52 protein-coding genes and 2 pseudogenes (2 of these 54 only partly in view) are annotated in these 57,671 nt (G+C 51.1%); 43 read left to right on the forward strand and 11 right to left on the reverse strand.

The genetic code is table 11. From position 1 onward, the window contains the following. The 11 genes from KDD30_RS23705 to KDD30_RS23755 all read left to right on the forward strand — a co-directional run. Positions 1–399 carry the end of a P-loop NTPase gene (locus KDD30_RS23705; protein ID WP_211651037.1) on the forward strand. 741 nt of this gene lie to the left of the window's left edge, so 399 of the gene's 1,140 nt are visible here — the last part of the coding sequence; its start codon lies off the left edge, out of view; its stop codon occupies positions 397–399. Beyond that, entirely contained in the window at positions 399–1,721 is a 1,323-nt protein-coding gene (locus KDD30_RS23710) for a CpaF family protein (protein WP_211651956.1), read from the forward strand. Before KDD30_RS23705 ends, KDD30_RS23710 begins: the two co-directional genes overlap by 1 nt. Continuing rightward, positions 1,714–2,634, forward strand: coding sequence for a type II secretion system F family protein (locus KDD30_RS23715; protein WP_249199388.1), 921 nt, complete (start codon positions 1,714–1,716; stop codon positions 2,632–2,634). Before KDD30_RS23710 ends, KDD30_RS23715 begins: the two co-directional genes overlap by 8 nt. 4 nt (positions 2,635–2,638) lie before the next feature. Next, complete coding sequence (locus KDD30_RS23720; RefSeq protein ID WP_305800650.1) at positions 2,639–3,544, forward strand: type II secretion system F family protein; 906 nt, start codon at positions 2,639–2,641, stop codon at positions 3,542–3,544. Positions 3,545–3,560: 16 nt separating this feature from the next. After that, on the forward strand, positions 3,561–4,391 hold the full coding sequence (locus tag KDD30_RS23725; RefSeq protein WP_305800651.1) for a tetratricopeptide repeat protein: 831 nt from the start codon (positions 3,561–3,563) through the stop codon (positions 4,389–4,391). Beyond that, positions 4,388–4,861: a TadE/TadG family type IV pilus assembly protein gene (locus KDD30_RS23730; protein ID WP_211651039.1), complete on the forward strand. Its 474-nt coding sequence runs from the start codon at positions 4,388–4,390 to the stop codon at positions 4,859–4,861. Before KDD30_RS23725 ends, KDD30_RS23730 begins: the two co-directional genes overlap by 4 nt. Beyond that, on the forward strand, positions 4,858–5,385 hold the full coding sequence (locus tag KDD30_RS23735; RefSeq protein ID WP_211651041.1) for a hypothetical protein: 528 nt from the start codon (positions 4,858–4,860) through the stop codon (positions 5,383–5,385). Before KDD30_RS23730 ends, KDD30_RS23735 begins: the two co-directional genes overlap by 4 nt. After that, complete coding sequence (locus tag KDD30_RS23740) at positions 5,382–6,710, forward strand: pilus assembly protein FlpL (RefSeq protein WP_211651043.1); 1,329 nt, start codon at positions 5,382–5,384, stop codon at positions 6,708–6,710. Before KDD30_RS23735 ends, KDD30_RS23740 begins: the two co-directional genes overlap by 4 nt. 1,070 nt (positions 6,711–7,780) lie before the next feature. After that, complete coding sequence (locus KDD30_RS23745; RefSeq protein WP_211651045.1) at positions 7,781–8,857, forward strand: efflux RND transporter periplasmic adaptor subunit; 1,077 nt, start codon at positions 7,781–7,783, stop codon at positions 8,855–8,857. Next, complete coding sequence (locus KDD30_RS23750) at positions 8,857–11,985, forward strand: efflux RND transporter permease subunit (protein WP_211651047.1); 3,129 nt, start codon at positions 8,857–8,859, stop codon at positions 11,983–11,985. The genes KDD30_RS23745 and KDD30_RS23750 overlap by 1 nt, the downstream gene beginning before the upstream one ends. A gap of 151 nt (positions 11,986–12,136) precedes the next feature. Continuing rightward, entirely contained in the window at positions 12,137–12,895 is a 759-nt protein-coding gene (locus tag KDD30_RS23755; protein ID WP_211651056.1) for a hypothetical protein, read from the forward strand. Between the two features lie 36 nt (positions 12,896–12,931). Here KDD30_RS23755 and KDD30_RS23760 read toward each other — a convergent pair. From KDD30_RS23760 to KDD30_RS23780, 5 genes and pseudogenes are all read right to left on the reverse strand, one after another. Continuing rightward, positions 12,932–13,707, reverse strand: a pseudogene (locus KDD30_RS23760) (DeoR/GlpR family DNA-binding transcription regulator). 94 nt (positions 13,708–13,801) lie between these two features. Next, positions 13,802–14,884 carry a sn-glycerol-3-phosphate ABC transporter ATP-binding protein UgpC gene (ugpC, locus tag KDD30_RS23765; RefSeq protein ID WP_211651058.1) on the reverse strand — a complete coding sequence of 361 codons (1,083 nt, stop codon included), beginning with the start codon at positions 14,882–14,884 and terminating at the stop codon, positions 13,802–13,804. A gap of 46 nt (positions 14,885–14,930) precedes the next feature. Then, complete coding sequence (gene ugpE / locus KDD30_RS23770) at positions 14,931–15,719, reverse strand: sn-glycerol-3-phosphate ABC transporter permease UgpE (protein ID WP_249199456.1); 789 nt, start codon at positions 15,717–15,719, stop codon at positions 14,931–14,933. 128 nt (positions 15,720–15,847) lie between these two features. Then, positions 15,848–16,729: an ABC transporter permease subunit gene (locus KDD30_RS23775; protein ID WP_211651061.1), complete on the reverse strand. Its 882-nt coding sequence runs from the start codon at positions 16,727–16,729 to the stop codon at positions 15,848–15,850. Between the two features lie 70 nt (positions 16,730–16,799). After that, positions 16,800–18,068 carry an extracellular solute-binding protein gene (locus KDD30_RS23780; RefSeq protein WP_249199457.1) on the reverse strand — a complete coding sequence of 423 codons (1,269 nt, stop codon included), beginning with the start codon at positions 18,066–18,068 and terminating at the stop codon, positions 16,800–16,802. A 413-nt stretch (positions 18,069–18,481) separates the two neighbouring features. Here KDD30_RS23780 and KDD30_RS23785 point away from each other — a divergent pair, with 413 nt between their 5' ends. The 9 genes from KDD30_RS23785 (at position 18,482) to KDD30_RS23825 (ending at position 26,552) form a co-directional block, all read left to right on the forward strand. Then, the gene (locus tag KDD30_RS23785; protein ID WP_211651063.1) at positions 18,482–19,759 is read left to right on the forward strand and encodes a GGDEF domain-containing protein; all 1,278 of its coding nucleotides are present in this window, start codon (positions 18,482–18,484) and stop codon (positions 19,757–19,759) included. Positions 19,760–19,949: 190 nt separating this feature from the next. Further along, the gene (locus tag KDD30_RS23790; protein WP_211651065.1) at positions 19,950–20,168 is read left to right on the forward strand and encodes a Flp family type IVb pilin; all 219 of its coding nucleotides are present in this window, start codon (positions 19,950–19,952) and stop codon (positions 20,166–20,168) included. Positions 20,169–20,172: 4 nt separating this feature from the next. Then, positions 20,173–20,565: a prepilin peptidase gene (locus KDD30_RS23795; protein WP_256449247.1), complete on the forward strand. Its 393-nt coding sequence runs from the start codon at positions 20,173–20,175 to the stop codon at positions 20,563–20,565. 50 nt (positions 20,566–20,615) lie between these two features. Further along, positions 20,616–21,035 carry a TadE family protein gene (locus tag KDD30_RS23800; protein ID WP_211651073.1) on the forward strand — a complete coding sequence of 140 codons (420 nt, stop codon included), beginning with the start codon at positions 20,616–20,618 and terminating at the stop codon, positions 21,033–21,035. A 64-nt stretch (positions 21,036–21,099) separates the two neighbouring features. Beyond that, positions 21,100–22,116, forward strand: coding sequence for a Flp pilus assembly protein CpaB (gene cpaB, locus KDD30_RS23805; RefSeq protein ID WP_211651078.1), 1,017 nt, complete (start codon positions 21,100–21,102; stop codon positions 22,114–22,116). Positions 22,117–22,130: 14 nt separating this feature from the next. Then, on the forward strand, positions 22,131–23,288 hold the full coding sequence (locus tag KDD30_RS23810) for a type II and III secretion system protein family protein (RefSeq protein WP_249199390.1): 1,158 nt from the start codon (positions 22,131–22,133) through the stop codon (positions 23,286–23,288). Between the two features lie 4 nt (positions 23,289–23,292). Continuing rightward, entirely contained in the window at positions 23,293–24,396 is a 1,104-nt protein-coding gene (locus KDD30_RS23815; protein WP_211651080.1) for a hypothetical protein, read from the forward strand. A gap of 33 nt (positions 24,397–24,429) precedes the next feature. Further along, on the forward strand, positions 24,430–25,689 hold the full coding sequence (locus tag KDD30_RS23820) for a CpaF family protein (RefSeq protein WP_249199391.1): 1,260 nt from the start codon (positions 24,430–24,432) through the stop codon (positions 25,687–25,689). Further along, complete coding sequence (locus KDD30_RS23825; RefSeq protein ID WP_211651087.1) at positions 25,686–26,552, forward strand: type II secretion system F family protein; 867 nt, start codon at positions 25,686–25,688, stop codon at positions 26,550–26,552. The genes KDD30_RS23820 and KDD30_RS23825 overlap by 4 nt, the downstream gene beginning before the upstream one ends. A gap of 119 nt (positions 26,553–26,671) precedes the next feature. Here KDD30_RS23825 and KDD30_RS23830 read toward each other — a convergent pair whose 3' ends face one another. The 3 genes from KDD30_RS23830 to KDD30_RS23840 all read right to left on the reverse strand — a co-directional run bounded on the left by KDD30_RS23830 (position 26,672) and on the right by KDD30_RS23840 (position 27,654). Then, a complete protein-coding gene (locus tag KDD30_RS23830; RefSeq protein WP_211651088.1) occupies positions 26,672–26,845 on the reverse strand; it encodes a hypothetical protein in 174 nt (57 codons plus the stop codon). Between the two features lie 186 nt (positions 26,846–27,031). Beyond that, complete coding sequence (locus KDD30_RS23835; protein ID WP_211651089.1) at positions 27,032–27,295, reverse strand: hypothetical protein; 264 nt, start codon at positions 27,293–27,295, stop codon at positions 27,032–27,034. A 95-nt stretch (positions 27,296–27,390) separates the two neighbouring features. Further along, entirely contained in the window at positions 27,391–27,654 is a 264-nt protein-coding gene (locus KDD30_RS23840) for a hypothetical protein (protein WP_211651090.1), read from the reverse strand. A gap of 615 nt (positions 27,655–28,269) precedes the next feature. On the opposite strand from KDD30_RS23840, the gene KDD30_RS23845 reads away from it, so the two are divergent. From KDD30_RS23845 to KDD30_RS23865, 5 genes are all read left to right on the forward strand, one after another. After that, the gene (locus KDD30_RS23845; RefSeq protein WP_211651091.1) at positions 28,270–29,172 is read left to right on the forward strand and encodes a type II secretion system F family protein; all 903 of its coding nucleotides are present in this window, start codon (positions 28,270–28,272) and stop codon (positions 29,170–29,172) included. A 48-nt stretch (positions 29,173–29,220) separates the two neighbouring features. Then, positions 29,221–29,931 carry a tetratricopeptide repeat protein gene (locus KDD30_RS23850; protein WP_211651092.1) on the forward strand — a complete coding sequence of 237 codons (711 nt, stop codon included), beginning with the start codon at positions 29,221–29,223 and terminating at the stop codon, positions 29,929–29,931. Positions 29,932–29,960: 29 nt separating this feature from the next. Continuing rightward, positions 29,961–30,317: a DUF3613 domain-containing protein gene (locus KDD30_RS23855; RefSeq protein ID WP_211651093.1), complete on the forward strand. Its 357-nt coding sequence runs from the start codon at positions 29,961–29,963 to the stop codon at positions 30,315–30,317. A 94-nt stretch (positions 30,318–30,411) separates the two neighbouring features. Continuing rightward, the gene (locus tag KDD30_RS23860; RefSeq protein ID WP_211651094.1) at positions 30,412–32,226 is read left to right on the forward strand and encodes a pilus assembly protein TadG-related protein; all 1,815 of its coding nucleotides are present in this window, start codon (positions 30,412–30,414) and stop codon (positions 32,224–32,226) included. Between the two features lie 1,113 nt (positions 32,227–33,339). Next, entirely contained in the window at positions 33,340–33,804 is a 465-nt protein-coding gene (locus KDD30_RS23865; RefSeq protein WP_211651095.1) for a hypothetical protein, read from the forward strand. A gap of 563 nt (positions 33,805–34,367) precedes the next feature. Here KDD30_RS23865 and KDD30_RS23870 read toward each other — a convergent pair. Together KDD30_RS23870 and KDD30_RS23875 are read right to left on the reverse strand one after the other, a co-directional pair. Next, positions 34,368–34,703: a hypothetical protein gene (locus KDD30_RS23870; RefSeq protein WP_211651096.1), complete on the reverse strand. Its 336-nt coding sequence runs from the start codon at positions 34,701–34,703 to the stop codon at positions 34,368–34,370. Between the two features lie 65 nt (positions 34,704–34,768). Then, positions 34,769–35,062, reverse strand: coding sequence for a GIY-YIG nuclease family protein (locus KDD30_RS23875; protein WP_211651097.1), 294 nt, complete (start codon positions 35,060–35,062; stop codon positions 34,769–34,771). Positions 35,063–35,615: 553 nt separating this feature from the next. Between KDD30_RS23875 and KDD30_RS24700 the strand changes: the two are divergent. The 3 genes and pseudogenes from KDD30_RS24700 (at position 35,616) to KDD30_RS23890 (ending at position 38,753) form a co-directional block, all read left to right on the forward strand. Then, positions 35,616–35,857: pseudogene (locus KDD30_RS24700) on the forward strand (copper resistance protein NlpE). A gap of 237 nt (positions 35,858–36,094) precedes the next feature. Continuing rightward, on the forward strand, positions 36,095–36,862 hold the full coding sequence (locus KDD30_RS23885; protein ID WP_211651098.1) for a PEP-CTERM sorting domain-containing protein: 768 nt from the start codon (positions 36,095–36,097) through the stop codon (positions 36,860–36,862). A gap of 289 nt (positions 36,863–37,151) precedes the next feature. Beyond that, positions 37,152–38,753: a bifunctional diguanylate cyclase/phosphodiesterase gene (locus tag KDD30_RS23890; RefSeq protein ID WP_211651099.1), complete on the forward strand. Its 1,602-nt coding sequence runs from the start codon at positions 37,152–37,154 to the stop codon at positions 38,751–38,753. A 9-nt stretch (positions 38,754–38,762) separates the two neighbouring features. Here KDD30_RS23890 and KDD30_RS23895 read toward each other — a convergent pair whose 3' ends face one another. Beyond that, a complete protein-coding gene (locus KDD30_RS23895; protein ID WP_211651100.1) occupies positions 38,763–39,548 on the reverse strand; it encodes a helix-turn-helix domain-containing protein in 786 nt (261 codons plus the stop codon). Positions 39,549–39,719: 171 nt separating this feature from the next. Here KDD30_RS23895 and KDD30_RS23900 point away from each other — a divergent pair, with 171 nt between their 5' ends. The 15 genes from KDD30_RS23900 to KDD30_RS23970 all read left to right on the forward strand — a co-directional run. After that, positions 39,720–40,265, forward strand: a complete 546-nt coding sequence (locus tag KDD30_RS23900) for a 3'-5' exonuclease (RefSeq protein WP_211651963.1) — start codon at positions 39,720–39,722, stop codon at positions 40,263–40,265. Positions 40,266–40,317: 52 nt separating this feature from the next. Then, positions 40,318–40,665 (forward strand): RidA family protein, encoded by a 348-nt coding sequence (locus tag KDD30_RS23905; protein ID WP_211651101.1) that lies wholly within the window; start codon positions 40,318–40,320, stop codon positions 40,663–40,665. A gap of 307 nt (positions 40,666–40,972) precedes the next feature. Then, positions 40,973–45,106, forward strand: a complete 4,134-nt coding sequence (locus KDD30_RS23910) for a LysM peptidoglycan-binding domain-containing protein (RefSeq protein WP_211651102.1) — start codon at positions 40,973–40,975, stop codon at positions 45,104–45,106. Further along, on the forward strand, positions 45,103–45,873 hold the full coding sequence (locus tag KDD30_RS23915; protein WP_211651103.1) for a hypothetical protein: 771 nt from the start codon (positions 45,103–45,105) through the stop codon (positions 45,871–45,873). Before KDD30_RS23910 ends, KDD30_RS23915 begins: the two co-directional genes overlap by 4 nt. A gap of 68 nt (positions 45,874–45,941) precedes the next feature. Next, a complete protein-coding gene (locus KDD30_RS23920) occupies positions 45,942–46,730 on the forward strand; it encodes a hypothetical protein (protein ID WP_211651104.1) in 789 nt (262 codons plus the stop codon). A gap of 66 nt (positions 46,731–46,796) precedes the next feature. Further along, positions 46,797–47,285, forward strand: coding sequence for a hypothetical protein (locus tag KDD30_RS23925; RefSeq protein ID WP_211651105.1), 489 nt, complete (start codon positions 46,797–46,799; stop codon positions 47,283–47,285). Between the two features lie 90 nt (positions 47,286–47,375). Beyond that, complete coding sequence (locus KDD30_RS23930) at positions 47,376–48,644, forward strand: IS4 family transposase (protein ID WP_211646538.1); 1,269 nt, start codon at positions 47,376–47,378, stop codon at positions 48,642–48,644. A 10-nt stretch (positions 48,645–48,654) separates the two neighbouring features. Further along, entirely contained in the window at positions 48,655–48,954 is a 300-nt protein-coding gene (locus KDD30_RS23935) for a hypothetical protein (protein ID WP_211651106.1), read from the forward strand. 57 nt (positions 48,955–49,011) lie between these two features. Beyond that, the gene (locus tag KDD30_RS23940) at positions 49,012–49,794 is read left to right on the forward strand and encodes a hypothetical protein (protein ID WP_211651107.1); all 783 of its coding nucleotides are present in this window, start codon (positions 49,012–49,014) and stop codon (positions 49,792–49,794) included. A gap of 66 nt (positions 49,795–49,860) precedes the next feature. Further along, a complete protein-coding gene (locus KDD30_RS23945) occupies positions 49,861–50,589 on the forward strand; it encodes a hypothetical protein (RefSeq protein ID WP_211651108.1) in 729 nt (242 codons plus the stop codon). 202 nt (positions 50,590–50,791) lie between these two features. Then, positions 50,792–51,961: a serine hydrolase gene (locus tag KDD30_RS23950; RefSeq protein ID WP_211651109.1), complete on the forward strand. Its 1,170-nt coding sequence runs from the start codon at positions 50,792–50,794 to the stop codon at positions 51,959–51,961. 246 nt (positions 51,962–52,207) lie between these two features. After that, positions 52,208–53,164 carry a LysR family transcriptional regulator gene (locus KDD30_RS23955; RefSeq protein WP_211651110.1) on the forward strand — a complete coding sequence of 319 codons (957 nt, stop codon included), beginning with the start codon at positions 52,208–52,210 and terminating at the stop codon, positions 53,162–53,164. A gap of 1,315 nt (positions 53,165–54,479) precedes the next feature. After that, positions 54,480–55,913: an ethanolamine permease gene (eat, locus tag KDD30_RS23960; RefSeq protein ID WP_211651111.1), complete on the forward strand. Its 1,434-nt coding sequence runs from the start codon at positions 54,480–54,482 to the stop codon at positions 55,911–55,913. A gap of 47 nt (positions 55,914–55,960) precedes the next feature. After that, complete coding sequence (locus tag KDD30_RS23965) at positions 55,961–57,328, forward strand: glutamine synthetase family protein (RefSeq protein ID WP_211651112.1); 1,368 nt, start codon at positions 55,961–55,963, stop codon at positions 57,326–57,328. Positions 57,329–57,356: 28 nt separating this feature from the next. Further along, positions 57,357–57,671: the beginning of an aldehyde dehydrogenase family protein gene (locus KDD30_RS23970; RefSeq protein ID WP_211651113.1), read on the forward strand. Its footprint extends 1,077 nt past the window's final position; the window shows 315 of its 1,392 coding nt (coding positions 1–315); the start codon lies at positions 57,357–57,359; its stop codon lies beyond the right edge, outside the window.

Here is a 57,671-nt window from a genome sequence, read left to right on the forward strand (position 1 = left end):
ACTGTTGTCGTCGATCTTCCGGATTTACGCGACCCGGCTTACCGAACGCTGGCGGCGGAAGCGGATGTCTGCCTGATGCTGCACGATCACAGCCTGAGTGCACTGCGATTGCTGAACCTGTGGCAGCATCAGCCTGTCAGTGCGCATCAACGGCGTTTGCTGGTGGCGAATCAGTGCCGCAGTAAATCCAGTCGGGTTCCGGAAACCGAAATGGCAATGGCGGCCGGTATTCACTCGCTGATGCTGCTGCCTTTTGATGCCGCGGCTGTGATCAAGTCTGAACAGCAAGGCCAGGCGCTGGCTCAGGTGGGTGGCAAACTTGCCCGTCAGTTGCGGAAACTGACTCAGGCTGTGATGAATGGCAGTGCGTCGGCACCGGTGAAACGGAGCGCGGCATGATGTTTGGTAAGCAGAATCAGCCCGTTCTCGCACGGGAAGGGGAACTGCTGGCAATGTCTGAACAGGCCAGAGAAGCTTTTTACCAGCAGGTAGAGCCATCTGTCGCAGCGAAGTTGTCTCCGCAGGCCTTGTTCAGGCAGGTGAGTGATGCCTTACATACCATCGCCGCCCAGAAATTATTGCCTTATAACGCGACAGAACTGGCCCGTCTGACACAGCAGATGGTGGATGAAATGATCGGCATCGGTCCGATTCAGCCCTTGCTGGACGATCCGAGTGTGTCGGACATTCTGGTGAACGGGCCGCACAGTGTCTATGTCGAGCGCAACGGCAAGCTGGAGCGAACCCGGATCCGTTTCCATGACAAACAACATGTTCTGAACGTTGCGCAGCGAATTGTGAATGCGGTCGGACGGCGAGTGGATGAGTCTACGCCCATGGTCGATGCCCGACTGGCGGATGGCAGCCGGGTCAATGTGATTGCCCCGCCGCTGGCTTTGCACGGCACTACGATTTCGATCCGTAAATTCCCCGCAGGTCGTCTGACGCTGGATGCGCTGGTGAACCATCAGAGTCTGTCGCCGGAGATGGCCCGTTTTCTGGCACTGGCGGCCGAGGGACGGTTCAACATGCTGGTTTCCGGCGGAACAGGTTCGGGAAAAACCACGCTGCTCAATGCCTTGAGTCAGCATATCAGCGAAGACGAGCGGATCCTGACCATTGAAGATGCAGCAGAGCTGTCGCTGGATCAGCCCCACTGGGTCCCACTGGAAACCCGGAATGAGAGCGCAGAAGGCAAAGGAGAAGTGACGATCCGGCAGCTGGTCCGGAACGCGCTGAGGATGCGTCCGGATCGGATCATTCTCGGGGAAGTCCGGGGCTCTGAAGCGTTCGACATGCTGCAGGCGATGAACACCGGCCATGATGGATCCCTGTGTACGCTGCACGCCAATAATCCGCAGGATGCCATGATCCGTCTGTCGAACATGTTGCAGATGGGCGCAGAGAAACTGTCGGAATCCATTATTCAGTCCCAGATTGTCAGTGCGGTGGATCTGGTGGTTCAGCTCGAACGTATGCGGGATGGCAAACGCCGGATCACCGCAATCAGTGAAGTGGCCGATGTGCAGCAGGGCAGAATTCTGATGAAGCCTATTTTTCGATTCCGCTACCAGAAAGTGGATCGTACCGGAATCGAAGGTGTATTCGAACCCTGTGGGATTTCAGAAGCCCTACTGGAAAAAGCGGCTCAGGCTGGTCTGGATCAGGCCCTGCAGGTCTGCTGTCAGCCTTCCTCTGCAGTGGAGGTGACGGGTGAGTAATCCGGCATTGATGAGTGTACTGGTCATTTCAGTCTGGCTGATGGCAGTCGGATACGGGTGGCACAGGCAGCGTCAGCGGACCCACTGGCAGCAGCAGGCCCGGCGATACAGTCCTTATCGATTGAAAGCGGAGACATCGTCTGGTCGCAGCATGCCTGAATGGTATCTCACCATGGCGACAGTACTCGGTGCTAAACGAATGCAGTTCTGGCAGCGTGTGGTTCCGGCGGCGGTGATTGGGATGACAGTATTGCTGCTGGTGAATGGCATGAGCGCCGCGGTGGCGCTGGGCTTATCGCTGACGGTGACCGTGCTGGGCGTTTGGTTTGTTTATCATCAGCTTCAGCAGCAGGCACTGGATGCGTTCCGGGATCAATTGCCGGAGGTGATCGACGGCATGATCCGTGCGGTACGGGTGGGGGCACCGATGGCTGACACCTTTGCGGTGATTGCTGAGCAATATGCACAGGCCGATGATCAGCGGGCTGTGGTGTCGCGCCTGTTTGGTCAAATGCATGATGAGCTGTCGGTCGGACAGCCACTCACAGAGACGCTGTCTCGGGCAGCGGCACGAATGCCGGTGGCCGAGTTCCGGTTTCTGACCGTGGTCCTGAGCCTGCAGCAGGAAACCGGGGGCCGTCTGTCTGAAGTCCTTGCCCAGCTCGGTGCCACCTTGCGTGGCCGAAAAGAGCTGCAGGCCAGTGTGGCCAGCATTACTTCAGAATCGCGTAGTTCTGCCAAAGTACTGGCGGCATTACCTGTGTTGATTGTGCTGGTGCTGTTCAGTGCGGGCCGGGAGCATTTCGATTTTCTGATGGCAACAACGCAGGGTCAGATCGTGCTGGCATATGTGGTCGGCAGTGTGTTGTTTGGCTTGTTTCTTATCCGTCGTCTGACGCAAATCAAGGCTTAATGCGATGTCTACTTCTTTGATGACCACAAATCTGCTGTGGTTCGTGACTGCGATCTGGCTGTTTGCCGGGCTGGGCGGATGGCTCTGGTTGCAGCAACGCGAACAGGCGCGCTGGAAAAGTCAGCGAGAGCGCTATACACAGGGTTCGGGCGCAGTGCAGCCAACGGGCAGACAGCACTGGCTGGCTCAGATCGGACACCGCTATCCGGTGTCCGGGACGGAAAAACAGCGACTGCTGAAAATGCTGGCAGAAGCCGGGATTGATCCCGACGACAGCGTGGCCAAAGTCTGCGGTGCCAAACTGCTGGGCGGTCTGATGACAGTGGCGGTTGCTTTCGTCTGGCGCTGGCAGGGGGAGTTGACGGCGATGCTGCTGATGGCCGTGCTTTTTGCTTACGTGCTGGGCTCCAATGTGCCGGAATACTGGCTTCGCAACCGGGCGGCCCGGGTCAAAGCACAGCAGCGCCGGGCGGTTCCTGATGCAATTGACATGCTGGTGATTACGGTGGAAGCCGGGTTATCGCTTGACCGGGCACTGGAGCGGGTTGGACGTTATCTGCAAACCTCTGAACCCCGGCTGGCAGAGCAGTTTCTGCGGACCCATGCCGAAATTCAGGTCATGGGCGATCCGGCGCAGTGTATGAAAAAGCTGGCGTGGCGGACTGGGTTGCCGGAGCTGGAGCGACTGGCATCCACATTGGGTATGGCCCAGCGTTATGGCTCGCCACTGGCCGATACCATGCGGACGATCAGTCACGAAGCCCGTCAGATGCGCAAAATGGCACTGGAAGAACAGGCCGGAAAATTACCGGGCCGGATCACGCTGATTCAGATGGCTTTCATCATGCTGCCGCTGCTGGCGCTGATTATTGCTCCAACACTGAATCTGCTGATCGACAGCCTGAGTTAACCCAAGGAATTGAATCATGAACACACCTCAATCTGCCCGTTTGCTGATCCGAAACAGTCGGTATCTCTGGATTGCGCTGGCTGCGCTGGCGCTCAGTGCCTGCAGCAGTCATGCCGATAAAGTCGCAGCCAATATCCAGACGAATGCTCTGGTGGTGGCGCAGACGGCTTTTGATTCTCACCAGTACGCGAAAGCGGAAACCCTGTTTCGTCAGTTACTGGATCAGGCCGCAACAGCGGCGCAACCTCTCCCCGAGCAAGCACTGCTGATGCTGGCCCGCAGTCAGTTCCAGCAGGATAAAAAGCAGGCTGCGCGCAATACCCTGCAGCAATTGCTGGATATGCGTGGGTCAAAGGCGGCGGAAGCCGCGGATTATCTGGGGAAATTCAGTCTTGATGACGGCAAAACCGATCAGGCTCAGGCGGCTTACCGGCAGGGATTGGCGCTGGACGGGCTGACGGGGGCTGAAGAAGCCCGGCTTCTGAACGGACTGGGCGTGTCTTTACTGAATCAGAACAGCTACGCGCAAGGCCGCGAAGCATTTGAACGCGCAGTGGTACTGGCACCGGATGAAGCGTCCTATCGGTCAAATCTGGCGCTGGGGTGGCTGATGGACGGACAGATCACAAAGGCCCGGACTGTGTTTGCACCTTTGCTGCATTACCAGCAATTACCTCCCCGCGTTGAAATGAATTATGCCTTGCTGCTGCTGGCGGAAGGGCAGCAGCAACAGGCGCGGCTGATTTTGTCGCGCTACCTGTCGCCAACGCAGGTGGATCATGACATTCGCCAGTTGGCGGATCGACTGGCGACAATCCGTCAGCGTGCAGCCGGTCAATCCTCATGAGGCAGCCGTTTCGCCGCAGACAGGGGGGCGTCGTCAGCTTGGAAATGGCGTTTCTGCTCCCTGTCTTTATCGGATTGCTGCTGTTGTTTGTCGATGTGGTCCGGGTGCACTGGCAGTACAGCACGCTGGAGCATGCGATGCGACAGGTGCTTCGTGAACATATGATCAGCAGTGTTCAGGGGAATCTGCCCAGCGCCGCAGAACTCAAGCAGGACATTTCCGGAAAACTGGTCGGCTCGCCTGCACTCAGTCTGTCGGTGACCCGCTATGGATCGCTGGCCGAGATGCTGGCGGCTGACGACGGACTTGAGCCGGGAGAATCAGTGCCGCTTGCACCCTCTGATCCCGTACTCAAAGTGACCGCCAGGCTCAAACCAGCCATGACAATCTATCCGCTCTTTTTTACCGGGGCCCGGACGCTGGAATACCAAACCACACTGATGATGCTGTCAGACAGGATGCCAGAATGAAAAGACAGAATTCGAAACGCATCTGCCTGAATGCGGCGGGGAAGCAGCGCGGCGCAGCCAGTGTCGAGGCCGTCTTTATTTTTGGCTTTCTGGTGCTCTTTATTCTGGCGTGTTCCGATTTGCTCAGCCTGCTGCGCTTACAACAACGGCTCGATAATCTGGCTTATAACCTGACTCAAATGGCCACGATGACCACCTTCACGCCAAATTCAGATGCCGACAGCCCCTTTTCCTACTACGGCCGTTATACCCGGCAGCAACTGAAAGCCATGACCGCAGAGAACATGCCAGACAGTCAGTACGGGATGTCGATGCAATGGCGCAATCTGGCGACTGACGAGGCAGTTGAATTGATCGCATCTGGCAATTGTGAGGCATACAGCGACTGGCCAGCTTTGAGCCGGGGGATCTTTATCCGGGTGTCGGTTTGTCTGTCACCGGGAGAAATCAGGACAGGCAGTTGGGTGAGTGAGTGGGTGCTCGGGAAAACCCTGCGTGCCGGATACGTACAGGAAATTCAATGAAAGCTTCATTTTTTCGTCAGCAGGGGGCATTTTCTCCCGGCTTTATTCTGATGTTGATTGGGGTCGTGACTTTTGTCGTGACCACCAGCAGCATCATCCGGGCTTATCAGGATCATGATCGGCTCAGTGGTGTGGCCGACATCGCGCTGCTGTCGGCTTCCGACAGTGATACACCCGCGAATGATGTCAGTGCCTTACTCAAAGCCAATCGCCTGCAGGCCAACGCGCAGATTCAGGCTGGCGAAGCGGGGGCCAGTTTACGGCTCACGAGTCAGAGTCAGGACATTCCGATAGGCGTGAAAGCATCGACTCGCCAGGTGCAAAGCTCGGTTGAGATTGCCGTCGTGATTGATATTTCAGAGTCCATGCGCGGAGAGCCGCTGAATCAGGTGAAGAAGGGGCTGGAAGACTTTGCCGAAGTGCTTTACGCCAAAGAACGGCGGAATAACAACCGGGTTATCAGCCTGGTGCCCGCCAGTGGTTATGTGAATATTGGCTCTCATCCGACGTTTTTTGAACCGGCCAGTCTGTTGCCACCATTCAGTTTGCAGACCTTATTTTCGGAAAAGAACTGGGGCAACTTTTTACACCCGTCTGTACCTGGCCGGAGTCGGGATGCATTTTGTGCGTTTCTCCCGGAAGACGTCGGCGATATCGCAAAATCGGCTCAGGTGACTTCCCGCTGGATCCGGTCACTCGAATCCGCACCGGGGCGTGGGCAGTCGATCTGGCTGCAATTTGCCACCCAGCGGCCGCCTTTATCAAATTATGCCGATGGTACGCCGTTAAAAGCCGCTTATCCGTCAGATAATCCGGCCGATCGCTATCGGGAAGATGCATTGGCATCGCTGGGGTTGTTCGACTCTGCTGATTGCGGCGTCAGCCCAATCCTGGCGATGGCCCGGACTCAGAACGAATATCAGCAGGGGATCGCGCAGCTCTATCCGGGGTTGAATACCAATACAGCCGAAGGGGTCCTTTGGGCGTGGCGTTTATTGTCACCGCAATGGCGCGGATTATGGCGAACAGAGCTGGCGGATTTACCGCGGGATTATGAGGCTCCGAATACTGTGAAAGTGATGGTATTGCTTTCTGACGGTGAGCATAAAGTTAATCCAGCCGTTCGGGATAAAAAACAGGTCGCTTTGTGTCGTGAAATGAAAAAGCAGGGCATTCAGGTCTTCAGTATCGGTTATGGCAACAATGCGCAGATTGTTCGTCAGTGTGCCGGTCCGGATGGATACTACGCCGCCAATGAGCGAAATATCCGAACGGTGTTCAGTGTGATTGCCAACACCATCAACGACATTACGTTGGTGAAATAACCTCCCTGCCCCCGGTTTACACTGTAAACCGGGAACGCTCCCCCACATCTTTTCTGTCATTTGCCTCCACATTGACAACACGTCAAAAAATCGCCGCTGGCTATACTTATGATCGAGCATGCTGTGAGCACGGTATTTTCCCTTCCCTGGCAAGGGGAGGGTCAGGGTGGGGTTCGAGAAGCGCGCAAGGACTTGGCATGTGTGCACATGAACCCCCGCCGAGCCTCCCCCTTGAAAAGGGGGGAGGAACAGATCGAGTCTGCTGCGAGCACGGTATTTTCCCTCCCCTTGGCAAGGGGAGGGCCAGGGTGGGGTTCGAGAAGCGCGCATGGATTTGGCATGTGTGCACATGAATCCCCGCCGAGCCTCCCCCTTGAAAAGGGAGGAGGAACAGCTCGAGCATGCTGTGAGCACGGTATTTTCCCTCCCCTTGGCAAGGGGAGGGCCAGGGTGGGGTTCGAACAGCGCGCATGGACTTGGCATGTGTGCACATGAACCCCCGCCGAGCCTCCCCCCTTGAAAAGGGGGAGGAATTGCTCGAGTCTGTTGCGAGCACGGTATTTTCCCTCCCCTTGGCAAGGGGAGGGCCAGGGTGGGGTTCGAACAGCGCGCATGGATTTGGCATGTGTGCACATGAATCCCCGCCGAGCCTCCCCCTTGAAAAGGGGGGGAGGAACAGATCGAGTCTGCTGCGAGCACGGTATTTTCCCTCCCCTTGGCAAGGGGAGGGCCAGGGTGGGGTTCGAACAGCGCGCATGGACTTGGCATGTGTGCACATGAATCCCCGCCGAGCCTCCCCCTTGAAAAGGGGGAGGAACAGATCGAGTCTGCTGCGAGCACGGTATTTTCCCTCCCCTTGGCAAGGGGAGGGCCAGGGTGGGGTTCGAGAAGCGCGCATGGATTTGGCATGTGTGCACATGAATCCCCGCCGAGCCTCCCCCCTTGAAAAGGGGGAGGAATTGCCCGAGTTCGTTGCGAGCAGTGACTTGAATCCAAAAAATCGCCCCCAGTGATTTCAGGTGGCTGGGATACAGACCTTTCTGGTTTTGTCTTCGTACAGGAGCACAAGGATGAAAGTCACCCTGATCGTCGGTTCGCTGATCTTGCTGGCACTGGCATTTGGCATTGGTTACACCGAATATCAGCAACGCGCACAATCGCTGGCGAAACCCGCTCGTCCTGTCCCGAATGTGATTGTTCAGCCGGTGGTACGGCAGGAAGTTGCACGGTTGGTTGAAGCCTTGGGTACGGTCAAATCCCGGGAATCTGTCCAGATCACCGCCAAAGTGACGGAAAAAGTTGATCGGGTGCATTTTGAGGATGGCCAGCAAGTCAACGCCGGTGCCTTACTGGTGACACTGACATCAGGTGAACAGCAGGCCAAAGTTCGTGCAGCGCAGGCAAACCTGAGTGAGCAGCAGCGGGAATATCGCCGGATTGAAGGGCTGGTGCGGAAGAATACGGTCGCCCGCTCGGAACTGGACAAGCTCAGAACCGGGATTGAAGTGGCCCGGGCGATTCTGGCGCAGAATCAGGCCGAACTGGAAGCGCGGACCCTTGTCGCGCCTTTTGCCGGTCTGCTCGGATTTCGTCAGATCAGTCAGGGGGCGCTGGTCACACCGGGCATGGTGGTGACTACGCTGGATGCACTGGATACCGTCAAACTGGATTTCTCGGTGCCGGAACGGTTTCTGGGTCAAATCCAGTCCGGAGCCCGGGTGAATGGCCGGGTGGCGGCATTTCCGGATCTGGTGTTCAGCGGCAAAGTCACCGGACTCAACAGCCGGGTGGATCCACAAACCCGAGCGGTTGAAGTACGGGCGCGGGTGGAAAACCCGCAACTGTTGCTGCGGCCCGGTATGCTGATGACGCTGACATTGACACTGGAAGCCCGCTCTGGGCTGGTGGTGCCGGAAGAGGCCATCATCCCACGGCAGACGAAGCACTTTCTGATGGTGGTGAATGGCGAGAATGTCGTCGAGCAGCGGCCTGTTCAGCTGGGATTCCGCAGCCGGGGTGAAGTGGAAATTCTCAGCGGGGTGCAGGAAGGTGAGCAAGTGATTACCCGCGGCATGGATAAAGTGCGGCCGGGTCAGACGGTGACGACCCAACCCACGGAGCATTTTACCCATCGGGAGGCGGGCTGATGTTTCTGACGGATCTTGCGGTTCGCCGCCCTGTGTTTGGTTCGGTGATCAGCTTGCTGCTGATCACTTTTGGTCTGGTTGCGTACGATCGGCTGCCATTGCGTGAATATCCGGATATCGACCCGCCCATTGTGACTATCTCGACGAACTATCGCGGGGCATCTGCAGCGATCGTGGAAAGCCGGATCACCCAGATTGTTGAAGACCGGGTATCCGGTATTGAAGGGATCCGCAATATCAGTTCTACCAGCAGCGATGGCCGTTCGGATGTCACACTGGAGTTTGGCATCGGACGGGATATCGACGCAGCCGCCAATGATGTCCGCGACCGGATCTCGGGCATTCTCAATAACCTACCGGATGAAGCCGACCCCCCGGAAGTGCAGAAAGCCGAAGGGAATTCTGAAGTCATTATGTGGCTCAATCTGGTCTCTGACCGATTGGATACGCTGGCGCTGACCGATTACGCCAACCGTTATCTGGTGGATCGCTTTTCGGTGCTGGACGGCGTGGCCGCCGTGCGGATAGGCGGTGGGAAAGAATATGCGATGCGGATCTGGATTGACCGACAAAAGCTGGCGTCTCGCAGGCTGACGGTGGCCGATGTTGAACAGGCGCTGCGGGCGGATAACGTTGAGCTCCCCGCAGGCTCCATCGAGTCGGAGAACCGGCAGTTTTCAATTCGCACCCAGCGCAGCTTTCTGGCGCCGGAAGACTTTTCCCGGCTGGTCATTGGCGTCGGGGAAGACGGTTATCTGATCCGGCTGGCCGATGTCGCAGCGGTTGAACTGGCGGCGGAAGAAGAAAAAATCATGTTCCGTGGCAATACGCAGGACATGATTGGGCTGGGGATCAACCGGCAATCCACGGCCAATACGCTGGCCGTTGCCCGCTCGGTGAACGCGCTGGTGGCGCAGATCAACCCAACGCTGCCGGAAGGCATGGAAATTAAAGAATCCTATGATTCCTCGGTGTTCATTCAGGCATCGATCGATGAAGTCTATAAAACCCTGTTTATCGCGCTGTTGCTGGTCATCCTGACGATTTATCTGTTTCTCGGCAGTGTCCGGGCCATGCTGATCCCGGCGCTGACCGTGCCGGTATCGCTGATCGGGACCTTTATCATTCTGTATGCGCTGGGCTACACCATCAATTTACTGACCTTACTGGCGCTGATTCTGGCGATCGGGATTGTTGTCGATGATGCCATTGTCATGCTGGAGAATATCCACCGCCGGATTGAGCTGGGGGAATCCCCGCTGAAGGCGGCATTTCTTGGTGCGCGGCAGGTGGGGTTTGCCATTGTGGCGACCACAGTGGTGCTGATTTCCGTGTTCCTGCCGATCGGTTTTCTTGAAGGCGATCTCGGCAAGTTGTTCCGGGAATTCTCGGTGGCCATGAGTACCGCCGTGCTGCTGTCTTCGCTGGTCGCGCTGACGCTCACGCCGATGATGGGCTCAAAAATCATGCAGCCGGTCGAAAGCGAGCCCTGGCTGGTGCGTCAGGTCAGCACGGTGCTGGACCGTCTCACCGGGTTTTATCGCCGGTCGCTGGCGAATTGGTTACGTCGGCCTTATCTCATTGTGGGCATGCTGGTGGTGATGCTGTGCGGCAGTGTCTGGCTGGCCAACCGGATTCCGACCGAATTTGCCCCACGTGAAGATCGCGGCGCAATGTTCATTCTGATCAACGGCCCGCAGGGGGCCAGTTATGAATATATGCAGCCGTATATGAATGAAATCGAACACCGGCTGATGCCGATGGTTGAAGCGGGCGAAATCATGCGGTTGCTGGTCCGTGCGCCGCGAGGCTGGGGACAACTGGAAGATTTCTCCAATGGGTTTGCCATTGTGGTGCTGGAGGACTGGGCGCAGCGACGCAATGCGTTTGTGATCATCCGGGATATTCAGCAACGGCTGCGTGATCTGGCTGGCGTCACGGCGTTTGCGGTGATGCGCCAGCCGTTTGGCCGCGGGGTGAATAAACCGGTGCAGTTTGTGGTGGGTGGCGGCACCTATGAACAGCTGGCTCAGTGGCGCGATATTCTGATGGAGCAGGCAGCACAAAATCCGGGTTTGGAAGGCTTGGATCATGATTACAAAGAAACCAAACCGTTACTGGGCGTAAATATCAATATCGAGCGGGCGGGTGATTTAGGGGTTTCGGTCACCGAGATTGGCCAGACCCTGGAATCTATGCTGGGTTCAAGAGTAGTGACCCGGTATGAATGGCGCGGAGAAGAATATGATGTGCTGATCGAAGGTCAGCCGGCACGCCAGAATACACCGCAGGATCTCAGCAATCTGTATGTGCGCTCCAGCCACAACGGCGAGCTGATCCCATTGTCGAATCTGGTCTCAGTCACCGAATACGCCGACGCCCCCACGCTGAATCGCTTTAACCGGATCCGGGCCGTCACCATCGAGGCGAATCTTGCCGATAATTATACTTTGGGAGAAGCACTGACCTACCTGAACGGTTTGGTACAGCAATATTTACCTGCTGATGCCGTGGTGAACTACAAAGGGCCGTCGCAGGATTTTCAAACCGCCAGCCATTCGATTCTTTTTGTTTTTGCGCTGGCCTTAGCGGTGGTGTTTCTGGTGCTGGCGGCGCAGTTTGAGAGCTACATTCACCCACTGGTGATTATGCTGACGGTCCCGCTGGCCACTTTTGGTGCCTTGCTGGGCCTGTACTTTACCGGGCAGACGCTCAACATCTATTCGCAAATCGGCATCATTATGCTGGTGGGTCTGGCGGCGAAAAACGGGATTCTGATTGTCGAATTTGCCAATCAGCTGCGGGATCAGGGCACGGCCTATCAGGATGCCGTGATCGATGCAGCCTGTGCCCGCCTGCGTCCGATTCTGATGACGGCGATTACCACCGCGGCTGGCGCTGTGCCCTTAATTCTGGCAACCGGTGCTGGTGCTGAAACCCGGCTGGTGATCGGGATTGTGGTCTTGTGCGGCATCACGGTCGCCACCTGTTTTACCTTGCTGGTGATCCCAGTGGTTTATCATTTGCTTGCCCGCCATACCAACAGTCCGGAGTTTGTCACCCGCCAGTTGGAGAAAGAACTGGCCGAAGACAACACGGTATTGCTGAAGAAAAAGCGGCTGGGGTAAGGTTGAATGGCCATCCGCCGGATAGGCATCCAACTGAATTTTATGAATATCTCTGACTGAATCCGATTTAATCTTTGGGCATGAATGCCGCCATGCAATTGGATGTATGAAGGTGTTTTTTTTCCTGAAAGCACCGCCTTGGAGAGAATTCGTGAAAATCAATCAGAATCTATTGGTGTTGATTGGGGGACTGAGTGTTTTATATGGCATTGATGTCTTATTGGGCGACAAACTGAGATTATCCCATGTCATTCACGAACCACCGCCTCAGGTCAGTGCAACGCCATTGTCCCGGAATGATTTTCAGATTGTGCAGCAACCGGAAAGTGATGCGGAGTATGCTGACCGGCTGAGAAAAGTTGATCGTGCTTTTGAGACTTATCATCTGGATCGGGATCGCCCCTATTTGTATGTTGGGGAAATGAAATCTGTGAAGCAGAGTTCAACACAGATGGGCAATCATGTGATGACGGTTTCCTGGCCCACGACACCTTCTTCTTATGCTGTGGTTTATCAGGCTGCAAAAGACAGCGCGTTTGCCGGAGATTATGTCTATGTCGATCAAAGTTCAGGTCACACCAAAGTGTATCGGCTTCCGGAATCGGATGTCAGGCTGATGTCGGATCTGCCGAATTTGCAAGCCAGGATTCAATCTCAAAATATCAGGGCAGGTGACGACAAGGAGCGCCAATGGATTCAGATCTTTGCTGAGCGTCTGGTGGCCAGAAATATATGCCCGAGCATTCGTTCTGCAGCCCGGTATGAAGGGTGGAATATCACTGTATTCTGCGGGGATGGCATGGCATATAAAATGAGCTTGCAGGACATTCAGGCGGATGCGCCAATCCAGACCCGAATCGTTCACGAGTATGCACAGTTCAATCGTCCTGCCGGGGTTTCAACTCAATAAAGCGGGTCGGGTCTCTTTCGGTGGTAAAGGCCGCTTTTACACTGTAAATCCGTTGGTCGCTGCCCACAGCTGAACCTCGTGTTGATGGCACAGCGCCTCAATGGCCGCATCTGGCTGTTCAATAAACATGGCGCTCATTTCATGAAGCTGGCCGCTGATCACCGGGGCATAGCGACCCAGTTTGCTGGTGTCGGCGACCAGCCAGCATTGTTCACTCTGGGCAATAATGGTTCGGGAGAGCGCAGCTTCTTCCGGGCTGAAATCCAGCAATGCCCCGTTCTGGCCGAGCCCGCCGACACCAAAAACGCCGTACTGAATATAGAAGCGGCGGTAAAAATCTGTGGTGGCTTCCCCAACGGTATCCTTGTCTTTGGCTCTGAGTGTGCCGCCAGCCAAATGAATGGTGGCGTTTGGGTTCAGGCTGAGCGTCAGCGCGGCCTGTATATTATTGGTGATCAGTGTCAGCCCCGGATGGTCGAGCAATGCCTGTGCCACATATTTTGGCGTGGTGCCAATGCCCAGAAACAGGCTGCATCCTTCGGGCAGTTGGCTGGCGACCTGCCGTGCAATGGCCTGTTTGGCCGCGGAGTGCAGGGTGTCCCGGTTCGCAAAGGGTAAGTTATCCTGACTGCTGGGCAGGGTAATCCCCCATGGACACGGCGAACGAGGCCCAATTCATTCAGGTCGTTGAAGTCTTTACGAATGGTCTGCACCGAGACCTGACATTGTTCAACCAGCGTATTACTGGAGAGCACGCCCGGATGTTGCTGCAGATAGTCAAGAATCGCCTGCTGGCGGGCTGAGAGTTTCATGATGATGCTGGATGCTCCGGGTTGTGCTCTTTTCCTGAACGTCACGGGGTCCCCGCCTGCACGGGGACGACCACTGAATGCTTGGCGACTATTCTTATCCCGCTTTGGCCTGGCGTGGCTGGGGGGTCAGGCGTTGTCCTGTGCTATCGAATAAGTGTAGTTTGTCCGGATCGACATAAATCGTCAGCGATTCCTGCAGTGCCAGCGGTTGTTCCGGCGTCACGGCCGTAAACATCTGGCCAAGCAACTGACCATGGACCAGTTGGTTGGGCCCCAGCGGCTCCACAACCTGCACCGTCAGGCTGAGTTCCAACGGGTGACTGTTTGGCTGAAGACTGAGTTGCTCAGGACGAATGCCAATCGTGATTTTCTGATCCGGCAGATGCCCGTATTCAGGCAAAGCGTATTGCTGGCCGCTGTTCAGGGTGAAGACACCCGCAGATAAGCTGGCAGGCAGCAGGTTGATTGCCGGACTGCCAATAAACCGGGCGACGAATTCACTCTGGGGCTGATGGTAAATCTCGGCGGGTGTGCCGATTTGCTCGATTTTGCCCTGATTGAGCACCACAATGCGGTCGGCTAATGTCATGGCTTCAACCTGATCATGGGTGACATAAATGCTGGTGACGCCCAGTTCGCGTTGCAGCTTTTTGATCTCCAGTCGCATGTGGGCCCGCAACGCAGCGTCGAGATTCGACAACGGCTCATCGAACAGGAACAGTTTGGGATCCCGGACAATGGCACGCCCCATGGCGACCCGCTGACGCTGACCGCCGGAAAGTTTGGCTGGTTTGCGGTCCAGGTAGTCTTCAATTTTGAGGGTTTGAGCCACGCGACGGATTTGATGGTCGATGACTGCTTTTTGAACCCCGCGGTTTTTCAGGCCATAGGCCAGATTGTCATACACCGTCATATGCGGGTACAACGCATAGTTCTGGAACACCATGGCAATGTCCCGTGCGGCTGGTTTGATGTGATCCACGCGGCGGCCATCCAATTCAATACTGCCGCCAGTGATGCTTTCCAGCCCGGCAACCGAACGCAAAATAGAGGATTTGCCACAGCCGGACGGGCCAACCAGCACAATGAATTCTCCGGCTTTGACGTCCAGATTGATCCCTTTGACGGCCTGGTGTCCGTTGTCGTAGGTTTTGATCAGTTGATTGAGTTTCAGCATATTTGTCTCGTTATTCTGTTCCGGGGAGGCCGGGCCTCCCGCAGGGTTATTTTTCAGATTCCACCAGGCCTTTCACGAACCAGCGCTGGAAGAGAATGACCACCAGTACCGGCGGCAGCATGGCCAGAATGGCCATGGCAAAGGCATAGTCATAACGGGGCTGACGGGATTCGGTAATGTTGCTCAGAATCTGTTTGATGCCCATGACGATGGTGTTGTAGGTCTCATCTGTGGTGATCATGAGCGGCCACAGATACTGGTTCCAGCCCACCACAAACATGATGATGAAAATCGCGGCCATCATGGTTTTGGACAGAGGCAGCAGGATGTCGATCATAAAGCGCCAGGGGCCCGCGTTATCTAACTGCGCCGCTTCCAGTAACTCATCCGGAATGGTTTTAAAGAACTGACGGAAGAAGAAGGTGGCTGTGGCAGAGGCAATCAGCGGCAGGATTAAACCTGTATATGAATTCAGCATCCCGAGGTTCGCGACCACTTCATATGACGGGATGATGCGTACTTCCAGCGGCAGCAGCAAGGTGACGAAAATCAGCCCGAACCAGACACTGGCATAAGGCAGCCGGAAAAAAACCAGCGCATAGGCGGCCAGCATGGAAATGATAATTTTGCCGATGGCAAATCCCAGGCCCATCACCAGTGAATTGAAAATCATGGTGCCGGCATTCACGTCCTGACTGAAGCCCATGCTGCTTTGCCAGGCTTCCTGATAAATACTGGCAAGATGCTCGCCCGGCAGCCATTGCAGGCCATCGCGGATAATGGTGTTCGGATCATGGGTCGAACTGGCAAAAATCAGCCAGACCGGTGCCAGCATGAAGGCCACGCCCAGCAACAGGATCAGGTGATCCAGCCATTGGCTGCGGTGTAAGGACAATGATCGGGCGGATTCAGGCTGTATCGGTACGGCCACTGAATCGGGCGCTGTGGTGTCTGTTGTCTGCATCAGTAATGTACCTTTCTTTCAATGACACGGAACTGGAAGTAAGTGAGCGCTGACACCAAAATCAGCAGCACCACAGATTGCGCCGAGCTGCCACCGAGATCTGCGCCGATAAATCCGTCCTGAAAAACTTTGTAGACCAGTGTGGTTGTGCTGCCTCCCGGTCCGCCTGAAGTCAGGGTGTCGATAATCCCGAACGTCTCGAAAAAGGCGTAGGTCAGATTGATGATCAGCAGGAAAAAGCCGGTCGGGGCGAGCAGTGGAAAGGTGATGGTCCAGAAGCGGCGGCGGTCCGAAGGGCAATCCAGTGCGGCCGCCTCTTGGACGGAGTGAGAAATCGACTGCAATCCTGCCAGAAAGTAAACGAAATTCACTGAAACCTGCTTCCAGACCGAAACGATGATCAAAGCGACAGTGGCATCAAATGGATCGGTCTGGTAACTGAAATCCCACCCCAGCACCGCGAACATGGCGGTTAGGGTGCCAAAGTGCGGGTTGAACAGGAATCCGGCCATGATTCCGGCAATGGCGGGCGCAATGGCGTAGACCCAGGTCAATGTGAGTTTATACCCGCTCTGTCCGCGCCGGATATTGTTCGCTTTCACGGCCAGTAAGAGAGCCAGCCCCAGCGACAGCAGGGCAACGAGCAGCGAAAACACCAGGGTGAAGCCAATGGATTTGAGATATTCCGCCGAGCTGAACAGCATCTGATAGTTTTCAATGCCGATGAAGGTACTGGACAGTCCCCAGGGATCTTCCAGCATGAAGGATAAATAGATCGCTTGGGCAGCGGGGTAGAAAAAGAAAATCGTAATGATCAGGATCTGGGGGAGCAGTAAAAAATAGGGCACCCCAGTGTGTTGAAATTGTTGTCTGCGTTCCACGGTCTACTCAATGCAAATCAGAAGGATGAAACAGCGCGGCGAGTGTACCGCGCTGAGTGACAAAGCTGGCTTATTTCACGGTGCGGGCAAATCGCTTGAGTAAAACCGAGCTTTCTTTTTCGATGGTCTCGAAACTGTCTTCGACGGAGCGGGTGCCCGCAAAGATGTTATCGAATTCACGATGCATGACCTGCTGAATTTGCGGATAGAAACCCAGACGATAGCCTCGAGTCCAGTCACCACCGGGCAGGCTCAGCTGCTTCACACCAACTTCTGCATCGGGTTGCGCTGTGTAATACCCCGAAGCTTTGGCTTGTTCGTAAGCTGCTTCCGTCACGGGCACATAACCGGTCGACTTGTGCCAGAACACCTGAGTATCGGCTTTGGTCAGATAATGGAAGAAGCTGGCTACTCCTTTATCTTCCGCCTTGGGATGACCATTCAGTGCAAAGAGTGCGGCACCGCCAATGAAAGTGCGGCCAGCGTTGTGGTTCACCGCATCCCAGTACGGCAGATAGGTGGTGCCCAGTTTGAATTTCACCCGGTTTTTCAGGCCCCCGAACGAGCCGGAAGAACCCATCCACATCGCCACTTCCTGACGTTCAAACGGTGTCTGGTTGGCATCCCAGTCTGAGCCGTAATATTTGTAGTAACCTTTGTCCTTCCATGCTTTCAGTTTGTTGAAATGCATGCGCATGTCCGGCGTATTGAACATCAGCTTGGTGGCCGGGCCTTCATAACCGTTATTTTTATCGGCCAGCGGCAGGTTATGGCGGGATTTGAAGTTCTCGAACATGATCCAGGGCGTCAGTGACTGGGAGAAACCGGCGTAACCGGCGTCTTTCAGCCTGGCTGCGACCTGCTCCAGCTCTTCATACGTTTTTGGCGGCTGGGCACCAATTTTGCTCAGAATATCTTTGTTGTAGTACAGCACCGGTGTCGAGCTGTTAAAAGGCATGCCAATCATCTTGCCCTGATTATCGGCGTAAAAGTTGCGAACACCGGCGATATAATCCTTGCTGTTAAAATCGTACCCAGCACTGACCAGAATGTCCTGAACCGGTTTGGCGACACCCGGTGCATTGATGATGGTGGCGGCACCCACATCCGCAACCTGCAGAATATTCGGGGACTCACCTGCACGGAAGGCGGCAATACCTGCAGTCAGTGTTTCGACGTAGCTCCCTTTGTATACGGGGATCACGCGATAGTCTTGCTGTGATGCATTGTATTCTTTTGCCAGCTGGTTGACGGTGTCACCCAGCTCCCCGCCCATCGCATGCCACCAGGTAATGTCTGTGGCTGCCCATGCCGAGCCAGCAAAGCTGGCACCTGTCATCGCGAGCAAGAGTGCACGCGCCGTCCTGAATTGGTTCATACCGTTTCCCTGTTCCATGTGATTCGAAATGACTGTTAACTTTCGGGTGAAAGGCTTTGGCTTTCGTTAGCGGTATAGTGCTGAGGTTGTATTGCAGTTTGGTTGATATGGGGTGTCATTTTGATGACAGTCGAATTGAATGTGACATCTATGGTTGAGGTTTCAGCCGAATGGGATGTCGGGAAAGTGTGATGCCCACTCCGTATCATTGAAATTTCATTCATTCTATTTTGGTAATTCTTAACCCCCTGAACTAGGTTAAATTTTGTTAACCATGAAAAAAACACCGGGCATATCCGGGAAGTGCCTGGTCAGTAAGACTGATTCGACAGACAGATATCCCTCTGAAACACAAACGGAAGTGTGTCATTATCATGAAGTTGTTGGCGTATAATCTGGGATCCGTCATTGATGAGGCCGGTAGCCTGAGTGCATGGGTTGCCTCATGGACGGAAGTTTTCTCACTTCACGTTTCTTTACCTTTGTTCTGGCTGGTCCTGGCGTTGCTGGTTCTGGCATCTCTGTTATTGGCTGTGGTCAGTCTGGTCTGGAAACGCAGTTACCGCCGCGCCAAAATTCATCGTGAACTGGCCCGGGCAAATCAGCGGATGAGTCTGGCAACCTCTGTCGCCGGAATCGGTGTCTGGGAGTGGGATGTCAGCCGCGATTCACTGCAGTGGAGTCCTTATCTTTATGATCTTTACGGGATCCGGGTGGGCAGCCGATTAGAGTTGAATGACTGGATCATGCGGCTGAAAACCGGTGACGGCGAGAAGATCCTGCGTTTAAAACAATTGGCCGGTAAGAATAAGCAGCAAACCCTCATCATCGATATGATCGATCCCATCGACGGACAACCCAGAGTCCTGGAACTGGTGGTTCAGGGGCTGGTGAATGACGGTTCCCGTTTAATCGGCACCCAGCGGGATATTTCAGATGTCATTGAAAGGCAGCGCAAGATGGAACAGGCGGCCTTGCTGGATAAACTGACCGGATTACCCAATACCCGCGCATTAAACCGGGTGCTCAAAGCGGCATTTGCAGCGCCGGATGTTGAAAACAAAGTTTTTGGATTGATGTTTATTGATCTGGATGGTTTTAAACAAGTCAATGACATGCTCGGGCATGATGTCGGCGATGCCTTATTGCTGCATGCCTCAAAGCGGATGCGGGGTTGCTTGCGCGTGGAAGATGAAGTGTTCCGGATTGGCGGCGATGAATTCGTGGTTTGGGTGCCGCTGGGGGAATACGCAGTCAAAATCCATAAGCCAGACAAAGATCCTTTGTTTGAAGATGAAGATTCGGAGCGGCGTGAACCCATGATTTTACCCTGGGGCGATAACGATGAAGAGCTGACCTACCGGATGGAAACCATTGCAGAAAAGTTGCTGCATACACTGACGGAACCGTTCAATTTTGGGGAGAATCAGTGTCGTGTCTCTGCCAGTATCGGGATTGCCCGATATCCATTTCATGCATCGGACGCGCAAAAGTTACTCAAGCTTGCAGACTCGGCCATGTATCAGGCCAAACGCAAGGGAAAACGGCAGTTTGCCCATTATGATCCCACCGTGGATCAAATGGGGGAGCAAAGCCAGACGCATCCCTCCATGCCTCCTTCCGACGCAAAGCGAGCCGTCGGCTTGGAATAAGTGTCATAACAATGACATGACGATCCTTTTTTAATCACAATGCATCATAAAAAAGTATTGGTTATGCAAAAAAAGTAATAGAAAAGTTGTAATTTTTTCACACAAATTTTTTTCAGATTCTAATATTTGAGACAGAGAGACGTGAAAGTTGCAATTCAGCAATGTCTAATTGAAGCGTAGAGGATGTCCCATGAAATATTTAACATTAGCTTGGATTCAGTGCAGCCATCTTTTCCACCGTTTGATGAAGGAAGAAAAAGGGGCGTCTGCCATTGAGTATGTGTTGATTGCTGCTGTGATTGTGGGAGCTGTCAGTTTATTAGATTTGAATACATTGATTAGTGATGCTGGTACCCATTTAATTAATGTGGTGAAATCTGCGGGAGTAAGTACAACTGCTGGAAATTAATATTATATTCGTTTTATTCATGATTGTTTTATCATGTTTCGATCTAAAGTATATGAAGGTTCCTAATTGGACACTGATTTTATTAACGTTTTTTGTTGTGGTTTTTCGATATTTTGAATGTAAAGATTGTTTTTTATATGGCGTTGATTTTAGTGCTGTTATTTTTGTTGCGTTAATCACATTACCTGGATTAATGGTATCCGTATTTGGTGCTGCAGATGTGAAATTGTTGCTTATTTTGTCATTTGCATTTTCATTTTCTCAAATGCTTAATTTATTATTTTACTCTTTTATCGCTTTTGCTCTCTATTGGTCGTTGTTTGCGCGTGGCCAGAAAGAAGCGCCCTTTGTCCCGAGCATCTTAGTTGGAATGGTTGTCACACTATGGGTTGTTTAAATCAGTGTAGGTTAAGGAATCTTAAGCGTTTTCAAACGGGGGCTGCTGCTTTGGAAACCATTCTTCTGATGCCTGTGATTTTAATGCTGCTTTATGCCATCGCACAGTACAGTCTTATTTTTCTCTCCATTCAATTATTTAACTATGCCGCAGAAGAATCGCTCCGGAACAGCATTTCTTATGTTGATGAAAATTGTTACTACGGTGGCAGTTGTGATGTCGATGATTTGAAAGTTCATATTACGTCTTCTGCTGAAGCGATTATCTCGAGTTATACCGGTTCTGAAGGGAATCTCGGCAAATTATTTGGTCAAACACTGGATGCATCAAGTTTAGAGATTGACCCGGATTCAAATAATTTTTGCTGTAAGGTCACCATCACCTATAACTATAAACAGCATCCTTTTTTACCATCCTTTGGTTTACCGGTGCCGGATGAATTGAAATCAACGGCAACTCTGAATTTGTAGAAAATCAGGACGTATTTCTGCAAATGACATCAGGGATGTCATCGCGGAAGAGAGAGGGACAATCATGCAGGGACGCACGTTAAAAATAGCGGCTGCCGTACTTTTGGCGCTGGCATTGCTGATTGGCTGGTATGGCGTCACCTTGAGTGGCCGTTCCGCCACGGTCACTGCAGTGCCTGCGGTGACCGTCGAAAAGCCGAAAACCACAGTCTGGACCTTTGTAACAGATATTCCGCAAAACGCAGTGCTGGATGAAGCAATGCTGGTGCCTGTTCAGGTGTCTGACGCCACGGCTCAGGACATCAACAATGTGACCCCTTATCTGGGGCGGCAATTCAAGCATGAGGTCGCGCAAGGCGCCCGTCTTCAGGCAAGTATGTTGCAAGGCCATCTTCCGATCGCACAATCCCTCGCACCGGGTTACCGGGCCATTGCGATTCAGTCCAGCGACCTCACCACGGCGGGCGGTCATGTTCATCCGGGATACCGGGTGGATGTGATTTATCTGGTCCGTGCCAATAAAGAATCCGGTGAGAACAGTACGGCCCGACGTATTCTCAGCAATGTTGAGGTGTTGGCTGTCGGGGATGAGCTGAGCTTTGATGGCAAAGAGACGGAAAAAAAGGTGAATGATAAAGCCAGAACCGTTGTGCTGGCAGTGCCTGCCAGTGATACCCCGCAATTAATGCTGGCGGAAACCACAGGTCAGTTACGACTGGCAGTGGTCGGCACCAAAGATCAGGTGCCTGACGTCGTGATTCCGTCTGAATCAGACAGCTTGCTGGCGCAGTCGCCAGTGCCGAATCTTGTGCCTCAATTCAAAATTTCTTCACAGAAAACGGTCAGCACAATGCCGGTGATCCCCAGTGCGATGACGACAGCACCCAGCCATTCAACGGTCAAAGAACCTTTGTCCGGCAAGTCGGATGACAGCTATGTGATTTCGCTGAAAACACTGGGCGGCTATCGCGAAGCAGAAGTGGAAGTGAAGAAACCCACGCCGGTGAAATACCGTTATGTTGCTCCTAAGGTAGAAGTCTATCAGGGAGAGAAACGAACTTTGGTTCGCACCAGTCATTGACAGGGAGAGTGTGAATGCTGCGTTTTATTCAGGGATTATGTTGGATGACCGGCCTGGTTGTGATGTCGATGGTGCAGGCTCAGGATTTTCAGTTAGATGTGGGCCAGCAGGTGACGGTTCATTCCGGCCAGCGGATTCAGCGGGCTGCCGTGGGTGAGCCTTCGGTTGCCGGGGTCAAAGTGCTGAGTACAACCCAGCTGCTGGTAACAGGGAAAACAACCGGGACAACGTCGCTGATGGTTTGGGAGCGGGGAAGTGAGGAGCCGGTCCGACACCGGATTTCGGTGAATCCGGGCGGCGTGGCGACAAGCAATGTGCAGGTGCAGACCGATATCAAAGTGGTTGAAGTCAGTAAAAGCGCCCTGAAGGAAGCCGGATTCTTTTTCGGCAAGCAGGGCACCGGCGGTACTTTCTGGGGAATCGGTAATAACAGCGCGATCACCGGTGCCAGCTTCAATGGGTTCCGTGGCAGTTTTCTTGCCAGTGGGGATGCCTTTAATCTGGTGATCGGGAATGTGGCGGATAACTTTTTGGCCACGGTCAGCGCACTCGACAGTAACGGCTTTGCCTACACTCTGGCCGAACCCAGCTTAGTCACCATGTCCGGTCACACTGCGACTTTTCTGGCCGGTGGGGAATTTCCTTATCCGAAAAGCACCAATGATGATGATGTCACCATTGAGTTTAAAGAATTTGGGGTGCGGTTAAATCTGACCCCGACGGTGATGTCAGGCAATCGCATTATGCTGAAAGTGGCACCGGAAGTCAGCGAACTGAACTATGCCCAGGGCGTCCAGGCTGCGGGCGTCGTGGTTCCGGGTTTGTCGGTACGGCGCACAGACACCACGGTTCAGTTAGGCAATGGCGAAAGCTTTGTGATCAGTGGCCTGGTCAGCCGGAATACCATTAAAACGGCCAGTCGTTTTCCGGGGCTGGGGGATATTCCAATTCTGGGCGCATTTTTCCGTTCCACCCGTCTGGATGAAAATGACAAAGAACTCATGATGGTTGTGACCCCGCATCTGGTGAAGCCTTTTGCCAGCAACGCACCGTTACCGCCACTGCCGGGTGAAATGTATCGTCAGTTCCGTCCTAATTTCTTTGAACTGATTTTTCTGGATGCAGAACCCAAAGCACTGCCTGTCAAAATGGGCTTTGCCGGGGAGGGTTAAGACGATGCAGCTCATGGCTTATACCGCAGATCATCACGCAAAACTGGCCGTTACAGAAGCCATCCCGGATGGCTGTACGCTAAGCTGGATCGACGACCCGGAACATCTGAACTCCAGCCAATCCTGGCGGCAGACCCGTATTCTGATTCTGGTTGCAGCGGACTGGCCGATGCCGGAGATCGACAGTTTGATGGATAGTTTTGCACCGCGCCATGTCATTCTTGTGGATTTAACCCCGGAAGCGCACTGGCATGGGATCCAGCAAAGTCAGACGGTTCGGCAGCACCTGCACTGGTGTGAACTGGAAGGGTTGACGGCACAGATTAACCACCTGACACAGATGCAATCTCTGGACGCCACTTCACGTCTGGCGCTGTTGTCTTCCCGCAATGACTGTGACGGTGCCTTACTGAGCATCGCAACGGCCTGGCACCTGCAGCACAAGCACCAGCAGGATGTTTTATTGCTGGATTTAGGGCGTCCCTTCAGTGACGTGTGCGAGTATCTGGGTGCCAGCCCCCGGCTGGATTTTATGGCGTTGCTGGAGAAAAAAGACTTTCTCAGCCCGGACTGGCTGGATGCGCAAGAACTGGCGATGGCGCCGGGCATTCATGTCATCGGAATGCCCGAAAGCGACAATTATGGCGCTGTGACCATGGAAGCCCTGATTGAAGTGATGGATTTGCTGGAAGCGAGATACGGCAATATCGTCATGAATCTCACCGGTATGCCGCCCAGCCCGTTACTGTTTTTCTTGCTGAACCGCTGCGGGCAGCACTGGCTGCTGTCAGACCAGAAAAACGTCAGCCTGAAAAGCAGTTGTGAGCTGGCAGAGTCGCTGTATCAGCAGGGAGTACGACCCGGCAGCGTCAATCTGGTGCTGGCGCCGTATTCTGCAGAAGTCCTCCCCAGTCGGGAAGTGATTGAAAAACAATTGCCGATTCTGGTTCGGGGGGAACTCCCCTACAGCTTTCCGATCATCACCGATATCAATGCCAGTGCGCTGCTGCCGCCCAGCGGAGAGTTCAAACTCTTTACCAAAGCTGTGGACAAGCTGATGTGGCTGTCGTCTGAACGCTCGCGCTGGCATTTTTCGCTGGGGTGGTAAATCACTGAATTTCCCTCGAATCAAGGAGTGAGTATGGGAAACGAAATGGAGTGGCCAAGCCGAGAACTGGTGATCCAGCAGGAAGAATCGTCGCTGGCATTAAAAGCGGAGCTTCACCGCTACATCATTGAACAGCTGGAAGAAGATGGCCTGATGTTTGAAATGGACCGTCAGGAAATGCAGCCGCATATTCATGACTATGTGCGTCAATATTTCCAGCAGCATAAAGAGCTGAATCAGCGCCAGAACCTGAATGAGCTGGTCACTGAGCTGTTGGATGAAATTGTCGGATTCGGGCCATTGCAAAACCTGCTGGACGACCCGACCATCGACGATATTCTGATTAACGGTTCCAAACAGATTTATGTGGAACGAAGCGGCCAGCTCAGCCGCGTTCCCTTGCGTTTCATGAACGATCAGCACATCTTGCGGGTCATTCGCCGGATGATCGCTCCGATTGGCCGCCGGATTGATGAATCGAATCCGATGGTCGATGCCCGTTTACCCGATGGCAGCCGGATTAACGCAGTCATTCCGCCTCTCTCGATTGACGGCCCTTGTCTCTCGGTTCGGAAATTTAAAAAAGAAGGTCTAAATGCAGACACGCTGATTCAGAATGGTGCCATGAGTGTTGCCATGCATCAGCTGCTGAAAAAATGTGCGCAGGCCCGGTTTAACATCCTGATCAGTGGGTCCACCGGCTCCGGGAAAACCACATTGCTCAATATCCTCAGTCACTATATCAACACGGGCGAACGGGTTGTTACCATTGAAGATGCCGCCGAACTGCAACTGAGAAATGGCCACGTGGTACGGCTGGAAACCCGTCCGCCCAACTCGGAAGGTCAGGGAGAAGTCACCGCGCGGGATTTGCTGAAAAATGCCCTGCGGATGCGTCCGGATCGCATCATTCTGGGGGAAAGCCGGGGGGCGGAAGTTTTGGATGTACTTCAGGCGATGAATACAGGCCACCAGGGCTCGATGAGTACCTTGCATGCCAACTCACCGCGTGATGCCCTTGTCCGTCTGGAAATGATGGTGACTCTGGCTGGCTTTACTTCAACTGAAGCCCTGATCAAGCAAATCATTGCAACGGCTGTCGATATGATTGTTCAGGTGTCCCGGTTACCCAGCGGCAAGCGAGTCATTACTCACATTGTAGAAGTTCAGGACGTTGCCGATGGCAAAATCCGGATTCAGGAACTGTATCGCTACAACCTCCAGACGGAAGATTTCATGACGGTAGACGCCATGTCTGTCCATCTGCGCAAAAAGCTTGGAGAAGACGGATGAACAGCCTGATCGTCATTGCCATGCTGTTACTGTTCACCAGCTGTGTGCTGATGGTGATTGCGACACGAAAAAGTCAAGTGCCTGCCAGTCAATCGCCCAAAACAGCGCAAAAGGCACAAAAGGTCCGGGGGAAAGATCGGGCGCTCGAAACCTGGCAGCGGCTGGGATTGAGCACAAGTCCTGTGATGCTGGTGCTTTATGCCGCTTGCATTTTATTCGGTCCTTTCCTGCTGGCCCGTATGACGGGCATCAGCGGACTGGGGCTGGGTCTGGCAGGGAGCGTGGGGCTGATTTTGCTCTTGGGGCAAATCCGGAAAAGTAATACGCGTCGTAAAATTTTGCAGCAACTGCCGGGATTTATTGATCACATCAACCGCCGGATTCATGTCGGGATGTCACTCAATAAAGCCGTCGAACATGTGCTGCAGGCAGTGAACGATCCGCTGCATTCCGTGGCAGAACGTGCCGTGAATCGCTCTGCATTGGGAACAGAGCTTTATGATTCCTTTCAGAAAGAAGCCCAGCTCACGGGCGTGAAAGAATTCGCACTGCTGGCTTCCGTGTTCAAAGTGAATCATCAGTTTGGCGGCAGTGTCTCGGCGGCCTTGGAACATTTGGTTGAGCTGTTGCACCAACAGGAACGCAGTCAGCGTGAGTTGAAGTCCTTAACCGGGGAGACCCGGGTCACCGCTTGGGTGATGGGGCTGGCTCCGACAGGCATGGCCATTTTCATGCTGGTCTCTAACCCAGAACAACTTCTGACGATGTGGGCAGATGAAACCGGCAGACAGGCTTTGATTGTGGGTTTAGGAGCGCAGGCCATGGGCGCGCTGGTCCTCTGGCGAATGATTCGGTCTTTATAGGATGGCGCTTGAAGGACAGGCATGGGACTTCAGCCGTCATGCCCGCGCAGGCGGGCATCCAGCGCCGTTGATGCGCCAAAGCAACGATTGGCACTTGGGATTGAAACAGGCACGGGAATTCAGCCGTCATGCCCGCGCAGGCGGGAATCCAGTGACGTTGATGCGCCAAAGCAACGATTGGCACTTGGGATTGAAACAGGCACGGGAATGCAGCCGTCATTCCCGCGCAGGCGGGCATCCAGCGCCGTTGATGCACCGAAGTAACGATAGGCACTTGGGGTTGAAACAGGCACAGGACTTTAGCCGTCATTCCCGCGCAGGCGGGAATCCAGTGACGTTGATGCACCGAAGTAACGATAGGCACTTGGGGTTGAAACAGGCACGGGAATTCAGCCGTCATTCCCGCGCAGGCGGGAATCCAGTGACGTTGATGCACCGAAGTAACGATAGGCACTTGGGATTGAAACAGGCACGGGAATTCAGCCGTCATGCCCGCGCAGGCGGGAATCCAGTGACGTTGATGCACCGAAGCAACGAGTGGCACTTGGGTTTGAAACAGGCACGGAATTTCGGCCGTCATGCCCACGCAGGCGGGAATCCAGCGCCGTTGATGCACCGAAGCAACGATTGGCACTTGGGGTTGAAACAGGCACGGAATTTCGGCCGTCATGCCCGCGCAGGCGGGCATCCAGTGACGTTGATGCACCGAAGTAACGAGTGGCACTTGGGATTGAAATAGGCACGGAATTTCGGCCGTCATTCCCGCGCAGGCGGGCATCCAGCGCCGTTGATGCACCGGAGCTACGAGTGGCACTTGGTTGACAACAGGCACGGGACTTTAGCCGTCATGCCCGCGCAGGCGGGCATCCAGTGACGTTGATGCACCGAAGCAACGATTGGCACTTGGGTTTGAAACAGGCACGGAATTTCGGCTGTCATTCCCACGCAGGCGGGAATCCAGCGCCGTTGATGCACCGAAGCAACGATTGGCACTTGGGGTTGAAACAGGCACGGAATTTCGGCCGTCATGCCCGCGCAGGCGGGCATCCAGTGACGTTGATGCACCGAAGTAACGAGTGGCACTTGGGGTTGAAACAGGCACGGAATTTCGGCCGTCATTCCCGCGCAGGCGGGCATCCAGCGCCGTTGATGCACCGGAGCTACGAGTGGCACTTGGTTGACAACAGGCACGGGACTTTAGCCGTCATGCCCGCGCAGGCGGGCATCCAGTGACGTTGATGCGCCGGAGCTACGAGTGGCACTTGGGATTGAAACAGGCACGGAATTTCGGCCGTCATTCCCGCGCAGGCGGGCATCCAGTGACGTTGATGCACCGAAGCTACGATTGGCACTTGGTTGACAACAGGCACGGAATTTCAGCTGTCATGCCCGCGCAGGCGGGCATCCAGTGACGTTGATGCACCGAAGCTACGATTGGCACTTGGGTTTGAAACAGGCACGGAATTTCAGCTGTCATGCCCGCGCAGGCGGGCATCCAGTGACGTTGATGCACCGGAGCTACGATTGGCACTTGGGGTTGAAACAGGCACGGGACTTCAGCCGTCATTCCCGCGCAGGCGGGAATCCAGCGCCGTTGATGCACCGAAGTAACGAGTGGCACTTGGGTTTGAAACAGGCACGGAATTTCATTTGGGCGTTGTAATGACAGTTTTGATGTTTTAGAAGCGCGAAACAGAAGTACAGGCAGGGAAAGCGTATGACAACCACAGCTTATCTGATTATCACCAGCCTCTTGTTCAGCATCGTCGGTGCCGGGCTGCTGTTTTGGTCAATGAAACTGCAAAAAGCACGCAGTGTTGAAGACAACCTGGCGAAATCACTGGGAAAGCCGCGTGCCGGTGAACGTGTCATCCGTGGTGGGCAGCGCCTCTGGGGCAAGACCAAACGAAGCAACGCAACCTCCCTGAATGACATTCTGGAGATGATGCGAAAAGCGGGTTACATCTCCAACCGGGAGCAGACGCTGTGTATTTTCCGTCTGGCTGCAGTGTGGTGCGCCATTCAGCTGGTTTTTGCCAGTCAGCTGATTCAGGCCGATGCCTCAGCGAATCACAAAATCAGCCTGATGCTGATCAGCGCGATGGGCACCGCTTATCTGGTCATTCAATGGCTGAAGAAAAAAGCCGTGAAACGGACACAGATGATTGAAGAAGAGCTCATTATCGGCCTGCAGGTGATGAAAATTTTATGGGATGTGGGTCTGTCGCTGGAAAGTCTGCTCCGAACCTTATCCCGCGAATTATCCGAGCTGACCCCGGAGCTGAACAAGGAACTCAAACTGGCGCTCAGTAAAATTGAAGCCGGGCAGGAGCGGGCTTCCGTCTTCAGTGAAATCGCCCGCGTGAATGATTCGGCAGGCATGCAGGACTTGCTGACCATGCTGGCACAGGTGTCTGAAACCGGCGGGAATATGTCAGCGTCTCTGAATCAGTTATCCGTCTTACTTCAGGACAGAAGACGCACTCAGTTACAGGAAAAAGTCACCAAACTGTCCGGCAAAATGTCGGTGGTCATGATGGTGTTTCTATTTCCTGCACTCTTTGTGGTACTGGCGGGGCCGGGAATGATGGCGTTGATTCAGGCGATTGGTGGCTCGTGAGCCCGTGGTGATGAGCACAGGAATCAAGAACAGGACAGGGATGACATCATGAGAAGTAGTCAAACATATCGCACCGTCTGGCTGAGCGGATTGCTCGTTGCCTTACTGGCCGGTTGCAGTGCCTCACCAGAAGAAGAAAGTGCCAGGGTGACGGCGAATAAGCCGGTTCAGTCCGGCGCCTGTGGTGAAACGCTGATCGCGAAAGACGGCATGAAGCTGTCGATGGTGAAGCAACAGATCGATCAGGGCCAGTATTATCTGGCGCTGGCGTCGCTGGATGAACTGAAAGAGGATGGCCTGAGCGTCCAGATGATGCGGGCAGACAGCTACCGGAAACTCGGTAAATGGGACGAAGCAACCCGGCTTTATCAGGGGATGGTGAAGACGTGTCTGGCCGGGGATGCTTATCACGGTCTCGGGCTGATTGCGTCTTATCAGGGCCACATGGAAGACGCCATGAAATGGATGGAAAAAGCAGCAAAAGCAGCGCCCGTGGAAGCCGATGTCCGGAATGACTTTGGTTTTCTGCTGCTGGTTACCGGGCAAGATCAGAAAGCCCGGGATGAACTGATGACGGCGCTGGAATTGAATCCGCAGCATCAGAATGCGGCTAAAAATCTGTGGTTTGTGTTGCTGAAAACCAATCAGAAACAGGCTGCCGCGACTCTGGCATCCCGTTTCGAGTGGAGTGAATCTGAACACCGGGAAATGATGGATGCAATTTCTGTATTTAAACCCCTGCAGCTGGATCCATCTTAACGGAACCGCGTGGGGAGAGGAGTGACGTGATGAAAGGAATGAAGCAAGTACTGATGGCGGCTTTGGGCACAGCATTTCTGGTTGGCGGGGCTCAGGCTGCGACGTTCCCGCCGAAAAAAGTGAATCCGGACCCTGTCCCTGAAACGCACGGTGAGATCAGCGCGTATCCGGAAAGTTCGAAAGTGGTGCTTAAGCCTGTGGTGAAACATGAGCGGAAGAATATGACGCAGCTTTGGCTGAACATGCAGACCCGTGGCCAGATGGCGACGTCACAAACCGATACATTAACGCCGGAAGCCGCCAAAGCCACTCAGGAGCGCATGCAGCAAAGCTTCAGTCATCCAATTCCGGATAAATTCATTAAAGATAAATTCGGTGGCAGCTGAACCAGGATTCGGATGCCCGCACAGGCGGGCGTCTGATGATTGAAGGCGAACACCGAACCCAAGCTGTCATTCCCTGCTGGGAAGGAGCGAAATTATGTTACGTTCATCTGGATCTTTTCATCGTCTGTCATCGCAATCCCGCCAACGCGGCGCCGTCGGCGCTGGCTTGATTCTCCTGATGTTCAGCATGGTCCTGTTCTTGTCTCTGGCCGTCGACACCGGCCGACTGTACATGGAAAAGCGCCAACTGCAGAAACAGGCAGATCTGGCCGCACTCAGTCTAGGGCGAGGGGCTTGTTATATTGATGGGGTTAATAATAAGGAAGCCTTAGATACACTCGTGAAACAGAATTTGGCTGCTAATGGGTTCGATACGGATACTCAGAATCCGATAATTGAGTATGGTGTAGCCCAAATCAACAGTAATCAATGGGATTTTGACCCAACCAGTACGAAAGTCCAAAGTGCCGGCAAAGTGACCATTAGCAAAACCGTTCCTGCGAGCCTGATTACGCAGATCACGAGATCTGGTGACGTAACCCTGAGTGCATCGGCTGCGGTTTATAAGCGAATGTCTGTTGGGTTTGGGATTGGCTCTTCAACGGCTAGATTAAGCCCAAATGCTGGATTGATTAATGCTTTATTAGGTTCAGCACTTCAGGGCAGTTTAAATTTAGATGTGGCTTCTTATCAGGGATTAGCAAATACTGAGATAAAGCTAGGTGGCCTACTGTCTGCAATGGATGAAATGGGGCTTCTTACAGTGGAATTATCTGCTGGTACTTTAGATCAAGTGTTGAGTACAGATATTTCAGTTGCGGAGCTGATTCAAGCCAGTATTGATGCAGTTGCGTCTCATAGTGTATTAGATGCAACTGTACTGCCAGCACTGTTACAACTTGATAGTCTTGCTCAGGTTTCAGGGTTAGACCTTACGTTATCAGAAATATTGGTATTATCTGCTGGTTCCGATGCAATGGGTGGTGAAATCCGCCGAGCAGCACTAGCTAGTCATATTGCTTTATATGATTTAATTACGGGAGCTATTTATGCGGCGAAAGGTTCAAATGCAATTGTAATTGATAGTTTGAATGTTGACACGAATGGTTTATTAGGTCTGGGCTTATTGGGGTTAACAGTTGATGCAACCATAATTGAGCCGCCGAAATTTACTGTCGGTGTTTTACCCGTTATTGAGGGAGCCTCAGGCACAAGGGTAGAAACAGCTCAAGTTCGATTGAAGGTAGGATTAGATTTACCTCTAACTGTACTTAGTCTTCCTGGAATTTTAGATACAGAGTTAGCTCTGGGTCTAGCTGTGGACGCAGCGAAAGCTGAAGCAGAGTTGTTAGATATGACAGATTGTAATCAAGATGGCTATCAATTGAAATTTGGTGTGAAACCATCATTAGCTTCTGTGAAGATTGGGAGTAAAGATGATGTCGAGCAGCCTGCTAAGCTTTCAGCTACGGTTCTTTCAGGTGTTGTTGGCGTAGATATAAAACTTAGTGCAAATATCTCAAAGCCTGATGTTTCTGATGATTATTCTATATTGATAGTGGATGCAGAACATGGAGAAATCCCAGGGGTATACCCAGTTACAGAGAATGTTTCTGAAAATTTAGATAGTTTACTTTCTAATGAATCGCTAATTGATGTCGACTTTAAAATAACTAGCGGTCTATTGCTGTTAGGAATGGTTTTTAACCAGTTAGGTTTAGATGATGCAATAGAATTTCTTATTGATGACGTAGTTGGTGGACTCATATCAAGTTTATTATCTCCAGTGATTTTGTTAGTGACTCAGCAAGTATTAGACCCGTTATTGAATTTGCTGGGTATCCAAGTCGGTACAGCAGATGTCTTCGTCACATCCATCGAGGTTGATGGCGGTAATTTGATCCAATAATGATTGTCGTAAGTTTTAACTTCGGTGTTTTATGGATTTCCGCCTGCGCGGGAATGACGGAATTGAGTATTTTGATGTGGTGTGAATTGTTATGGAATGACGAGCTTGAGTGTGTTTATTGTGTCGTAAATACTCCATCTATCATCATCAAGACGACGGGATTTTAAAAACTTACTCACAACAGAAAATACCAACCACTTGTCATTCCCGCGCAGGCGGGAATCCAGTGACGTTGATGTGCTGGAGCTTCGTCTGAGTAATGTGAATGATTCGACAGAATGACCTGAATCGTGCTGTGACATTATCTGTTTCATGATGGTTATCGCGTGCTTTTAACCAGACGAATTATGGATTCCCGCCTGCGCGGGAATGACGGGATTGAATGTATTTATTATGTCGTTAATATTCTATATACTATCACCAAAATAACGGGGTTTTAAAAACTTACCCGCTACAGAAAATATCAACCACTTGTCATTCCCGCGCAGGCGGGAATCCAGTGACGTTGATGCGCAGGCGCTTCGTTTGGGTGCTGTGAACGATTCTATAGAATGGCCTGGACCACGTTGTGACTTTATCTGTTTCATGATGATTGTCGTGTGCTTTGAACCCGGCGCCTTATGGATTCCCGCCTGCGCGGGAATGACGGACTTGAGTATTTTCGACATGAAGGGAAGTTGTTCTGTAATGACGATCTTGAGTATTTCTGATTTTTTTGAGTTGCTCAGAAATGACGGTTTTTCTGTGTTTATTCTGTCGTGAATATTCTATCTTTCATTACCAAAATATCGGGATTTTAAAAAACTTACCCACAACAGAAAATGCCAAACTCTTGTCATTCCCGCGCAGGCGGGAATCCAGTGACGTTGATGTGCTGGAGCTTCGTCTGAGTAATGTGAATGATTCGACAGAATGACCTGGACCATGTTGTGATTTTATCTGTTCAATGATGATTGTCGTGTGCTTTGAACCCGGTGTTTTATGGATTCCCGCCTGCGCGGGAATGACGAAATTGAGTATTTTCGATGTGGGGGGAAGTTGTTCGGGAATGACGGAATTGAGTATTTTGATGTGGTGTGAGTCGTTCTGGAATGACGAGCTTGAGTGTGTTTATTGTGTCGTAAATACTCCATCTATCATCATCAAGACGACGGGGTTTTAAAAAACTTACCCACAACAGAAAATGCCAAACCCTTGTCATTCCCGCGCAGGCGGGAATCCAGTGACGTTGATGCGCAGGCGCTTCGTTTGAGTGCTGTGAATGATTCTATAGAATGGCCTGGACCACGTTGTGATTTTATCTATTTTATGATGATTGTCGTGTGCTTTGAACCCGGTGTTTTATGGATTCCCGCCTGCGCGGGAATGACGGAATTGAGTATTTTGATGTGGTGTGAGTCGTTCTGGAATGACGAGCTTGAGTGTGTTTATTGTGTCGTAAATACTCCATCTATCATCATCAAGACGACGGGATATGAAAAAACTTACCCACAACAGAAAATGCCAAACTCTTGTCATTCCCGCGCAGGCGGGAATCCAGTGACGTTGATGCGCTGGAGCTTCGTCTGGGTGCTGTGAACGATTCTATAGAATGGCCTGGACCACGTTGTGACTTTATCTGTTCAATGATGATTGTCGTGTGTTTTTAACCCGGCGCCTTATGGATTCCCGCCTGTGCGGGAATGACGGAATTGAGTATTTTCGATGTGGGATGGAAATGCGAGAGAATGACGAATTTTAGTATTTTCGATGTGGTGTGAGTCGTTCTGGAATGACGAGCTTGAGTGTGTTTATTGTGTCGTAAATACTCCATCTATCATCATCAAGACGACGGGATATGAAAAAACTTACCCACAACAGAAAATGCCAAACCCTTGTCATTCCCGCGCAGGCGGGAATCCAGTGACGTTGATGCGCTGGAGCTTCGTCTGGGTGCTGTGAGCGATTCTATAGAATGGCCTGGACCACGTTGTGACTTTATCTGTTTCATGATGATTGTCGTGTTCTTTGAACCCGGCGCCTTATGGATTCCCGCCTGCGCGGGAATGACGGACTTGAGTATTTTCGACATGAAGGGAAGTTGTTCTGTAATGACGATCTTGAGTGTGTTTATTGTGTCGTAAATATTCTATTTTTCATCATCAAATCGACGGGATTTTAAAAAACTTACCCACAACAGAAAATGCCAAACCCTTGTCATTCCCGCGCAGGCGGGAATCCAGTGACGTTGATGCGCTGGCGCTTCGTCTGGGTGCTGTGAGCGATTCTATAGAATGGCCTGGACCACGTTGTGATTTTATCTGTTCAATGATGATTGTCGTGTGTTTTGAACCCGGCGCCTTATGGATTCCCGCCTGCGCGGGAATGACGGACTTGAGTATTTTCGACGTGGGAGGGAAATGCTCGGGAATGACGGACTTGAGTATTTCCGATTTGAGGAAAGTTAAGCGGAGATGTCGGCTTTGAGTATTTTTCATGTGCGGGAGTTGTTCATGAATGAAGGCATTCTAATCAGATGAATTGTTGACCTTCCGGGAAGATATCATCCTGCAATTTCAAGGAAGAGATCTCGCCAGCAGGGATTCTTCTGTTCAATCAGATTGATCTTCCATTGCCGCCGCCACTTCTTCAATTGTTTCTCCCGCAAGATAGCTGAGGTCATATTTTCAGCGATTTCAAAATAAACAAGACGATGAACCTGATGTGCTTTGCTAAAGCCATCTGCCGTATCAGTGCGATGTTGCCATACACGTTTGATTAAATTACTTGTCACACCAATGTATAAAGTTCCATTTCGTTTGCTGGCAAGGATATAAACACAAGGTAATTTAACCATGTTGATTCGCTGGAATGATGGAGGATGGGCTATATGAAACGAAGACATCTCAATGATGCAACCCCTTTTGCTGATGAAAGAACCTGTCGCGAAGATGATTGTGCAACAACAATCTCAGGTTTCACGTTTTACGGATCCACGACACGGAGCACCTGAAGTGCCCGCCAGCCTTTTCTGTTTGACTGCGGCGTGATTTTTCGGGCACTTTTTTGTGTAACGCGAGTCCAAGTTCTCAGAAAACATCTGATGGGCGCTTGTATGGCGGTCAGGTGAGTTGAGTTTTTCAGGAGAAACTATGAAAACGAAGCGACTGTTATCTCTGGCGATTGGATTGGGACTGGCGGCGATACTGGCAGGTTGTGATCAACCAAACTCGGATCAGGCTGCTGTACAAGATGAAGCACAAACGGCGGTTCAGGCAGAGGAGCAAACGCAATCTGTTTATGTGGACACCGACCATAATGCCCGGAATTCTCTGGATTGGAATGGCACCTACGCGGGCACGATTCCCTGTGCAGATTGTGCCGGGATTGAAACGGTGTTGGTTCTGGGGATGGATGGAACCTTTGAATTGACGGAAACCTATCTCGGATACGAAGAAGACGGTCAGTTCCGTCATCAGGGGCATTTACCTGGAATGACGCGGGTAATACCATCACTTTAACCAATGACAGCGGGGATGATATTCAATTCTTCGTTGGCGAAAACCAGTTGTTCAGGCTGGATCGGGAAGGCAAACGCATTACCGGCAATCTGGCTGACATGTATGTGCTGCAAAAACAACACGCACAATAATCCCCTGCCTGCTTTTGCAAATGCCGATCAGTTCTCATCGAGTTGATCGGCATTGTTGTCTCTGAGTCAGATAATTTTACACTTCTGCCCAGAAATCCCGGAAAAATGTCGGGCTTTTTTACACATCGGAAAATGATTTCATGAAGTGGATTGTATTTCAGTCAGATACGTTTTGGCATGCATGATGCAGTTTCATGTTGCGAACACAACTCGACATACACGGTAGGGAGCGACAACATGAAATCATTGCTGAAAACAGGGTTGCTCACCCTTGGCCTTCTCGGAGGCTCAATGAGTGTCTCGGCAGCTCAGATCGACTTTACAGAGAATCCGTATTCTGTTTTGGATGGTCAGCAGAGTGCGACCGTCGGAGACATTACTTTTTCTGCCTGGCGATACTTTCTGGATGTCAATGGCCTGTTTACTGAAGGCTCACTGATCACCGGTAACCCAAGCTGGGTTCAACTGTCTCATACACCATTGCAAGGGATTGGGGTCGATACACTTCCAATCAATCTGATCGAAGCGGTGGGTGAAGCACTGGTTGATGACGACGACAAAGTGGATGCCTGGGAATTTGTTGTCCTGAGTTTTGCTCAGCCAGTGACTGTGAACGGCATTTTCCTGAATGACTATAGTTTGCTGGAATCCGGCACGGCTTATCTGTTTGATGATGGTTTCCCAGAGCTTGAAGTGGGCCTGAACACGGATTTGCTTGGCCTGGATTCACTGCTGGATGCGCTGACACCGGATGCGCTGAACTGGGATGGCTCGTACTGGGATTTTGGTGGTGAAGATAACGTCAGCCATATCGTGATTTCAGCGGCGCTGCTATCTGATTTTTACATTGCTGGAATTGATTACACCATCGGTAATGGTGGCCCTGGGGATCCAAACCCAATTCCGGAACCAGCCAGCTTGCTGCTGCTGACCACAGGTTTGGGAATGCTTGGCTGGCGTCAGCGCCGCAAAGCAAACTCTCAACATGAGCCAGTGATGGCGTAATACCACTATCCGTAATACCTCTGTAACTCAATTGTTCCGGCGTTGCATGATGCACGCCGGTTTTTTTTATTGAATGACTGTAAGGAGTTGCATCGATATCACGAAATACTTCACAAAGAAGTGCCACATCGCAGGGAAATTTGCCTAAAATAAAAGTGTCATTTTCACGTTATTGTGATCGTGTTAACTATAAATTGTTTTAACAGAAATCAAAAAGAGAACAGGAATCACAGTTTCCACCCAGTTGGTGATACGGGTCAGTGACATTTGGGACGAGGGTAATCCGTTTATGAGTCAATCTGCGCAGGATAGGGCTGGCCGTCAGGTCGGCGTGTTATCGTTATTTCTTTCATTGTTTGTCAAACGAACACTGATCAAACTGGCTGTTTTTGCCATTATCTGGCTGATTCTGGCCAGCCAGTTTGAATGGTTTGAACATTTCACCCAGTGGGTGAGTCAGTATCATGCATTCGGTCTGGGTGCATTCATTTCTTTATTGCTTGTGTTACCCATTGCTTTGGTTGGCCTGAGCTGGCGCCGAATCCGCCAGATGACGGATGAGCTCAAAGTTGGAGAACGCGACAAAGCGGCCATGTATCAATTGGCAATGCATGATCCGCTGACCGAACTGCCCAACCGGCTCTATTTTTCTGAACAGCTGCAAAAGGCCCTGCAACATGCTGGCGACAACGATGCCTGTGTTGCTGTGCTGATGATGGATTTAAACAAATTCAAACAAATCAACGATGCGTACGGCCATATTGTCGGCGATGAACTTTTGGTTGCCACGGCGGGTCGGCTGAAACACCTGCTTCGGATGCACGATACCATTGCCCGGCTGGGTGGGGATGAGTTTGCGCTGATTCACATTGGCGGGCAGGAACCGGACGAGGCTTCCGCGCTGGCATCGCGTATCATCAAAGCGATGTCAGAGCCCTACCATATTCGGGGGCAGCAGATTCTGGCTGGCGTCAGTATCGGGATCGCGATGTCAAATCATGACATTGAGCCGGTTGATCTGCTGCGTGCTGCCGACACGGCCATGTACCGGGCGAAAATGGATGGCGGTTCGACATTCGCCTTTTTCGATACCCGGATGGACGAACAGTTGAAGCAGCGTCAGTTGCTTGAAAGAGATCTGCGTAAAGCCATCGCACAGGATTTGCTGGAACCTTATTATCAGCCGGTTTTCGACCTGAAAACCCGCCAGATTGAGGGCTTTGAGGCGCTGCTTCGCTGGCGTCACCAACGGGAAGGCATGGTTTCGTCACAGGAATTTATTCCGGTTGCTGAGGATGCCGGACTCATCCAGGTGCTGGGCGACTGGGTCATGAAGCAGGCCTGTATTGCGGCTATGGATTGGCCGGAAGACATGCGGGTGTCGGTTAACATCTCGGTGCAGCAGCTGAAACATGAAACCTTTCGTCAGACGGTGTCAAACGCGCTGTCTGAATCGGGTTTGAACCCGGCACGGCTGGAAATTGAATTTACCGCACAAACCGTGCAGCAGGATCCGCATCTGATGCGGGCAATCATGCAGGATCTGAAACATCTGGGTGTTTCGCTGGTACTGGATGATTTCGGGAACGGCAATGCGTGCCTGACCATTATGCGTGATTTCCCGTTCGATAAAGTGAAAGTGGCCCGTGCCTGTATCGGCACCTTACCGGGATCTGAGGCAAACAAAGCAATGATTCAGTCGGTGGTGGGGATGAGCGCGAGTCTGGGGATGCAGGTGGCTGTAGTCGGGATTGAAGACGAAAGCCAGCTGGCTCTGGTTTCCTCTCTGGGTTGCCGTCATGGGCAGGGGTTCCTGCTGGGGCATCCACTCAGCCGTCATGCAGCTGGGCGACTATTACTCAACCAGCCCGATCAGGCCATGGGCAGCTGATCGCTGCTGTTATTGCCGGTTTTGCTTCTGACGATACTGTTCCGGCGTGCATTGCGCATGCTTTTTAAACAAACTGATGAAGGGAGATGCCTGATGATAACCCAGCGTCAGCGCAATCTCTTTGACAGATAAACCTTTCCGCAACAAGTGCAGCGAGTAGATAAATTTTCTCCGCTGCCGCCATTCGATAAAACTCATTCCCAAAGTTTGCTGGCAGTGCCGGGCGAGTGTCCGCTCTGTGGTATGCAGTTTCTTGGCCCATTCTGCAAGCGTGGTTGGATCGGTCGGATTCTTTTCCAGCGCCCGCAACATGGGTTTCAGGAGTTTGTCTTCACTGCTCGGCAGAAACTGATCATGCACCCGCGCCTGCTGGAGCTGGTCCAGTAAAACAGCAATGAGGCGTTTGTCCGGCTCGGTTTGTGCGACTTGTAACTGGCGATTGCGTAAATCGCTGACGATAGCCTCAATGATTGGCGTCACTTCCAGCAGGCAGGGATAGGCCGGTAATTTCTGCGCCAGCGGATTCACGATGTTCATCGAGCAGTAATTCATGCTGCGGCGCATATAGCTTTCGTGTCTGATGCCGGGTGGAATCCAGATCGCGTACTGAGACGGTGAGAGAAATCGTTTTCCGTCGGCATTCAGCTCCAGAATCCCGCCACTGATCAGCTGAAGCTGCCCCCACGGATGCGTGTGCACTGGTGTGGTGGTGTGGGGTAAAAACGCCTGATGGCCGAAAAACACCTCACCGGGCGGGTTGTGATCATCAAACAAAGGGCGGTAGACGTTTTTCATGAGAGGACGGCTCTGATACGCATTCGGGACAGTTGCAAGAGTAAATGCGAGGGATCTGATTGGCAAGGGCTGAAGCGAATGCGCAGACATGCTATGCTTCGCCGCTTTGTTGAGACTCTATCAGCCACAGGTTTTGCCCTGAATGGGACTGATGAACGAATCTGGATCCATATGAATTACACCCGCATCGTTTGCTTTGATCTTGAAATGTGTTGCTGGAATGAAGACGGCAAAGCCCGCACCGGCGAAATCATTGAGATTGGCGTTGCAGAACTGAATCTGGAAAAGGGCACGATTTCACGCCGCGCACAGTATTTTGTGCAGCCGGAATCAGATGAAATCTCGCCTTTTTGCACCGAGCTGACCGGGATCAAACCTGAAGTGGTCGCACAGAACGGCAAACCGCTTGCCAGTATTCTGAAAGCCATGGAGCAAAAGTTCGGCGGACGTCATAAAATTTATGCGGCCTGGGGCCGGGACGATGCCATTTTACGCGCCGAGTGCAAAGCCAAAGGGCTGGAAGTCCCGTTCCGGGAATACCTGAATCTGGCGACTTTGTTTAAGCTGCAGCCTCACGTACAGAATAAGCGTATCGGCCTGCGTGCCGCCATGGCCATGAGCGGGCTGGAATGGGAAGGCCGTCAGCATTCCGGCTATGTGGATGCATACAACCTTGCCCGGCTGGCTCGTATGATGTTTCCCGCGCCAACGAAATAACGTACAGATCAACTGAGAGTGATCGTTTTACATTGAGTAAGAAGGACACAGAATGGATATTCAGCGTATTAACCCGACCAAACGTTGGTCAGATGTGACTGTATTTAATGGGATTGCTCACTTCGTTGAAGTGCCGGAATCCGATACCAGCGCCGATATTACCGGTCAGGCGCAACAGGTTTTCGCGCAGGCAGAAGCCATGCTCGCCAGTGCGGGCAGCGACAAGTCCCGCATCCTGTCTGTCACGATTTATATCACCGACTGGGCGAACCTGGATGCATTCAATGCCGCATGGGATGCCTGGCTGCCAGAAGGCAGCGCCCCAAGCCGCGCCTGCGTTAAAGTTGAGCTGGCCGATCCGGATTATCTGGTCGAAATCGCCTTCGTCGCCGCTGCATAATACTCGCGCCTGTCGCCCCTCGCGCGGCAGGCCCTTTCTGTGATCCCCTTTCCACTTTTATTTCTGATTTCATTATCACTACCTGAAAAGTGATTTCATCTGGTCTTTCGAACGAATTGCAATCTGCTGCATTGGTCTGGATTCAGATAAAATATGGCTGGTTTATCAACGGTTAGTGGATGTACGTGATGTCAGATTTTATTTCGAAAGTAATAAAGTATGTAAAGGCAAGTTATGACCCAATTCCAGACTATGATCGATGACAGGCCCCGCCATGCCGGTGAGGGAGCAAGATCCCGAACCGACAATGGCTTATACCGTTGAATTTGCTTGCCGGGCTGAATTGTTTCAAAGTGCGGTACGACCATTTCTGACATTGAAACTGAAAAAATCTGATGCGGAAGCAGCGATTGCACAATGGTCGCAGCGGCCTTATGGGCAACATACCTTTTACAGTTGTGCGGTGAGAGAGGATGAGCCCAAATCTCTTCGTGTCGGATGGCATGCGAGCAGCGCGGACATGCTGGCCATTGACGAGGTCTTGCCGCATGAAAAAGATGCAGTATCCGTCAACGAAGCATTTGTGCCGATCCGTCCTGCCGTTCAGGTTGGTGAACGTTTGGGATTGCCTACGGAAGGGTACCTTTATCACTTCTTAGAAGGAGAGTTGATTCAGGAATACCGTTGTATGGGAGGCAACACGCCGCGATTCAAGGCAACGCTGAGTCGTCAGGGCGAAATGAATGCTCAGACTGTCGAAACGCGGCCGGTTAACTTTATTCTGGCGTTATGGAAACGCAGCGGGCAAGTGATCACAGATCAGTACTTGCTTTATAGCCGTAATGCATTAGGTAACCATGAGATAGAAAGTGTTGACCCGGCTTTTCTGGAGCAGCATGGCGTGAAGCTGGATATGGATCAGATCATTCCTTTAACTGGGCAAGCAGGGCAACGTCAATGTCATGTCGTCACTCAGGGAGATACCTTGAGTTCAATTGCCGAACAACACCAGTTCGCTGTTGAAAAATTGCTGGCTTTGAATCCACATTGGACTGATCAGCATGAGCAACTGAAACCTGGCTTGCCGGTTTATCTGGAATCTGTCAGTACCTATAACCATGGTCATGACATCATTTACCCTGCCAGCAGCATATTACTGGACCAAGGTGTTTTTGCCATTGGCGATGCGACAAAGAAGACTGATTTCCCCGTTGTGGTGGTTGCAGAGTCACAACGCAGTCAATTTACTGCATTGAGTCCGATTCGCTATGCAATAGACACGAAGGATGAAACGGGCAAAGGAGAGCATCCGATTCCTGACTTAGAAACATTTCCTGGAGGAATGTTTAAGTCTGAACAAACGCCCTACACCTTGCGTCAGCTGCGAGATGGTTGGTTGTATGTTCTGGCTCAGAATCCGGAGACTGATGCCTGGGAAGCTCGCGAATATAAAGTCGAACAGGGCGAATTCAGGTATGTCGCTGGTGATACCGCCAAAGAACGTGAAACATCAGAGCCTCAGCCTGCTAAACCACAATTACTGTGCCCATCCGACAGGCCGATTTTCTTATCCTATGCGGTGAAGCGCTGGACCCAGCGGGTTCAGGATTTCTATGTAGACAATGAGGATGCCCGTCGGCGTGTGATGCGTGAAGTGGACTGGAATCATGCGACACATACGGCTCAAGTTGCTCTGATTGGAGATTATGTCGCGGATTTGGATCGGCTTTCAGTGTTTGACTGGAGTAGTGCAGGGCAAAACAGCCAGCAAACACAAAGCGATTTTGTGAAGCTCATTCAGACGAAAACCGTTCAGGATTTTTGTTACCAACTTCCGCTTGCGTGTGATCAGTTCATGGTTGCTTTAGATGATCCTTTCGGTGATCTGACCGATTTGTATTTGAAGTTATTGCTCCCAACGCTCGCGACCACGTTGTCTGATGAAGATCATCGAAAAACATTGGTTGCCGAGTCTATACGATCCATTGTGCGGGTCTCCATTCCAAAAGAGGATTTGCCGGAAATTGCCCCGAAAGACTGGGTAGATTTTGAACGCGCGATTGATGCCTGTCTGGAGTATTACTATTACAAAGATGTGCTTTCTCCACAGAATGATCCGACAGGTGATTTGCAAGCACTCTATGTCGGGGATCTGGAAATTGCAAGGCAGGGATATATCAAGGAGCGTGTCACGCTGACACGTTTGGGAGTGAATGAAGAAAGCTTGAAGCCCTACCTGAAAGAATATGCAGATCGACGACGCGCGCATAAAGAAGTGGATTGGAAACGGCTGGATGCATATTACAAGTCTTTTATCGACAATCAGGCGATTGCCTATCAGGAAATTGAGCGTGCATTTCCGGTTTTGGTTGATGCCTTTCATACGTTAGGTACCGAACCCTTGCATTTGGGGATTGATCTCGTAAACCCTGAACATATGGGGTATCTGATCACATTGATCTCAGACATGCTGGACGTGCTCAGCGTGACGAGTCAGCAGCGTGAAGAAGCAGAAGAAAAATTACTCAATGCGCTGGTTCAGGAACAACCGGATAACCTGTTGGCCTTGGTCCCAACCTTCTTTTCCAGTGATGTGTACCTCGAACTGGATAAATTGTTGTCTGAAGCCAGTTTGCTTCAGGCCATCAAAGGTTCGAATGTGGCGATTGGCGGGGCGATGTCGGCTTTCAATGATGTCATCGGTTTCAGTCTGGATGATCAATCCACAATACTCATAAAAACAAAAGGGCTGCTTTTACCGCTGGACCAGTTGATTGAAAGTGCGAAGGCTTCTGCGGTGATGCGAGGAGCCAAGGGAACGGCCTTGCTCAGTAAACACTTGTATAGCACGGTGGCGTTATTGTTGCGCAGCAAGAAGATAATTGCTGGCCGAAATGCGGCGATGGCAACCTGGGCTGCGCAAAAAATTGCTGAAGGTGAGATTGAAATCAACGGAAGGTTCCGCGAAGAAACACGGCGGTTGCAGCAGCGGTTTAACGATCTGTCGAAAGAATATCTTGATCTTAAGGAGACTTTAAAACACCAGACTGAAGGTTCGAAGAACTACAAGAAAACTTCGAAACGCATGGATAAGATTGCGAAAAAGCTGGCGAAACTCGTGAAGAAAACCCCCGTGTTTTTTAAAGCATATAAACAGCATGCCGGTGAAACATGGATGTATGATGCATCGAAAAGTGCCTCGGAAAAGTTCAGTGATATTGGCCGGATGGACTTAGTCGTGGCCGGCTTGAACGCGATAAATTTTCTGATCCAGATGGAAACGCTGGTCAAAATGAATGCCAACACACCTTATCCGGACACCAAACTGCAGGAACAGACAGTGGTTTACAGCGCTGCCTGGCTGGTCAACAGTACCGCGGCGATGTTGCGGGGGCTGTCGTTGAATCAGTTGCAGGGGGAAAGCAGGTTATTAGAGCGCTCTCTGAAATATATAAATTCAGAGAAAGGTATTCGGAGGTTTAGTGGCGCCCAACGTAAATTGGCAAATCAATATATTCAACGCTCCATGACTGCGGCCTTTGCTGGTGTGGTTGCCGCTGGCTTAGAAGCCTGGCAAACCGTAGAAGCCTTTAAAAAGGCTGATTTTGCAGAAGATAAAGTGGTCTTAGGTTTAAAAACGCTTGTATTAACTGGGCAGTTTTTGAGCTGGGGAGGGTTGGGTTTTAACAGCTTATTAAGCAGGGGGGTCGGTTTGGCGTTAAGCCGGGTTTTGCTAGGATGGATGGTCGCTGCAAATTTTTGGCTAGGGCTGGCTTATATGGCGATTACGGCCTACCAGATTTTATTCTATAAAACACCGATGGAAAGCTGGCTCCGGCGGTCTATTTGGGGGAAAGAACCCAAGCAGGACTGGACGGCAGCAGAGGAATATCGCGAGTTACTCAGTTTAATTAATCAACCGTCTATTCAGTCTGCTTTGGTACGACGAAGTGTTCAGACGTTGCGCAGTGACAGTGCGGCTACCGTAGTGATTGAAAGTGAACAGCAGTTTACCCTGTTTTTTCCGCGTTTACAGGAAGGTGACAGCATCGGCCTGGCGGTGAATGTCGGGCATGGCAACCAGAATGGCATGGCAAAAACAGATACGACAAATAGTCGTCATTTGAGTGCCGCAGAGCTACAGGCTGGCCGCTGGGAAAAGAAAGACGATGGTTTGTATTATCAAGTTAAACTGCCTTTTTTATTGAAACAATATATCAATTATCGGAGTAAACCTTTCTCTGAGATTGTGCAGGTTTTTGTGATTTGCATGGAAGAAGACCCTTATGCAGAAAACGATGATGAAGACATTAATAACGTGAGCACTATCTATCAGTTTCAGTTTAAACCGGGTGACCTGCCGCAGACGGAGATGGCAAAATTAAAATCTTTGTTACCCAGCCAGCATCAACTTGCCCGGATTGAGGTCAATATCGAATGAGAAAAAAATTTAAACACCTGCCTAAATGCACCGAAGCATACAAACAACAGCAGATCCAGCAGGTAGTGGAAGCGGATGTGATTTACACTTGGGAATGTAATTTAGTGCAAAAACACCGATGGGGTCAGCCAGCTTTCATGGTATTTCTGACACTGATTATGTTTTTACTGATTGATGGATATGAGAAGTATTTTCTCTTTGGAATTCCTTTGCTCATCATGATACCAGTGAGCTATTTCCTCTACCAAGCGAGCGAACGTCAACAGTGCCAATTGACGGAACACGGTATCATTGTCAGCACCGTTGAATTAGTGCCGGAAGTATTTTATGCCGCCACCCGCTATGCCGCTTATGTGGGTATTTTGGTGTGTTTGCTGGCCGTGATATTTGTTGGGCCGTTGGCTTTTGTTGGAGCTGGTGCAGGTGCTTTGATGGCTTTCAAAATGACTGGGTTTAATAATGACCCTAAAGTAAAGGTTTCTCCATTTCTGAAAGAGCTAAGATATATGATTGAGGCTGAATTTGAAGAGCCTGCATTTGAAAATGGTATTAGTCTTGTGTGTCTGAATAATATGGATATTCTTCCAGATTGGGAAAAAGATGGTCATGCGGTCGATCCCTACAAAGCGTTGCGAGATTTCCACTATGTTTCTTTTTATTCAAGTGAATCACAGTATAAGAATATCAGATTGTACCTTGAGCAAATGCTTGAGCTTGAGTCGGTTGAAGACTTTTTAGATGAACGAAGTGCTCAATCAAAAAAATAACGTCGAACTGTTATTAAATGGTGCACATCATTTGACTGTGCACCCATTTTTTATTTGAAGGCGGATTGATGAAAAAACAGTTCAAACACCTGCCCAAGTGCACGGAAGAATACAAACAGCAGCAGATTCAGCAGGTGCTTGAAGCGGACGTCATTTATGAATGGGAATGTGATTTGGTACAAGGTCTGAGATGGGTTCAAACATCCTGTGTCGTCCTGATGAGCTTTGTATTCGCTGTTTTACTGGGGGATTCATGGGGGTGGTATCTGGCATTTGGTCTGTTGGGGCTCGTTATGGGGAGCGCATCTTATTTTTTGTATCAATCAACCAAGCGTCAGCACGTAAAATTGACGGAACACGGAATCATTGTCAGCACCGTTGAATTAGTGCCGGAAGTATTTTATGTCGCCACCCGGTATGCCGCCTATGTGGGCATTGTGGTGTGTTTACTGGCCGTGATATTTGTTGGGCCGTTGGCTTTTGTCGGAGCTGGTGCAGGTGCTTTGATGGCTTTCAAAATGACTGGGTTTAATAATGACCCTAAGGTAAAGGCTTTTCCATTTTTGAAAACGCTAAAGTATACGATTTGGACTGACTTTGAAAATCCATCATTTGAAAATGGTGTAAATAGTGTCAGCTTCAAAAACATGGATCTTATGCCAAGAGAAAATGATGATGGTGATGATCTTTATGGAGAGCTGCGACGGTTCCATTGTGTCGTATATTCTTGTAATAAAGAACAACAGAAAGTCATTGAATCATGTTTGAAAGGTGTTATCTCAACAGAATCTGATGATGAGTATATGAGTAAAATAAAACGTGAGAAAAATAGTGCAGATAAAATCTCAACGTCATAGTGCTTTGTAGTGTTATGAATATCCACCATCGTTCAGGTGGTGGAAGATAGAGGTCATTCTTGAATAATGTGTAAGTTCAAACACCTGCCCAAGTGCACCGAAGCCTACAAGCAACAACAAATCCAACAAGTGTTGGATTCGGACGTGATTTATGCGTGGGAGTGCGATTTAGTGCAATCACTTCGGTGGGTGCAGCCGACCGGAGGGGTTCTGATGATTGCTATCTTCGCACTCCTCTTTGGAGATTCCTGGGGATGGTATCTTGCATTTGCGATGATGGCACTCATCATGGGAAGTGCATCTTATTTTCTGTATCAGTGCACTGAACGGCAAACAGGTCAGTTGACTCAAAACGGCATCATGATCAGTACAGTTGAAGTCGTACCAGAAGCCTTCTATGCCGCCACCCGCTATGCCGCTTATGTGGGCATTGTGGTGTGTTTACTGGCCGTGATATTTGTTGGGCCGTTGGCTTTTGTCGGAGCTGGTGCAGGTGCTTTGATGGCTTTCAAAATGACTGGGTTTAATAATGACCCTCATAGACAGGATCTTTAGCTCTAACCCCATATTTTAGATAGAAAAAAGGCTTCACTTATGATCTGATAATCGTCGCCAAACAAACAACCAGAATCAACCGTGAAGCCGATGACGATTATCTCTTTAAAAAAGCAACTGGTGCAATTCTTCGATGCCAGTTTTCTCGAAAAAACTGCAAGAAAGTGTGGTTTTACTCAGCGGGCCAGAGCAATTCAGCCTCAACAATTGGTACTCAGCCTTCTCGCGGCTTTGAGCAAGGGCAATTGCCACGCCATTGCCGACCTTCATCGCCAGTTCAACGGGATGTGTCTGAGTGAAAAGCAAAATGTGGCTTATAAGCCTTTTCATAACCAGTTGCGAAAAGATAGTTTTGCCGACTTTATGAAAGAGCTGGTCAAATTTGCAATAGTTCAGCTGTTCCAGAAGAGTTCGCGTTCAATGCCAGCAAATTTATCTCATTTCGACGATGTTATTCTGCAGGATGGCAGTTCTTTTCGAGTTCACGACGGACTTCGTGAGGTTTTTCCAAGCCGCTTCAAAAACTATCCTGCTGCGATTGAATGTCATATGACCATGTCGCTGTTTGACCAGTCACCAAAAACGATGACAGTAACGGCAGATACAGCATCTGAGCGGACGTACTTGCCCACACCTGGCAACCTAGAGAAAAAATTGCTTTTAGCCGATGCTGGCTATGTGGATTTTAGCTATTTCGAGCAACTTTCTCGTCATAACGGCCATTTTATCGTCCGTGGCGGTAAATCACTGAACCCAACAATTGTTAGTGCCCACAATGGCAATGGTCGGCGTTTACCAAGATTAATAGATATGAAACTCAAGGATATTAGCCGAAAAACTAACCGCTCCGAAGTTCTTGACCTGAGATGCAAGCGAGGAAAGTACGAGTTCCGGGTGGTGCGTCGATGGTTCGCTGAAGAAAAGCGTTTTTGTCTGTGGTTGACAAACTTGCCGACATCACAATTTTCAGCAGACGATATCATGGCGCTCTATCGGTGCCGATGGCAAATTGAGTTGCTATTCAAGGAGTTAAAGTCGCATACGAATTGGCGTCGTTTTGTAACGGCACAAAAAGCCATTGCTGAGGGGCTGATTTGGGCCAGTTTGCTAGCGCTGATTGTTCGGCGAAGTATTGCCATAACCAGCCTGCCGTCAGTATCTGTATTAAAAGCGGCAAAAAATGTTGATGTTTGGCTACTTCCAATATTGGAAAGCTTGATGCACCAAGCAAGGTCTGAAATATCAGGGCGACTGGAATGGGCTATGGTATATATATCAATGAATGCTCGCAAAGCAGCTCAGAGAAAATCCAAGAAAGACAGAACCTTAGATGGAATTTATGAAAAGCTTAATGCTTAAGGTCCTGTCTATGAATGACCCTAAGGTAAAGGTTTTTCCATTTTTGAAGGGGTTAAAATATATGTATCGGTTAGATTTTAAGGAACCTATGTATGAGAATGGTGTAACGAATATTACATATAAAAACATGGAGTTGATGGCTGACCAGAATAATAATGAAGATGACCTTTACGGTGATTTGAGAAACTTTCACTGTATCTCCTATTGTTGTAATGAATTACAGCAAAATGAAATTGAAATCCAATTGAAAGAACTGATATCGATTCAATTGATGGATGATTATTTCCGAGAGATTGATGGCCTAGCTTAATTGTCTTTTTTTTGACTAAGTTAAACGATATCAATAGTTGGTAGTTATAAACTTTATATGAATGAATTTAAACACCTGCCTAAGTGCACGGAAGAATACAAACAGCAGCAGATTCAGCAGGTGCTGGAAGCGGATGTGATTTATGAATGGGAATGCGATTTGGTGCAGCGGTTACGTTATATACAACCCTGTGTGATGGGGGCCATGTGTCTGCTTGCACTTTTGGTCGTTGATGGTTACGAAAAGTATTTTATTTTTCTCCCTGTCATGGCCATCATGATGCCAGTGAGTTACTTTCTGTTTCAGGCGAGCGAACGTCAACAGGGCCAATTGACGGAACACGGTATCATTGTCAGCACCGTTGAGTTAGTGCCGGAAGTATTTTATGCCGCCACCCGCTATGCCGCCTATGTGGGCATTGTGGTGTGTTTACTGGCCGTGATATTTGTTGGGCCGTTGGCTTTTGTAGGGGCAGGTGCAGGCGCTTTAATGGCTTTCAAAATGACTGGGTTTAATAATGACCCTAAAGTAAAGGTTTTTCCATTTTTGAAAACACTAAAGTATACGATTTGGACTGACTTTGAAAATCCATCATTTGAAAATGGTGTAAATAGTGTCAGCTTCAAAAACATGGATCTTATGCCAAGAGAAAATGATGATGGTGATGATCTTTATGGAGAGCTGCGACGGTTCCATTGTGTCGTATATTCTTGTAATAAAGAACAACAGAAAGTCATTGAATCATGTTTGAAAGGTGTTATCTCAACAGAATCTGATGATGAGTATATGAGTAAAATAAAACGTGAGAAAAATAGTGCAGATAAAATCTCAACGTCATAGTGCTTTGTAGTGTTATGAATATCCACCATCGTTCAGGTGGTGGAAGATAGAGGTCATTCTTGAATAATGTGTAAGTTCAAACACCTGCCCAAGTGCACGGAAGAATACAAACAACAGCAGATTCAGCAGGTGCTGGAAGCGGACGTGATTTATGCGTGGGAATGCGATTTAGTACCATCACTTCGGTGGGTGCAGCCGACCGGAGGGGTTCTGATGATTGCTATCTTCGCACTCCTCTTTGGAGATTCCTGGGGATGGTATCTTGCATTTGCGATGATGGCACTCATCATGGGAAGCGCATCTTATTTTCTGTATCAGTGCACTGAACGGCAAACAGGTCAGTTGACTCAAAACGGCATCATGATCAGTACAGTTGAAGTCGTACCAGAAGTGTGCTTACTGGCTGTGATATTTGTTGGTCCGTTGGCTTTTGTAGGGGCTGGCGCAGGCGCTCTGATGGCCTTTAAGATGACCGGATTTAATCATTCGCCGAAGGTTGAGGTTTTTCCTTTTTTGAATGGTCTCCGATATATGATTCGTGAGGAATTTGAAGAATCAATGTATGAAGGTGGGATTGGTTTAGTGACATTGAAAAACATGGATATCATGCCTGATTTCCTGGCAGATGAAAATGCGCCAGATCCTTATCATCCATTACGTAACTTTCACTGTATTCTCTATTACTTCGATGCGATTCAGCAACAGGAAATTCGTCCTTATCTTGACGAAATCATGGAAATTGAATCGGCAAGAGATTTTTTACAAGCAAGACGGGATCAAAATAAATCAAATTGAGATTCAAAGGTAACTCACAGAAATCATTGGCCTGATTGAGTGGATTGGACTGTGATTGAATTCAATAGACGCGTGAATCTCTGTCTTTCATTGAAAATGGTTCTGTGCTTCAACGATCTAAAATTTGTTTCGTATCTTTTCTTTTATGAACATGCTTGATATAGGTGATCGTCTTTGAATTGTACGGATATCAGGGTGGGTCTTGAAAAAATTGATTTTTCTTTCTCTGGGCGCGATCGCTGCCTCGTTTTACATTCAAAACTATGTGGATATGAGTGATTTTCGCTGGGTTCAAATTTCGAGTCAGCAGGACTGGCCCGAAAACGAACCCAGTGCACAGGGTTTTGATGAAGATAAGTTGGTTTCACTTCATCAATTTGTCAGTCGCAGTCAGCGGAAGCATGTTCACTCGCTGCTGATTGCCAAAAACGGCCAGTTGGTGTTTGAACAATATTATCAGGCTGCGAATACGCCAACCGGCACCCCAATGCCAACACATTATCCGCCGGGCCCGGATACCTCCCATCAGATGCGCTCAGTGACAAAAACAGTGACAGCGACTTTGATCGGTCGACTTTTACAGTCTGGTGATATTCCGGATCTCAAGCAGCCACTGTTCAGTTATTTTCAGCAGGAGGCCATTGCTGACCGGGAGCGCAAATCGGAAGTCACGCTAGAAAATGCACTGATGTTCAATGTTGGGCTGGATTGGATGGAATGGGGGGTTCAGAACAGCGATGCCATGAAAATGTGGTTATCGCCCGATCCTTATACATATATTCTCAATCGACCCATGGCTTTTCCACCCGGTGAAACCTTTATTTATCAGGGGGGTGCCAGTGTTTTGTTAGGCGGTGTGATTGAACGGGTTTCTGGACAGAATTTACGTGATTACGCGGAACAAGCTTTGTTTGGTCCGTTAAACATCACAAATTATGACTGGTTTGCGCATGAAAGAACGGGACAGTACTTAGGGTCCTCAGGTTTGTATCTGCGAACCCGTGATTTAGCCAAACTGGGCCAGCTTTATTTAAATCAGGGGGAGTGGCAGGGTCAGCAACTGCTCGATCCGCAATGGGTTGAACAGAGCTTTACTCCGCGTGGTAAGTTCTGGTCGTGGAAGTCGATTGAATATGGTTATCACTGGTGGTTGCCGGATATTCGTGTCGATGGACGGAAAGTGACGATTGCAGGGATGCGTGGCAGTGGCGGCCAGGAAATGTTTGTGGTTCCGGAGCATCAACTGATCTTTGCCATGACTTCAGGGGCCTATCTCAATCAGGATGAAGATTACCCGTTGCAGCTCTTGGCCGAGTATATCTTACCGGCACTTGGACTCCAGAATGTCGAGTATGTTGCTGAAAGTCGGTGAGGACAGAGATCAGGCTTTTCAATTGTGATGGCGTGTTTTGATCCGCCGATTAACGCAGGATCGTTCTTTCCCATCATCTCGAAACAGTGACCGATATCATTGATATTGAGGTATTTTTATGGGTTATTGATACCTTAATGAAATTTACCGGTGTACGCAGTATTCAGGACGGCAATGGGTTGATGGATGCAAGGCGCCCCTGAAATGAATGTTGTTGCGTCACAGGGATGGAAAAGGAAGAACGCGTTGAAAGGATTCGGATTTGACCTGCGCTCGCTTGAGGTGTTTGTCGCGACGGCACAAAGCGGCAACATGACGATGGCGGCCACACAGCTGGGGCTGACACAGTCTTCGGTGTCGCAAACCCTCTCGGCATTGGAACAAAACCTCAAGGTGATGCTGCTGGATCGCAGTGTCCGGCCTGTAGAGCTGACTGTGGCGGGGCGATACTTTTATGACCAATCCTGCCATTTGCTGGCGGAAGCCGAGAAAACCCATGGTGTGATGACCAAAGGCAGTTTTCAGAAACTGCACCTGCTGCGAGTCGCCATGGTGGACTCGCTGGCCACGTCACTTGGCCAGCCTCTGGTGGAAGTGATCAAACGCCATAGTGAAAACTGGTGTATCAGTACCGGCCGCTCGCATATGCATGCCCAGGCGCTGTTGTCGCGGAATGTGGATATCATTATTTCTGATGATGCGCTGGATAATAACGAGCACCTCAGCCGCCACCGTATTCTGCGTGAACCTTTCGTGCTGGTGATTCCCAGCCAGTTTGCCCATCAGATTCAGAACTTGCATCAGGCAATCAGTCAGTTGGATTTTGTCCGATATACCGCAGATTCACTGATCGGTGCGACGATTGAGCGCTATCTGCGGCGATTGGACCTCAGTATTCCTATCCGGATGCAACTCGATAATACCTTCGCTGTGCTTTCCAGTGTGGCTGCTGGCTTGGGCTGGACCATCACCACGCCGCTCTGCCTGTTTCAGTGCGGGCTGACACGGGAAAAACTGACGTGCCTGCCTCTGCCGCGGGATGAACCATTTTTCAGGAATCTGACGCTGGTCAGCCGGCATCATGAGCTGGGGAATCTGCCTCAGATTCTGGCGCAGGACAGCCGCCAGATTATCAGCGAGCGCTTTTTACCGCAAATTCGCGATGCCTTGCCCTGGCTGGACAAAGAACTCTATGCGGGATGAGTTATTCCGAGTGAATCTCATCGGCTTTATTGCGTGCGAGAAGTTTTTTTAACGTCACGGGTTCCCCGCCTGCGCGGGGACGACGGGGGAGGTGGGGACGATACCTCAACTTCACCTATGTTTTTATATTTTAAATCAACTGTTTACTGTCATTTCCGCGAAGGCGGGAATCCACAGAGCACGGTATCAGAGCGTTACACGGAGTGAATGTGATCGGCTTTATTGCGTGCGAGAAGTTTTTTTACGTCACGGGTTCCCCGCCTGCGCGGGGACGACGGGGAGGTGGGGACGACATCTCAAGTTACAGTGATATTTTTGTGTTTAAAATCATCTGCTTACCGTCATTCCCGCGCAGGCGGGAATCCACAGGGCACGGCAACAGAGCGTTACACGGAGTGAATTTGATCGGCTTTATTGCGTGCGAGAAGTCTTTTTAACGTCACTGGTTCCCCGCCTGCGCGGGGACGACGGGGGAAGTGGGGACGACACCTCAAGTTTTACTTATGTTTTTATATTTTAAATCAACTATTTACCGTCATTCCCGCGAAGGCGGGAATCCACAGGGCACGGCATCAGAGCGTTACACGGAGTGAATGTGATCGGCTTTATTGCGTGCGAGAAGTTTTTTTAACGTCACGGGTTCCCCGCCTGCGCGGGGACGACGGGGGAGGTGGGGACGACATCTCAAGTTACAGTGATATTTTTGTATTTAAAATCATCTGCTTACTGTCATTCCCGCGAAGGCGGGAATCCACAGAGCACGGCATCAGAGCGTTACACGGAGTGAATCTCATCGGCTTTATTGCGTGTGGGAAGTCTTTTTAACGTCACGGGTTCCCCGCCTGCGCGGGGACGACGGGGGAAGCGGGGACGACACCTCAATTTCACCTATGTTTTTATATTTTAAATCAACTCTTTACCGTCATTCCCGCGCAGGCGGGAATCCACAGGGCACGGTATCAGAGCGTTACACGGAGTGAATTTGATCGGCTTTATTGCGTGCGGGAAGTTTTTTTAACGTCACTGGTTCCCGCCTGCGCGGGGACGACGGGGGGAAGCGGGGGACGACAGGACAAGTGAGACCGACGGATGAATAGTGAGGGCGACAGGGAGAAAAAGGCCAACATGTTTGTGTTTCAATTCAATGGATTAATGTCATCCCGACACCGTCGGGCAACCATACTATTAAGAAAATTTATACCCCATTGTTAGCAGAACTGATTCTTGTTGCCGGGGGTTGAACAGCGCCTTTAAGTTAACAACTGATTAACAACAATAAGCGTTTTGACCCGATTGACGTTGAAGAGGATCCGTTATGTCTGACAGCAACACACAAGCAGTCGAAAGTAACACCGTCTCTGACGATTATTTGAATCAGCGACAGCTCAAAAAAGGAGTCGCTGGCTGGGTTTTACTGGCCAGTCTGGGGGTGTCATATGTGATTTCCGGCGATTTTGCCGGTTGGAACTTTGGTCTGGAGCGTGCCGGATTTGGCGGCATGCTGCTGGCAACGCTCGTGATGGGATTGATGTATTTATGCCTGATTCTCAGTCTGGCGGAAATGTCATCTTCCATCCCGACCGCAGGCGGGGGGTACAGTTTTGCCCGTCGGGCCATGGGGCCGTGGGGCGGGTTTCTGACGGGCACAGCCATTTTGCTGGAATATGCCATTGCCCCTGCCGCCATCGCGATTTTCATTGGTGGTTATGTGAATGAACTGATTGGGATTGATGGCCCGATCGTTTATGCCGCCTTCTATTGCGTGTTTGTGGGCATTCACTTATGGGGTGCAGGGGAAGCCTTGCGGATCATGATGGGCATTACGCTGCTCGCCGTAATTGCCATTATTGTGTTTGCCTTTGGCATGCTGCCGCACTTCGACATCAACAACCTTTTTGATATTCCAGTTCGTGCTGATGTTGCCGGTGCCAGTGCTTTCCTGCCAGAGGGCTACCTTGGGATCTGGGCTGCGCTGCCGTTTGCCATGTGGCTGTTTCTGGCTGTTGAAGGGGTTCCGCTGGCCGCAGAAGAAGCGACCAATCCAGCCAAGGATATGCCACGCGGTATCATTGCGTCGATGCTGATTCTGATTGTCTTTGCTGCCATTGTACTGATTCTGGTGCCTGGGGGTGCAGGTGCCGAGGCCATGAAATCACACAGTGCACCACTGGTCGGGGCATTGCAAGCTGTCTACGGGACTGATTCTGTGGCCGCGAAGTTCGTGAACGTTGTCGGCCTGTTTGGCTTAATTGCCAGCTTTTTCTCCATTATCTACGCCTATTCGCGTCAGGTGTTTGCCTTGTCCCGTGCCGGTTATCTGCCGCGATTCCTGTCGCTTTCCGGCGAGCGCAAAGTGCCGGTCTGGGCGCTGATTGTTCCCGGCGTGATTGGCTTTTTGTTGTCCCTGTCCGGCGAGGGTGATCTGATGATCACCATGGCCGTGTTCGGTGCCACTGTGTCTTACGCGCTGATGAGCCTGTCGCACATTCTGCTGCGCCGGAAAGAACCGGACCTGGCGCGTCCTTACCGAACGCCGGGTGGCACCCTGACTTCCGGCATTGCGCTGGTGCTGTCGCTGGTGGCACTGGCCTCGACCTTTGTGGTCAGCCTTCAGGCGGCGCTGTGGTCGGCCCTGTTCTATGCCGTCATGCTGTCTTACTTCGCGTTCTACAGCCGCCACCGGATTGTTGCGAATGCACCGGAAGAAGAGTTTGACCTGATCTCCAGCGCGGAATCTGAACTCAGTTAATTCACACCCAGACTCAGGAACGAGTGACTTAAACAAAAGAGGTATACATGGAAGCCAGAGAAGTGAAGACAATCGCAGATGCGATGGCCATCGTTGAAGCGCGTGGCCTGACACATGTCAAAGTTGGCCTGTTCGACAATGACGGCATCATGCGCGGGAAATATATGTCGAAGTCGAAATTCTTTTCCTCGCTGGAAAATGGATTTGCCTTTTGTGACGTGGTGCTGGGATGGGATTCTAAAGATCAGCTTTATGACAATACCACTTATACCGGCTGGCACACCGGCTATCCGGATGCGCCGGTTAAAATTCTGCCGCAGACCTGCCGCGAGGTCTACGAAGAGCCGGGGATGTTGTTGTTCATTGCCGAATTTGCCGAGGCCGCGGAGCAGGTTTGCCCGAGAGGCGCATTGCGCCGGGTGCTGCAGCAAGCGGATGAAATGGGATTTGAGGTGTTTTCGGCGCTGGAGTACGAATTTTTTGTCTTCAACGAAACGCCTCACTCTGCACGTGAAAAAGGATTCCGCAATCTGGAAACCATTACGCCGGACTGGTTTGGCTATTCGATGATCCGGAACTCGGTTCATTCGAACCTGTATCAGGCCATTCTTGAAATGGGCGAACAGATGGACTTCCCGATTGAAGGGATCCACTCAGAAACGGGGCCGGGTGTGCTGGAAGCGGCACTGGCCGTTGATGGTGCAGAGGCGGCCGCCGACAAAGCGGCGCTGTTCAAAACCTTCATGAAGGTGCTGGCGCAGAAGCGGGATCTGATGGCGACCTTTATGGCGAAATGGTCCGGCGATTATCCGGGCCAGAGTGGTCATATTCACGTTTCGCTGAAAAACAAAGATGGTTCTTCAGCGTTTTACGATCCCACGCAAACCCACAACATGAGCAAGATTCAGCGTCATTTTCTGGCCGGGCAACAACGGCTGATGCCGGAATTTCTCTGCCTGATTGCGCCGACCATTAACAGCTATACTCGGATGATTCCCGGTTACTGGGCACCTACCGATGCCACCTGGGGTGTGGAAAACCGAACCACAGCGCTGCGGGTGATCCCCGGCAGTGAGAAATCACAGCGGATTGAACACCGGTTAGGTGCAGCGGATGCCAATCCGTATCTGGCGCTGGCCGCGGCCGTGGCTTCTGGTCTGTACGGCATCATGCAGCAATGGGAACCGTTTGAGCAGGTGAAAGGCAATGCGTATGAACAGACGCATGCACCAGAGCTGCAATTACCCCGCACCCTGTGGGATGCCGCGCAGCGATTCAGGCAGTCGGAAGCGGCTCGTACTATGTTTGGAGATGAGTTCGTCGATCACTTCGCGGCCAGCCGGGAGTGGGAAGAGCGAGAATTCAGAAAACATGTGACGGATTGGGAAATGGACCGCTATTTCGAAATCATTTAAGGCCCACGGAGCGAAAGGAAGACCCGTAATGACAAACATGCAACAGACGATTTCGCCGGTTGACGGCAGCGTATATGTCACCCGGCCACTGGCAACAGCGGCCGAGATTCAGCAGACGCTGGCGCAGGCCAGCAATGCGCAGAAACACTGGGCCAACACGGAACTGTCCGAGCGGAAAGCGATCTGCCTCAAAGCCGTTGAATGGTTTGAAGCCAACCGGGATGTGATTGGCGAGGAGATCTGCTGGCAGATGGGACGGCCGATTCGTTTCGCCAAAGGCGAAGTGGGCGGCCTGGCTGAGCGTGCCCGTTTTATGATTGAAGCCAGTGAAACGGCGCTGGCC

This window comes from Photobacterium sp. GJ3 (assembly GCF_018199995.1).
Lineage (GTDB): Bacteria > Pseudomonadota > Gammaproteobacteria > Enterobacterales > Vibrionaceae > Photobacterium.

Coding starts and splice junctions, on each gene's coding strand:
- KDD30_RS23855 (WP_211651093.1), top strand. CDS start 29,961: ATGAAAGGAATGAAGCAAGTACTGATGGCGGCTTTGGGCACAGCATTT.
- KDD30_RS23740 (WP_211651043.1), top strand. CDS start 5,382: ATGAAAGCTTCATTTTTTCGTCAGCAGGGGGCATTTTCTCCCGGCTTT.
- KDD30_RS23935 (WP_211651106.1), top strand. CDS start 48,655: ATGAATGACCCTAAGGTAAAGGTTTTTCCATTTTTGAAGGGGTTAAAA.
- KDD30_RS23900 (WP_211651963.1), top strand. CDS start 39,720: ATGAATTACACCCGCATCGTTTGCTTTGATCTTGAAATGTGTTGCTGG.
- KDD30_RS23720 (WP_305800650.1), top strand. CDS start 2,639: ATGTCTACTTCTTTGATGACCACAAATCTGCTGTGGTTCGTGACTGCG.
- KDD30_RS23940 (WP_211651107.1), top strand. CDS start 49,012: ATGAATGAATTTAAACACCTGCCTAAGTGCACGGAAGAATACAAACAG.
- KDD30_RS23890 (WP_211651099.1), top strand. CDS start 37,152: ATGAGTCAATCTGCGCAGGATAGGGCTGGCCGTCAGGTCGGCGTGTTA.
- KDD30_RS23860 (WP_211651094.1), top strand. CDS start 30,412: ATGTTACGTTCATCTGGATCTTTTCATCGTCTGTCATCGCAATCCCGC.
- KDD30_RS23725 (WP_305800651.1), top strand. CDS start 3,561: ATGAACACACCTCAATCTGCCCGTTTGCTGATCCGAAACAGTCGGTAT.
- KDD30_RS23930 (WP_211646538.1), top strand. CDS start 47,376: ATGACGATTATCTCTTTAAAAAAGCAACTGGTGCAATTCTTCGATGCC.
- KDD30_RS23790 (WP_211651065.1), top strand. CDS start 19,950: ATGAAATATTTAACATTAGCTTGGATTCAGTGCAGCCATCTTTTCCAC.
- KDD30_RS23870 (WP_211651096.1), bottom strand. CDS start 34,703: ATGAAAAATACTCAAAGCCGACATCTCCGCTTAACTTTCCTCAAATCG.
- KDD30_RS23920 (WP_211651104.1), top strand. CDS start 45,942: ATGAAAAAACAGTTCAAACACCTGCCCAAGTGCACGGAAGAATACAAA.
- KDD30_RS23810 (WP_249199390.1), top strand. CDS start 22,131: ATGCTGCGTTTTATTCAGGGATTATGTTGGATGACCGGCCTGGTTGTG.
- KDD30_RS23785 (WP_211651063.1), top strand. CDS start 18,482: ATGAAGTTGTTGGCGTATAATCTGGGATCCGTCATTGATGAGGCCGGT.
- ugpE (WP_249199456.1), bottom strand. CDS start 15,719: ATGCTGGCACCGGTCTGGCTGATTTTTGCCAGTTCGACCCATGATCCG.
- KDD30_RS23820 (WP_249199391.1), top strand. CDS start 24,430: ATGGGAAACGAAATGGAGTGGCCAAGCCGAGAACTGGTGATCCAGCAG.
- ugpC (WP_211651058.1), bottom strand. CDS start 14,884: ATGCTGAAACTCAATCAACTGATCAAAACCTACGACAACGGACACCAG.
- KDD30_RS23875 (WP_211651097.1), bottom strand. CDS start 35,062: ATGGTTAAATTACCTTGTGTTTATATCCTTGCCAGCAAACGAAATGGA.
- KDD30_RS23885 (WP_211651098.1), top strand. CDS start 36,095: ATGAAATCATTGCTGAAAACAGGGTTGCTCACCCTTGGCCTTCTCGGA.
- KDD30_RS23735 (WP_211651041.1), top strand. CDS start 4,858: ATGAAAAGACAGAATTCGAAACGCATCTGCCTGAATGCGGCGGGGAAG.
- KDD30_RS23905 (WP_211651101.1), top strand. CDS start 40,318: ATGGATATTCAGCGTATTAACCCGACCAAACGTTGGTCAGATGTGACT.
- KDD30_RS23730 (WP_211651039.1), top strand. CDS start 4,388: ATGAGGCAGCCGTTTCGCCGCAGACAGGGGGGCGTCGTCAGCTTGGAA.
- eat (WP_211651111.1), top strand. CDS start 54,480: ATGTCTGACAGCAACACACAAGCAGTCGAAAGTAACACCGTCTCTGAC.
- KDD30_RS23910 (WP_211651102.1), top strand. CDS start 40,973: ATGGCTTATACCGTTGAATTTGCTTGCCGGGCTGAATTGTTTCAAAGT.
- KDD30_RS23750 (WP_211651047.1), top strand. CDS start 8,857: ATGTTTCTGACGGATCTTGCGGTTCGCCGCCCTGTGTTTGGTTCGGTG.
- KDD30_RS23815 (WP_211651080.1), top strand. CDS start 23,293: ATGCAGCTCATGGCTTATACCGCAGATCATCACGCAAAACTGGCCGTT.
- KDD30_RS23745 (WP_211651045.1), top strand. CDS start 7,781: ATGAAAGTCACCCTGATCGTCGGTTCGCTGATCTTGCTGGCACTGGCA.
- KDD30_RS23780 (WP_249199457.1), bottom strand. CDS start 18,068: ATGACAGGTGCCAGCTTTGCTGGCTCGGCATGGGCAGCCACAGACATT.
- KDD30_RS23825 (WP_211651087.1), top strand. CDS start 25,686: ATGAACAGCCTGATCGTCATTGCCATGCTGTTACTGTTCACCAGCTGT.
- KDD30_RS23945 (WP_211651108.1), top strand. CDS start 49,861: ATGTGTAAGTTCAAACACCTGCCCAAGTGCACGGAAGAATACAAACAA.
- KDD30_RS23925 (WP_211651105.1), top strand. CDS start 46,797: ATGTGTAAGTTCAAACACCTGCCCAAGTGCACCGAAGCCTACAAGCAA.
- KDD30_RS23915 (WP_211651103.1), top strand. CDS start 45,103: ATGAGAAAAAAATTTAAACACCTGCCTAAATGCACCGAAGCATACAAA.
- KDD30_RS23850 (WP_211651092.1), top strand. CDS start 29,221: ATGAGAAGTAGTCAAACATATCGCACCGTCTGGCTGAGCGGATTGCTC.
- KDD30_RS23895 (WP_211651100.1), bottom strand. CDS start 39,548: ATGAAAAACGTCTACCGCCCTTTGTTTGATGATCACAACCCGCCCGGT.
- KDD30_RS23710 (WP_211651956.1), top strand. CDS start 399: ATGTTTGGTAAGCAGAATCAGCCCGTTCTCGCACGGGAAGGGGAACTG.
- KDD30_RS23965 (WP_211651112.1), top strand. CDS start 55,961: ATGGAAGCCAGAGAAGTGAAGACAATCGCAGATGCGATGGCCATCGTT.
- cpaB (WP_211651078.1), top strand. CDS start 21,100: ATGCAGGGACGCACGTTAAAAATAGCGGCTGCCGTACTTTTGGCGCTG.
- KDD30_RS23845 (WP_211651091.1), top strand. CDS start 28,270: ATGACAACCACAGCTTATCTGATTATCACCAGCCTCTTGTTCAGCATC.